The sequence below is a fragment of the Bradyrhizobium sp. SSBR45G genome (assembly GCF_030159255.1).
Taxonomy (GTDB): domain Bacteria; phylum Pseudomonadota; class Alphaproteobacteria; order Rhizobiales; family Xanthobacteraceae; genus Bradyrhizobium.
The window spans coordinates 110789-166795 of record NZ_BSCT01000009.1 but is presented as its reverse complement, the minus strand read 5'-3'; the positions used below and the strand labels follow the sequence as shown (position 1 = coordinate 166795).

Sequence of the window (56007 nt, the reverse complement as noted above, 5' to 3'; positions counted from 1 at the left end):
GGTCGTGCGGTTCGTGCAGGCGCTGCGTGACCAGGACTTCTACAAGTCGCCGGGCGTCGCCGAGACGCTGGACTGGGCGACCGCACTGACCGAGCTCGACGCGCGCTCGCTCAATGCCGAGGTCGTCGGCGACACGCTGGGCGCGCTGTTGAAGTATCAGGACGACATCGCCCGGATGCAGGGCGATGCGTTGCAGAAGGTGATCAAGGACGCGACCAGCGAGACTTGAGCCGAGGTCGCGCAACAACAAAGGTCGTCATTCCGGGGCGCCCGGAGGGCGAGCCCGGAATCCATACTCGCGATCGTGGTTATGGATTCCGGGCCCATGCTTCGCATGTCCCGGAATGACGAGGGGATAGAGCCGTGCCCACCAGCATCAATCACCTCGCGCCGCCGACCGGCGGCATCGCCGACAACATCGCGGGCTTCGCGCGGGCCTTGCGCGCCGCCGGGCTGCCCGTCGGCCCCGGCGCCGTCATCGATGCCATGTCCGCGCTCGAGGTCATCGACATCGGCAAACGTTCCGACGTGTTCACCACGCTCGAATCGATCTTCGTCAAGCGCCACGAGCATGCGCTGATCTTCGCCCAGGCCTTCGACCTGTTCTTCCGTCCCGCCGAGGAATGGAAGTCGATGCTCGATTCGGTGCCGCTGCCGGACCACGCCAAGAAGAAGCCGCCGCCGGCCTCGCGCCGGGTGCAGGAGGCGATGTCGCAGCCGCAGACGCATGAGGAGCCGAAAGCCCAGGAACAGGAGCTGCGGCTGGCGGTGTCCGACCGCGAGGTGCTGCAGAAAAAGGACTTTGCGCAGATGAGCGCGGCCGAGATCGCCGAGGTCGCGCGCGCCATCGCCAAGATGCGGCTGCCGCAGGCCGAGCTGAAGACCCGCCGCCACACCGCCGATCCGCGGGGACATCGCATCGACATGCGCAAGACGCTGCGGCAGGCGCTGCGCACCGAGGGCGAGATCATCAATTTCCATCGCTTAGGGAGAATCGAGAAGCCGGCGCCGATTGTGGCGCTGCTCGACATCTCCGGCTCGATGAGCGAGTACACCCGCCTGTTCCTGCATTTCCTGCATGCCATCACCGACGCGCGCAAGCGCGTCTCAGTGTTCCTGTTCGGCACCCGGCTGACGAACGTCACGCGGGCGCTGCGGCAGCGCGACCCCGACGAGGCGCTGGCGAGCTGCTCGGCCAATGTCGAGGACTGGGCCGGCGGCACGAGAATCGCGACCTCGCTGCAGACCTTCAACAAGCAATGGGCGCGCCGCGTGCTCGGGCAGGGCGCGATCGTTCTCCTGATCTCCGACGGGCTGGAGCGCGAGGCCGACAGCAAGCTCGCCTTCGAGATGGACCGGCTGCACCGCTCCTGCCGCCGGCTGATCTGGCTCAACCCGCTGCTGCGCTATTCGGGGTTCGAGGCCAAGGCGCAGGGCATCAAAACCATGCTGCCCCACGTTGACGAATTCCGCCCCGTACATAACTTGACCTCGATCGAGACGCTGATCTCGGCGCTGTCATCGCCGCTCCCGCCGCACATCAGCCGCGTGATCCGGCCCGCCGCCTGAGGCACGTCCTTCCGAAGGAGACAGCCATGCTCAACCGTGACGAAGACATCCTCAAGGCCGCGGAGGACTGGCATAAATCCGGCCACGGCGTCGCGCTCGCTACGGTGGTCGAGACGTGGGGCTCGGCGCCACGCCCGGTCGGCTCCAACCTCGTCATCAATGATGACGGCACCTTCCTGGGCTCGGTGTCCGGCGGCTGCGTGGAGGGCGCGGTCGTGACAGAGGCGCTCGACGTGATCTCCAGCGGCCAGCCCAAGATGCTGGAGTTCGGCGTCGCCGACGAGACCGCCTGGAATGTCGGGCTGTCCTGTGGCGGCACCATCCGCGTGTTCGTCGAGAAGGTGGGCTGAGAGATGCAGCTTGCAACGCTTGCCCAGCTCAATGTCGAGCGCGCCGCGCGCCGCGCGGCCATCCTCGTCACCGACGTCGCTTCCGGAGAGCAACGCCTGGTCAAGGCCGCCGACATCGCTGCCGATCCCTTGCGCAACGAATTGTCCACGCAGCTGCGGATGGGCAAGAGCGGCATGGTCGAGGCTGGCGGCAAACGGCTGTTCCTGAATGTCTACGCGCCGACGGCGCGGCTCGTGATCGTCGGCGCCGTCCATATCAGCCAGGCCTTGGCGCCGATCGCCAAGTCGCTCGGCTATGACGTGACCGTCATCGACCCGCGCACGGCCTTCGCCAGTCCCGAGCGTTTCCCCGACGTGCCGCTGATTGCCGAATGGCCCGACGTGGCGCTGTCGCCGCTCAACGTCGATCGCTACACCGCGTTCGTCGCGCTGACGCACGATCCCAAGATCGATGATCCGGCCCTGCTGCACGCCTTTGCGCGCGACTGCTTCTACATCGGCGCGCTGGGCTCGCGGAAGACGCACGCCAAGCGCGGCGACCGTCTGCGCGCGCAAGGTGCCAGCGATGCCGACATCGCCCGCATCCATGCGCCGATCGGGCTCGCCATCGGCGCGGTGTCGCCGTCGGAGATCGCAGTCTCGATCATGGCCGAGATCACCGCCACCTTGCGTTTGCCAGCCAAGGAAAAAGAGCAGGCGGCATGAAGTTCGGTCCTGCCAGTCCGGCTGAGGCGATCGGCGGGGTGACGGTTCACACCCTGCGCAAGGGATCATTGGTGCTCAAGAAGGGCACCTTGATCGGTCCCGCCGAAGTCGAGGCGCTGGTCAGGGAAGGCGTCAGGGAGATCGTCGTCGTCCGGCTCGAGCCGGGCGACGTCTCGGAGGACGAGGCGGCGGCTGACGTCGCCAAGGTCGTGGCGGGCGAGGGCATTCACGTCGACCGTGCCTTCACCGGCCGCGCCAATCTGTTCGCGGCGCATGCCGGCGTGCTGGTCGTCGACCGCGCCGCAGTCGACCGCATCAACGAGGTCGACGAGGCCATCACCGTCGCGACCTTGCCGGCCTACAAGGCGGTGGTCGAAGGCGAGATGGTCGGCACCGTCAAGCTGATCCCGTTCGGCGTCGAAGGCCGCCTGCGCGATGCCGCCGTGGCGGCGGCAGGCAAGGACGCGCTCCGCATCGCGCCCTATGTCGTCAAGCGCGTCGGCGTGGTCTCGACGCTGCTTCCCGGGCTGGCGCCGAAGGTCATCGACAAGACGCTGCGCGTGACCGCCGAGCGGCTGGCGCCGGCCGGCGCTGCCATCATCGCCGAACGCCGGGTGCCGCATGAGCAGGCCGCGCTGGCTGAAGCGATCAAGCAGCTGCTGGCGCTCGGCGCCGAGCTCGTCATCGTGTTCGGCGCTTCCGCGATCGCCGACCGCCGCGACGTGATCCCGGCTGCCATCACCGGCATCGGCGGCGCCATCGCGCATTTCGGCATGCCGGTCGATCCCGGCAATCTGCTGCTGATCGGCAGCGCCGGCGGCGTGCCGGTGCTGGGCGCGCCAGGCTGTGCGCGCTCGCCGGCCGAGAACGGCTTCGACTGGGTGCTGATGCGGCTCTTGGCCGGCATCAAGGTCACGCGCGCCGAGCTCACCGCGATGGGCGTCGGCGGCTTGCTGATGGAAATCGTGACGCGGCCGCAGCCGCGCGCCAAGCCGGAGGAAGCCGTGAGCGAACACAAGGTGGCCGCGGTGGTGCTCGCCGCGGGACGCTCGACCCGCATGGGCGGGCCGAACAAGCTCTTGGCCGAGCTCGACGGCAGGAAGCTGGTGCGGATCGTGACCGAGCAGGCGCTGGCCTCGAAGGCCAGCGAGGTGATCGTCGTGACCGGCCACCAGGCCGAGCTGGTCGAGCAGGCGCTGTCCGATCTCGACGTCCGCTTCGTCCGCAACCCCGATTTTGCCGGCGGGCTCGCCAGCTCGGTGAAATCCGGCATTGCCGCGGTGCCGGAGGGCATTGATGGCGCCGTGGTCTGCCTCGGCGACATGCCGATGGTGTCCTCCGATCTGCTCGATCGCCTGATCGGCGCCTTCGCGCCGGATCGCGGCAATTTGATCGTCGTGCCGGTCTCTGAAGGGCGCCGCGGCAATCCGGTGCTGTGGTCGCGCCGCTTCTTCGCCGAGCTGATGACGCTCGACGGCGACGTCGGCGCGCGCCACCTGATCGCCAGGCACAGCGAGGCCGTCGCCGAAGTGCCCGTCGACGGCGACAGCGCCTTCCTCGACATCGACACCCCCCAAGCCCTGGAAGCCGCGCGGCGTGGGTAAGTCGGCCCCCGTATGCGGGTCACGCTCTTTCCGCGTCATTCCGGGGCGCGCGCAGCGCGAGCCCGGAATCCATAACCACAGGACGCCATGTGAGGCACGCTGGTGGTTCGGAGCGCGTCTTGCACCATCCACCGGTGGCTATGGATTCCGGGCCCATTCGCGCTGCCTCAAAATGGCTTCGCCATTTTGCGCGCGCATGCCCCGGAATGACGGCGGAGAGGACGTGCCTCGCCGTCCTCAACCTCTCATTCACCAAGTTTCAACGTCCCCCGGCTAGATTTGCCGTATTGGGCCTCGGGGGAGGAAAAAGTGATCGTTTCGACCGCCGCGCGACGGTTCGCGCTGTTTGCATTCGGACTGACCGTGCTCGTGGGAGCCGCGCGCGTCGCGAGCACCGGCGCTATCAGCCCGGCTCATGCCGCTGGCGCCTTCGCCATCGGCCAGTGCGCCGCTTATGGCCAGGCCTTCGACTATCCGGCGGAGCACCTCGCCAAGGCCGCGGCCCTCAAGCAGTGCAAGGGCGAGTGCACCGCCGTGACGATGAAGAAGGCCTGCGCCGCATTCGCCGTCGACCTCACCAATCCCTGCGGCCCGCATGGCTATGCCGTGCGGCCGAAGATCTCGACCTCGCTCAACGAGGCGACCCGCGAATGCTACAAATATGGCGGCAAGGAATGCGTGATCCGCGCCTGGGTGTGCGACGCCAAGGGCTGATGACGAGCAGACCAGAGGCTGTCGGTCCCGTCCCAGCCTCCACCCCATCTCGTCTGGATGCTTCACGCCCGGAATGCTCAGCTATTCTGGGCGTTCGCTTGTCTGGAACATGGACGTGACATGCAATTCGACACCAAGATCGCGCTGATCATTCGCAACGATCTCGAAGCCTGGCAGAAGCTGAACGTATCCGCCTTCCTTGCCAGTGGCATTGCCGCAGCGTTTCCCGAGTGTATCGGTGTGCCTTATGAGGATGGCTCGGCGACGAGCTATCACGCGCTGATCGGCCAGCCGATCCTGATCTATGGCGCACCGGATCGCGCGGCCATGGCACGCGCCCTCGACCGCGCACTGTCGCGCGGCGTGAAGCCGGCGCTCTACACCGAGGACATGTTCAAGACGACGCATGATGAAGCCAACCGCGCCGCGGTGAAGGCTGTTGCGCGCGCTGACCTCAATCTTGTGGGCTTGGCGTGTCGTGCCGAGCGCAAGGTGATCGACAAGATCGTCGATGGCCTGAAGTTTCACGCGTAACGACACAAGACATCGGCGTTGACATGAAACTGTTACATGTTGCTCAAACCTGCAGCAGCAGTGTTTGACACCGATCAAGACCGAGATACCCGGCCTTCGTTAGTTTGCGCCTCAACATGAGGAGCAGACAGATGCAGACCATGAAAGCCGCAATCGTCAAAGCCTTCGGCAAGCCGCTCGTCATCGAGGACGTTCCGGTTCCGGTGCCGGGTCCTGGCGAATTGCTGGTCAAGCTGAAGGCTTGCGGCGTGTGTCATACCGACCTTCACGCCGCCTCTGGTGACTGGCCAGTGAAGCCTGTGCCGCCGTTCATTCCCGGTCATGAGGCGGCCGGCATCGTTGCCGCGCTGGGAGCTGGTGTCACCGACTTCAAGGTCGGCGATGCCGTCGGCGTGGCCTGGCTGCACGACGCCTGCCTGCGCTGTGAATATTGCGAGACGGGCTGGGAGACCTTGTGCGAGCATCAGCACAACACCGGCTACAGCGTGAATGGCGGCTTCGCCGAATATGTCATCGCATCCGCAGCCTTCGCCGCGCGCCTGCCGGCCAACGTGAACTTCGCGAAGATCGCGCCGATCCTGTGCGCCGGTGTCACGACCTACAAGGGCCTGAAGGAGACCGATGCGCGTCCCGGGGAATGGGTCGTGATCTCAGGCGTCGGTGGTCTCGGCCATGTCGCGATCCAGTATGCGAAGGCGATGGGACTGAAGGCCATCGGGCTGGATATCGCCGAGGACAAGCTGAAGCTGGCGCTCGAGGCAGGCGCCGAGCACGCCGTCAACGCGCTCGACAAGGATGCCGTTGAACGCGTCATAGCGATCACCGGGGGAGGGGCTCATGGCGTGCTGGTCACGGCGGTGTCGACGCCGGCCTTTGCCCAGGCGCTCAAGATGGTCCGCCGCAAGGGCACCGTCAGCCTGGTCGGCCTGCCGCCGGGCGAATTCCCGACGCCGATCTTCGATGTCGTACTGAAGCGTATCACCGTGCGCGGCTCGATCGTCGGTACAAGGCGCGACCTCGACGAGGCCATCGCCTTTGCCGCCGAAGGCAAGGTCAAGGCCGAGGTGACCACGGCGCCGCTGTCGGAGATCAACACGATTTTCGACCGCATGAAGGCCGGCAAGATCGACGGCCGCGTGGTGCTCGATTTCACCTGAGCAGAGAACGCGACGGCGCGCGGCTACGCAGCTCGCGTGGCCCGGATGAGCGACCGCGTGCGCGCAGAACGCGCGCAGGCTTTTCGCTCATCCAGGGTCGCGGTCCGCGATGCTGCGCGCGGGCTGCGATTGGAGACCCCGCTCTTTCCGCGCAGTCATTCCGGGGCGCGCGTAAGCGCGAGCCCGGACTCCATAGCCACGAACCGGAGTGTGGCGCCGGATGGCTGTGGCGCGTGTCTTCGCCACACGACATGTCGTGACTATGGAGTCCGGGCTCGTCGCTTCGCGCCGCCCCGGAATGACGGCCGAGAGGTCTGCGGACAAGGCGGCCGCCCGCTGGCGATGCGCGTCCAAGCAAGCGCTTGGAGAGGCTTGACAATGACTGACCGGTCAGTCATATTTTTCGCATGTCCCAGACCTCACCATCGAACAAGCGCAAGCCGCGGACGGCGGGCCCCGCGGCCGCCTCGCGCCGGGCCGATCGCGCGGCCGAGCGCCGCGCGGCGATCGTGCAGGCGGCGATGGAGGAGTTCATCGCGCGCGGCTTTGCCGCGACGCGGCTCGACGATATCGCCAAGCGCGCCGGCGTCGCCAAGGGCACGATCTATCTGCACTTCAAGGACAAGGAATCGATGTTCGAGGAATTGATCCGGACTGCGATCGTTCCCTTCGTCGGCCGTCTCGCCGCACCCCTTCCGCCGAGCGGCTCGGTGCGTGACATGGTCGAGGCGCTGGCGCGGATGTTCCTGCAGGAGGTCGCCGGCACACGGCGCGGCGATCTCGTGCGTCTGATCATTTCCGAGGGACCGCGTTTCCCGGCGATCGCCGATTTCTACTATCGCGAGGTCGTCTCCCGCGGCCTTGCCGGGATGCGCGCGCTGATTCAGCTCGCGATTACTCGCGGCGAGATCCGCGAGCCCAAGCTCGCCGAACATCCGCAATTGCTGATCGCGCCGATGATGGTCGCGGTGATCTGGAAGAGCCTGTTCGAGCGCCATGCGCCGCTCGACGCGGAAGCGATGCTGCAGACGCATCTGGATCTGATCTTTGGCGCGAGGAGGCCGACATGAGCCTGCTGCATTGCCTTGCCGTGCTGGTCACGGCCTTCACCTTCAACGGCTGCAAGGAGACGCGCGATCCCGGCTATCAAGGCTGGGTCGAGGCCGACATGATCTTCGTCAGCCCGGACGAGGCCGGACGCATCACCAAGCTCGATGTTCGCGAAGGCGATGTGGTCAAGGTCGGCGATCCGCTCTACTCGGTCGACGACGATCTGCAGCAGGCGGATCTCAACCAGACCAAAGCGACGCTCGCCAATGCGCAGCAGACCTATGATCGCGCCGCCGCGTTGAGCAAGACGGGAGCAGGGACGCAGGCCACGCTCGATTCGTCGGTGTCCGCGCTCCGCGTCGCGGAGGCGCATGTCGTGACGTCGCAGACGCGGCTGGCGCGGCGCAAGGGCGTGGCGCCGGTCGCCGGCACCATCCAGCAGATCTACTTCCGCGAAGGCGAGATGGTGGCGGCGCAGCGGCCGGTGCTGTCAATCATGCCGCCCGGCAACGTGAAGCTGCGCTTCTATGTGTCGGAGCCGGATCTGCCGAAATTCGCCGTCGGCGACGAGGTCCGCGTCACCTGCGACAATTGCGCGGCAGACCTGACGGCTCGGGTTTATTTCCTGGCGACATCAGCGGAGTACACGCCGCCGGTCATCTATAGCCTCGATGAGCGCAACAAGCTGGTCTATCTGATCCAGGCGCGGCCCTCGCGTCCTGACGCGTTGCGCGTCGGCCAGCCTGTCAGCATCTATCCGAATCCGAAGACTCCGGTGGCGGACAAGCAATGACCGCGGCGGGACCAGCCGAGATCGCGATCGACGTCAAGGGCCTGAGCAAGTCCTTCGGCGGCCGCGAGGTCGTGCATGATCTGTCGATGCAGGTGCGGCGCGGCTCGATCTACGGCTTCCTCGGGCCCAACGGCTCGGGCAAGACCACGACGATCCGCATGCTGTGCGGCCTGCTGACGCCGGATGGCGGCGAGGGCACCTGTCTCGGCTTCGACATCCGCCGCGATGCCGATAAGATCAAGCGCCGCGTCGGCTACATGACGCAGCGCTTCAGCCTGTATCAGGATCTGTCGGTGCGCGAGAATCTCGAATTCGTCGCGCGGCTCTACGGCATGGCCGATCCGCGCCAGGCCGCGCGCGACATGGTGCAGCGGCTGGGACTTGCCGGGCGCGAGCGGCAGCTGGCCGGCGAATTGTCCGGCGGCTGGAAGCAGCGGCTGGCGCTCGGCGCCTGCACGTTGCCGAACCCGCAATTGCTGCTGCTCGACGAGCCCACCGCCGGCGTCGATCCCAAGGCGCGCCGCGACTTCTGGAACGAGATCCACGCGCTCGCGGCCGAGGGGCTCACGGTGCTGGTCTCGACCCACTACATGGACGAGGCCGAACGCTGTCACGAGATCGCCTACATCGCCTATGGCCATTTGCTGGCGCATGGCACGGTCTCCGAGGTGATCGCGCAATCCAAGCTCACCACCTACACGGTCAGCGGCGAGGATCTGCGCGCGCTCACGGCTTCGCTGGCCGGCAAGCCGGGCGTCGACATGGTGGCGCCGTTCGGCACCAGCCTGCACGTCTCCGGCCGCGACCGCGACGCGCTGGACGCCGCGATCGCGCCCTGGCGCGACCAGGAAGGACTGCGTTGGCAGCCCACCGCACCGTCGCTCGAGGATGTCTTCATCGATCTGATGAACCGCTCCAAGGACAATTTCCAATAAGGACAATTTCCCATGAGCGACGCGGTCCTCCACAACACGTCTCCCGAGCCGCGTTTCGGCTTCTGGCGCCGCACCTATGCGATGCTGGTCAAGGAGTTCATCCAGCTCAAGCGTGACCGGGTGTCGTTCGCGATGATCGTGATGATCCCGGTGATGCAGCTGATGCTGTTCGGCTACGCCATCAACACCACGCCGCATCATCTGCCGGCGGCGGTGCTGCTGCAGGAGGACAGCGATCTCGGCCGCTCGATCCTCAAGGCGATGGAGAACACCGCCTATTTCCGCTTCACCCGCGAGGTCAGTAGCGTCGCGGAGTTCGACGATCTGCTGCTGTCCGGCAAGGTGCTGTTCGGCGTCGAGATCCCGCGCGGCTTCGAGCGCGCGGTGCGGCGCGGCGACCGCCCGGCGCTGCTGGTGGCCGCCGACGCCACCGATCCGGTCGCGGCGTCCTCGGCACTGTCCTCGCTCGGCATGATCGTGCAGACCGCGCTCGCGCATGATCTCTACGCCGGAGATCCCGTCACGACGCCGTTTGAGATCAGGGCGCACGCCCGCTACAATCCTGCGGCGTCGTCGCGGCTCAACATCGTGCCGGGCCTGGTCGGCACCATCCTGACCATGACGATGCTGATCTTCACCGCGCTCTCGGTGACGCGCGAGATCGAGCGCGGCACGATGGAGAGCCTGCTGTCGATGCCGATCAAGCCGGTCGAGGTCATGCTCGGCAAGATCATTCCCTACGTGCTGGTCGGCTTCCTGCAGGCCACGATCATCATCGGCATTGGCGTCCTGCTGTTCGGCGTGCCGGTCATGGGCAGCCTGCTGCTGCTGGCGCTGCTGTCGACCCTGTTCATCGCGACCAACCTGTCGATCGGCTACACGTTCTCCACCCTGGCGCAGAACCAGCTGCAGGCGATGCAGCTGTCGATGATGTTCTTCCTGCCGAGCATCCTCTTGTCGGGCTTCATGTTCCCGTTTCTCGGCATGCCGCAATGGGCGCAGGTGCTCGGCGAGTGCCTGCCGCTGACACACTATCTGCGCATCGTCCGCGCCATCATGCTCAAGGGCTCGACCCTGCCGAACCTGCAGCACGACACCATCGTCCTGTTCGGTCTCATGCTGTTCGCGATGACGGTCGCCGTGTTTCGCTTCCGCCGCACCCTCGATTGAGGCAGAATAGCGGCTGGGATCAGGAACGGCTGAGACAGGATGCAGATCGCGGGGGCAGACCAGGCGGGCCAGGCGCCAGCGGAGTTCAACCAGGCGCTGATGCGCCAGACGTTGCACACCGAGCTGCTGCGCGTGAAGGCGCTGATCGCCACCGCGGCGCTGTTTCTCTCCATTTCGGTGCTGATCGAGATTTTCGAGCCGCGAATCTCGGAATGGATCTGGCCGAGCCGGGTCGGGGTGCTCTATGTCTACACGATCATCGTCGCCTTCATCAGTTTCGAGACCCTCATCCTCTTCAGGATCAAGGCGGACATTCGCCTCGGGCGGGACGTGCCCATCTTCTGGCGCTATGTCAGCGCCCTGGTCGAGACGTCGCTGCCCACGGTCGTTCTGGTGCTGCAGATCGAAGGCCTCGGCCACGACCGGGCGCTCGGGTTCGGCGCGCCGCTGGTCTATTTCATCTTCATCATTCTCTCGACGCTGCGCCTCGATTTCTGGCTGTCGAGCTTCACCGGCTTCGTTGCCGCGGCCGAGTTGTTGACGGTGGCGCTGCTGGACCGGCCGTCATTGGATATGAGCCAGAATCCCGAGATCTACTATCATGGCGAGCGGAGCTTCATCATCCTGATGTGCGGCATGCTTGCCGGCGCTGTCAGCGTGCAGCTGCGGCGCCAGTTCGCGGCGAGCATCGAGGCCGCCTCGGCGCGTGACCGTGTCACGGACCTGTTCGGCCAGCATGTCTCGCCACAGGTCGTCGAGCGGCTGATGAAGGAGGGCACCGCGGAGCCGCGAGACATCCGCGAGGTCGCCGTGATGTTCGTCGATTTCCGCGGCTTCACCGCGGCGGCGCGGTCGAAGGCGCCGCAGGAGGTCGTCGATCGTCTCGATGGCGCTTTTGCCGTGCTGGTCGAGATCCTCGAGCGCCATGGCGGCATCGTCAACAAGTTCCTCGGTGACGGCTTCCTGGCGCTGTTCGGCGCGCCGTTCGAATCGCGCGATGCGGCCCTGCATGCGGTCGCCGCGGCGCGCGAGATGGTGGCCGCCATGGAGCGCGTGAATGACGCATCGACCTGGCCGCTGCGCATCGGGATCGGCCTTCATCTCGGCGAGGTCGTCGCCGGCAGCATCGGCTCGCCGCGGCGCAAGGAGTACACCGTCATCGGCGACACCGTGAACTTCGCCTCGCGGCTGGAGGCGCTCAACAAGGAGTTCGATTCGCAGCTCCTGATCTCGAGCGAGGTGCGGCAGGCGGCAGGGGACGGGGCGCGCGACGCCGTCTTCCACGGCGAGGTGTCGGTGCGCGGCTACGACCGGCCGTTTGAGGTGTGGCAATTGCAATAAAAACCAGCTGTTCATGCTGGCGCCTGTTGCTCCCGGTCGGCGATTTACAACGCCCTGGGTCCGCGTTTAACTGCGCCTCAACGAACAGGAACTTCAGGGGGAATGCATGATCCGAACCGGGGCGTTTGTGGCTGGACTGGGCCTCGCCTGCGCGGCCGCCATGGGCACTGCAAGAGCCGAGGATACCGGCTGCAGCAAGGTCACGGCCGAGGCGCTGAAGGTCTCCGGTCTGACGCTGACGGGCTCGAAGATGCAGGACGCTGCCGACGGATTGCCGCGGCATTGCATCCTCTCCGGCAAGGTCAATGAGCGCACCGGCGTCGACGGCCGTGCCTATGCGATCCAGTTCGAGATCCGACTGCCTGAGACGTGGAACGGTCGCTTCCTGCACCAGGTCAATGGTGGCAATGACGGCGTCGTAGTCCCGGCGCTCGGAGACAAGGCCGATGGTCTCGTCAGTGGCGGCGTGACGCCGCTCGCCCGCGGCTTCGCGGTGCTGTCGTCCGACAGCGGTCACTCCGGCAGCGATCCCGCCAACAAGCCGCGTGGGCTCGCGTCCGGTTCGGCCTTCGGGCTCGATCCGCAGGCGCGGCGTGACTACGGGTATGCCGCCGACATCACCCTGGCGCCGATCGCCAAGGCGATCATCGCGGAGCACTACGGCAAGAAGCCGGATTACTCCTACATCGCCGGCTGCTCCAATGGCGGACGTCACACCATGGTGGCGGCCGAGCGCATGCCCGAGCAGTATGACGGCTTCCTGGTCGGCAATCCCGGCTTCAACCTGCCGCGCGCCGCCGTGCAGCATGCCTGGGACGTGCAGGCGCTGACCAAGGCCGATGCCGACATCCGCAAGTCGATCACCCGCGAGGATGCCAAGCTGATCTCGTCCAAGATCATCGAGATCTGCGACGGGCTCGACGGCGCCAAGGACGGGCTGACGGCGAATTTGAAGGCCTGCCAGAAGGCGTTCAGCTTCGACAGCCTGCGCTGCGCGGCCGGGGCGACGGAGGCCTGCCTGCCGGCCGCCAAGGTCGATGCGCTGAAGAAGAGCTTTGCCGGCCCGCAGAACTCGAAGGGCGAACAGCTCTATTCGGATTGGCCGGTCGATGGCGGCGTCGGCACCGGCAACTGGCGCGCCTGGAAGGTCGAGAGCCCGGTGGCGCCCTGGAACAACCTTCCGATCATCGCCACCATGGGCGGCGCCTCGCTCAACTACATCTTCTCGACGCCTCCATTGGAGATCGAAGGCTCGCCGGACAAGCTGGTCGAAAGATTGCAGACCTACGATTTCGACAAGGACGCGCCGAAGATCTTCGCCAAGGAGGGGCCGTTCACGGAATCCGCGATGGAGTTCATGGCGCCGCCCGCGGTCGACAATCCGACGCTGCCGGGCTTCCAGGGCGGCGCGCGCAAGATGCTGATCTATCATGGCCAGGCCGACCCGGTGTTCTCGGTCAACGACACCATCCGCTGGTATGAGAAGCTGAATGCGAATGTGCAGGGCAAGGCGGATGGTTTTGCGCGGCTGTTCGCACTGCCCGGCGAGACCCATTGCGGCGGCGGTGTCACCTTGGAGAAGTTCGACGCGCTGGGCGCGCTGATGGACTGGGTCGAGAAAGGCAAGACGCCCGAGGCGATCACGGCGACGGTCAATGCGGCAAACAAGGAGCTGCCATCGACCTGGAGCCCGCAGCGGACGCGCCCGCTGTGCCCGTGGCCGAAATTCGCCAAGTATGTGAGCGGCGATATCGAGCAGGCCTCGTCGTTTACTTGCGCCGCGGAGTAGCGTCTTCGACCTGCGGCGCGACCAGGTTCTCGACCCGGACCTGGTCGCGGTCCTCGATGATCTCGGCGATCCATTGCCGGTGGCAATGGGCGTGGTCGCGCTCGTAGCACAAGAGGCAGACTGGGCCGGCGCTCGTCACCAGGGACGCCAGTTCGTCCATCTGCTCCTTGGCTTGCGGCGTCTTCAAATGCGCGTCGTAGACCTTGTGCAGCGTGTCGTAGTGGCCGCTGCGCGCGGCCTCGCGGCCTTCCTTCGGCGTGCCCAGCCCGCGCAGATGCACATAGCCAATGCCGCGCTCGTCGAGCCCGGCCGCGAGCTGGCTCTTGGAAAAACCCGGCCGGCGCGACGCGGCCACCGCGCGCACATCGACCAGCAGCTTGACGCCGGCGGCCTGCAACTCGTCGAGCACCGCCTTGGCCGGTGTCTGCTCATAGCCGATCGTGAACAGCGTCTTTGCTTTCGCCATCATCGTCCACCTCAGCTCACCCGCTCGATCAATTCCATCGCGCCCGCAGGCGCCCGCACCTTGCCTTCGTGGATGACATAGGCGAACACGTCGCGCGGGGTCTTCTTTGCGGGCTTGTCGTCGACCCGCGGCAGATCATCCGGCTCGCCGCCTTCGGCCCATAGCTGCAGGCGCTTGGCCCACGCGTCGAGCTGCTTCGGCGGATAGCAGGTCTTGAGATCATCATTGCCCTTCTGCAGCCGCGCATATACGAAGTCGCCGGCGACATCGGCGATCGCCGGATATTTGCCATGCTCGGCGAACACCACCGGCGTTGCGAATTCGCGCAGCAGCGCGACGAAGCCGGGCACGCAGAAACTGTCGTGGCGGACCTCGACGACGTGGCGCAGCTTGCGGCCGTCGAGCTCGCGCGGCAGCAGCTCCAGGAATTTGCCGAAATCGGCCTCGTCGAACTTCTTGGTCGGCGCAAACTGCCACAGCACCGGGCCCAGGCGGTCGCCTAGCTCGAGCACGCCGGTGTCGTAGAAGCGCTTCACGGAATCGCCGGCCTCGGCGAGCACGCGGCGATTGGTCGCGAAGCGCGGACCCTTCAGCGAGAAGATGAAGCCGTCGGGCACGTCGCGTGCCCATTTGCGAAAGCTCTCCGGCTTCTGCGAGCCGTAATAGGTCCCGTTGATCTCGATCGAGGTCAGCTGCGAGGCGGCATATTCGAGTTCCTTCGATTGCGGCAGCTTGTCCGGATAGAACACGCCGCGCCAGGGCGCGAAGGTCCAGCCGCCGATGCCGATGAAGATGTGGCCTGGGGATTGCGAGGCGCGTGCAGGAGCTTTGCTCACGGACGGTTCCGATGCTGATGGTCGAAGGGGTGTTGAGGTACGACGATAATCAACCCCGCGGCCTCTGGCCAGTTCGGCGCTGTTGCGCGGCCGCTCTTCCAGCGATCCCGCGCCTCGTGTATCCAGGGAACCGGCTGGGAAGGGGAGATATGGCAATGAGAGCGGAATCGGTCGGCGGCCTGCTGGGCGCGATCGTCGCGGCCGCCGTGCTGGCGGCGGCCTTCTACTATGTTCCCGTCGGGCCGATGGCCCGGCAAACGCCGGCGCGCGTCGAGGTGCCGCCGACGCAGGTCCAGACGGTCCCGGTGGCCCCGGCCGTGCGCGGACCCGTCGTGCGTGAGGTTCCGAACTAGGCGGAATCCGGGGGCGCCCTTGCATTCCGGCCAGGGCACCCCATCTAAGCAGGGACGGTGACGTCGAGCTTAGGGGCTCCGGCACCGAGACGACCACGGCAGAGCGGTTGCGCCGGATGTACGCGCGCCCTTTGTTTGTGGTCGTTGGCATTTTTGGGCCTGCTCGTTTCGAGCGGTGCACGCCGGCACCACAGCCCGCCCTTTTTGCACCCGCCCGCCGCCGTTGCGCTTGGCAGTGTGGGATGCGGCGGATATACGCATCCGCACCATGACCGACGCCATCCGAACGGCCCCTCCCGTGCCGCTGCAAACCGCTGATATTCCGATCGTTTCGGTGGTCGTCCCGACCTTCAACGAGCGCGACAATGTCACCACGCTGTACCGGCGGCTGGAGGCGGCGTTCAAGGACGTGCCGTGGGAGGTCGTGTTCGTCGACGACAACTCGCCGGACGGCACCTGGCAGGTGGTGCGCGAATTGTCGCGTGGCGACAACCGCGTTCGCGGCATCCGCCGCATCGGCCGCCGCGGCCTGTCCGGCGCCTGCATCGAGGGCATCCTCGCCGCCAGCGCGCCGTTTGCCGCCGTGATCGATGCGGATTTGCAGCATGACGAGACCCAGCTGCCGAAGATGCTGGCGCTGCTGCAGAGCGGCGCGGCCGAGCTCGTGGTCGGCAGCCGCTATATCGACGGCGGCAGCGCCGCGAGCTTCGACAGCAAGCGGGCAGGGGCGAGCGCCTTCGCCACCGAGATCGCGCGCCGCGCGCTCAAGGTCGAGGTCAACGATCCCATGAGCGGCTTCTTCATGATCCGCCGCGATCGCTTCGAGCAGATCGCGCCAAAACTGTCGACGCAGGGCTTCAAGATCCTGCTCGACATCATCGCCAGCGCCGAAGGCGGCCTGAAGACCGTCGAGGTGCCCTATACGTTCGGCTCGCGCCTGCATGGCGAGAGCAAGCTCGATTCGATGGTCGCGCTCGACTTCCTCGGCCTTGTGCTGGCGAAGATGACCAACGACGTCGTGTCGCTGCGCTTCCTGCTGTTCGCGATGGTCGGCGGCACCGGCCTGGTCGTGCATCTGACGACGCTCTTTCTCGGTCTCAACCTGTTCGACATGCCGTTCGCCGAAGCGCAGGCGCTCGGCGCCTTCGTCGCGATGACCTCGAACTTCATCCTCAACAACTTTCTCACCTATCGCGACCAGCGGCTGAAGGGCTTCGCCATCCTGCGCGGCCTGCTGCTGTTCTACCTGGTCTGCTCCGTCGGCCTGCTCGCCAATGTCGGTGTCGCCTTCTCGGTCTACGACCAGGAGCCGATCTGGTGGCTGGCGGGCGCCGCCGGCGCGCTGATGGGCGTGGTGTGGAATTACGCGATCTCCGGATTGTTCGTCTGGCGCAAGCGATGACCTCTGCGGCAGGTGCCGACGACGCCAAGTTGGTCCGCAATGTCTGGCTGACCATCACAGGTCTCGTCGTGCTCAGGCTGATCGCCGCCGCGGTCACGCCGATCACCTTCGACGAAGCCTATTACTGGATGTGGTCGAAGCATCTGGCCGGCGGCTATTACGATCATCCGCCGATGGTTGCGGTCGTGATCCGCCTGGGCACCCTGATCGCCGGCGACAGCGAGCTCGGCGTGCGGCTGGTCTCGATCCTGCTCGGACTGCCGATGAGCTATGCGGTGTATCGCACCGCTGAGATCCTGTTCGGCAGCGTGCGCGTGGCGGCCACCGCGGCGCTGCTGCTCAACGTCACCCTGATGGCCGCGGTCGGCACGCTGATCGTGACGCCCGATGCGCCGCTGCTGGTGGCCTCCAGCTTCGTGCTGTTCTTCTGCGCCAAGGTCCTGGAGACGGGCAGGGGTGTGTGGTGGCTCGCCGTCGGGGCCGCCGTGGGCGCGGCGCTGCTGTCGAAATACACGTCGCTGTTCTTCGGCGCGGCGATCCTGATCTGGCTGCTCGCTGTGCCGAAGCTGCGGCCTTGGCTGGCCTCGCCCTGGCCCTATCTCGGCGGCGTCGTGGCGTTCGCGGTGTTCTCGCCGGTGATCCTGTGGAATGCCGAGCACCAATGGGTGTCGCTCATCAAGCAGCTCGGCCGCGCCAGGGTCGAGGAGGTCCGCCCGGTCTACATCGCCGAGATCGTCCCGACGCAGTTCGTCTTCGCCACGCCGCTGGTCTTCATCCTCGGCGTGATGGGCCTCTACGGCCTGGCCCGGCGCAAGGCGGGGGATGCCGCGTCGCGCGTGCTGATCGAGGCCATGGTCTGGGTCATCGTCGCTTATTTCGTCTGGCATTCGCTGCATGCCCGGGTCGAGGCCAACTGGTTCGCGCCGATCTATCCGGCCTTCGTCGTGGCCGCCGCAGCTGCCGCGCATCTTGTCGCCTGGCGGCCGCGCGAGCAGCGCACGGTGGCGTTCTGCCTGCGCTGGGCGCTGCCGGCCGGCATCGTGATGTTCGTCGCGCTGATCGTGCAGGCCAACACCGGCCTCCTGTCCGGCTATAGGCGCGACGCCACGGTGCGCAGCGTCGGCGTCGGCTGGCGGCCGCTGGCGGCCGAGATCGAGGCGGCGCGGGTCCGGGCCGGCGCGTCGTGCGTGCTGGCGATGGACTATGGCACCACCGCCTGGCTGTCGTTCTATTTGCCGCCCGGAACCTGCGTGCTGCAGCCGATCCAGCGCATCCGCTGGGTCAATTTTCCGGAGCCGGATCCGGCCAGGCTCGCGGGCACGCACCTTCTCGTCGACGAGGCGCAAATCGCGACGCGGTTCTACGTCACCAGCACGTTCGGCCGCGTCGAGAAGGTCGGCGAGGCCGAGCGCAAGCGAGGGCCTCTGACGATCGAGACCTACGCGTTCTACGCGGTCAGCGAGCCGAAGCGGGAGGTCCTCGACCGCACCCCGCCGCCGGAGCTGCAGCGCTGATCCGAGCCTCAGGCCTGCTGCGGGATGATGTCCGCCAGCGCCTTGTCCCGCCCGTGGATCGCGACCATGTTGATGCCGGCGTCGATGGTCTTGTAGCCGCGGCGCTCGAGCCATTGCCGCAGCTGGTCCGCGTCGGTCTTGATCTTCTCGATCAGCATGATCGGCGTACAGCGCTCGATCGTCGCCGCAGCGCCTTCGAGCGCCTCGATCTCCATGCCCTCGACGTCGAGCTTGATCAGGTCGCAGCGCGGCAGGTTGAAATCGTCCAGCGGCAGCTTGCGCACCTCGACGGTGTTGTCCGCATAGTCGATGGCCTGGCCAATGAACTCGGTGTTCGGACGCTGGCGCAGCTCGAGGCTGCCGAAGCTCGACGGGGTCAGGTAGTCCGGGCTCGGAATGTTGAGCACGCCGCGCTCTGACGATACCGCGGCATGGATGGCAATCGCATTGAAGCAGTTGTTGATCGCGATGTTGCCGGCGAGTGCGTAATAGATCCGCTCCTGCGCCTCGATCGAGAGCACCGATCCCCAGCCGGTCATCGCCTTGGCCCATTCGATCGTATGGACGCCGATATTGGCGCCGCAATCGATCGCGACGGCGCCGTCGCCATGATGCTTCCGGCGCATGCCGAGCAGGCGAACGGCGAGCTGCACCTCGCTCGGATCGAACGCGCCGGTTTGGAGGATCTGGTAGCCGACACCATAGCCGCGGCTGGCGTCGACCATGCGATAGTCGAGCCGGTTGACGATCATCGTGCCGTGATTGGTCGAGGCCAGCACGAAGGCAAGCTTCCGGTCGGGAATCTGCATCTGAGTTCTCTCGTGTCGTCGCGGCAGTGAAAACGCGGGACGATGTGCCGGCAGGGTGCTGCGAAGAATCGGTCCCTACCATACTGCCGCCCGCGGCGCAGTGCCGCCAAATCCGGTTCGCTACGGATGCAGCCCGCCGGCGGCCGTCGCCGTTCTGGTGCCAGCCACGGCCGCGATTCCGCGCGGCGCGCGGGCGACGGCAAGCCCGGCTCGCGCCAAGTCCGGGTCCGGCCCGGTCCATCCGTGAGCCGTGCAGTCGAGCGGCATGCGGTTGTACGTGACCAATACTTTTACCGGCGTCGAGAACATCGGTGCAGCCGCGGAAGAGCAGGGGTCTTTGACCATCGAAAACTGGGCGCTTTACATCGTCAGTGTAGCGAAACGTCAGTTCATCGATCGCGCCCAGCTGCCGCAGCTCAATCGTTAACGCGGACTGCGATGTTTTACGGATTGGCGCTGCTGTCCGATGCTGAGTCACCGGAAATGTCCGGGGCGGCTTTATTGGCCGGGGAACCAATTTTGCCCTGTTTCCGCCCTCTTTGCCGGCAAAACAGACCTCCATGGTTAATCCGCCCTTAATCTGCCAAAACTTAATCAGCATTTAACTAAAAGTCGCCTTAATGAAGCTTGGTGGTTCTGCGAGATGCAAAACGGGTGTCCGTGGCGCATGGCGCGAGAGTTTTCGAGTATTCGTTCGGGCGTGAGTGAATGAGTAAAAGTCGAACTGCGTTGGCTGCACGAAACCGCAGGAAGTCTTCCCTGATCGCGCTCTCTCACAAATTGATCGGTGGCGCCGCGCTGGCATGCCTGATCGGCGGCTGTGGCGTGATGGTCTATACCAAGATCATCGCGGCCGACGCCTATCCGACCCTGGGCAGCATCGAGCAGGACGAGCCCGTCGTGCGCCCGGCGCCGCGGATGGCCTCGCGCAGCGCCGCGGATGCGGTCGGTGATGCCTTCTCCGCGTTTCCGGAGTCGGCGCCGGCCACCACGGTCGCCGCCATCACCCCGCAGATGTTCAACGATCGCTTCGGCGCCGCTGTCCCGCAGGGCGTCACCTCCAACGCTGCGGCCGGTGCGCCGCCGCTGCCCAGGTTCGCCGAAGCTGCGCCACGCCAGATCGAGGCCAAGCCGGCTGAGCCCGCGAAGGTCGCCGAAGCGCCCAGGGAAGCGCTTAAGGAAATGCCCAAGAAGGACGCCCGGCCGCCGATGCAGCTGGCGCTGGCCAACACCAGCCCCAAGCAGGCGCCGCCGCCCGCGACACCGGCCCAGGCCGCCGAGGCCAACGCGCCGAAGAACGGCTTCTCGCTGCGCGCGATGACCGAGCGCGCCAAGGCCGCAGTGCTCTCGCTGTCCGGCGAGCGGCATTCGATCCAGGAGAAGCTGTGGGGCAAGCCGGAGAACCAGGATGGCGGGCTGCTCGCCTACGCCTCGGCTGACGCCAACATCACCGCCAGCATCACCAAGGATCCGACCCGCGGCGGCCGGCCGCCTTACGACCTGAGCACCGCCGTCTACGACATCTCGGCCAAGGCCGTGTACCTGCCTGACGGCACCAAGCTCGAGGCGCATTCCGGTCTCGGCGACAATCTCGACGATCCGCGCTCGGAGAAGGTCAAGATGCGTGGCGTCACCCCGCCGCACATCTACGAGCTCAAGCCGCGCGAGGCGCTGTTCCACGGCGTGCCGGCGCTGCGGCTCAATCCGATCGGCGGCGAGGATGCCATCCATGGCCGCAACGGCCTGCTGGCGCATACCTTCATGCTCGGGCCGAACGGCGACTCCAACGGCTGCGTCTCGTTCCGCGACTACTCCGCCTTCCTCGATGCCTACAAGAACAAGGGCATCCGCAAGCTCGCCGTGCTCGCCCGCATCGACTGATGCGGGCAGGGGGCACGTTCTCGCTGAGGTGCCGCAGGGTGGGCAAAGGCGCGGCACAGCTCGCGCCTCACGACCACTCTTCGTTGACGCCGTGCCCACCATCTTTCGATCGAGCTTGCTGCTTGACGGTGGGCACGCTGCCGCCTTCGGCGGTCGCTTTGCCCATCCTACGAGTCTTGTACCCTGCAGACGCGACATCGCAGTCCCGCGGCGGATGACGCCCGGGTCTTGCTGACGACATCGCCCTCGAAAATCAGAAGAGGGCGCGGGGAATGCCGGGTGACGACCTCACCCATGGCCCGCCTGCAAACAAGAAAGCAGGCGGCAGTCACCACAGGTTCAGCCGCATCATCCGGCATTCCCCGCGCGATGTTTGACGGCTTATACGTGGTCTCCCTGGTGCGCCGGCTGTCTGGCCACCATCGGTCGGAGCACGTCGGGCCCCTGACCTTGACACCAGCTTCGGGGTGTCAGGACATCACGACTTCGCCGTGCGCATCGTCTGGTTCGTCGGCATGGCCCAAGGCCACGCTGCAAACGACACGCCCACCGCATCCCGCCCTCCACGTTCGTGACGATCGCGAAGCGCCCCTCTCATGAGAGCAGGACTGGCATAGAATGCACGATTTCTGATTTTTGGAAACAGAAAACTTTGCTGTCTTGGAGGCGGGCGCAGCGATCTCATTGACCGGGCACGACAAAATAAGTCATTTCGCACACGCGCTTTGGGTCTCGATAGAGGCCGCTGCCGGCGCTGGAGCTGTCAGAAGCGCGCAACTGATTTGCCCGACGACCAGTCCGGTTGTTGCAAATCTGTCGCGTTGCACGGGGCTGTGACGTCATCGCTTCGCGCTGTGGCCTTGACGGCTTCGGAAAATTCTGCGCATAGCTCTGCCCCATCGAAATTGACCGCCGATGTCAGGCGCTCTCTTGAGGACCACGACCGTGTTGAGCCTACGCTCACATCTTGCGAATGCCCCCGCCAACGACCGACCGTTTAGCTGGTCGCGCGATGGGTTCGGCATGGGCGCCGCCTGTCAGGGTCCGAAGTATCTCGCGCAGTCCCCAACGAACTCGGGACGCCAAATTCGAGCAAGAGCGTAGCCGGCGGCGGGATCTTACCCTCCGCACACAGAGCGGAGGGCCTGATGACCCGCACCAAGATTCCAGATCTCGAGACATGTGAACACGCGCGAGTACTCTGCTCGCCGGTGGCGCTTGCCTTCGTGCGCATTGTCATGGCTTGCCGCGGCGTGAGCGAGGCCAGGGCCCGCCAGATCTATCTCGACTACATCGATCGCGTTCAGCCGGATCTCCGGCCGGGCTCGATCGACTGACGACGATGATGCCTCCTGTGCGAGGCGTGCATAAACGGCCCATGTCCCCATCTGGTGAAGGGAGCGGATTGTCGATCCGTGAAGGCGAGTTCGATTCTCGTCATGGGCGCCAACACGACCGGGTGGATCATTGCCTCGGAGAAGGGAGGTCGACGATGTCAGCAACATATCCGGCGCTCGTTCTCAACGCCGACTTCCAGCCGCTGAGCTATTTCCCGCTGTCGGTGGTCAGCTGGGAGGATGCGATCAGGGCTGTCGTCAGCGAGTCTCACGTCGTGGTCGCTGAATACGACCGCGTCGTGCGCAGCCCGAGCGTGACGATGCGGCTGCCCTCGGTGATCGCGCTGCGCGACTATGTCAGGCCGGCGATGCGCGTGCCGTTCACGCGCTTCAACGTCTTCCTGCGCGATCGCTTCGAATGCCAGTATTGCGGTGGCCGCCATCTCCACGGCGAACTGACCTTCGATCACGTCGTTCCGCGTGCGGACGGCGGCGAGACGTCGTGGACCAACATCGTCGCCGCCTGCAGTCCCTGCAACGCGCGCAAGGACCGGCGCTACCTCAAGCCGCGGCGGCCGCCGTTCGAGCCGACGCGGCACGAGCTGATGGCCGCCCAGCGCCTGTTTCCGCCGCGATTCCTGCATGAGACGTGGCAGGATTATCTGTACTGGGACGTGGAGCTGGAGCGGTGACAACACGCGAACCGGCGTCGGCATCGACGCCGGTTCGCAATGCGGGAGGCTGATAGATGAGACACGAACTCATCATGCCGAATTGTACCAATCTCTCCGTCATTCCGGGGCGCGCGCAGCGCGAGCCCGGAATCCATAACCACAAGCGGGAGTTTGTCGAAGACAATCGCCACTGGCGTCTCTCGCCACATGACCAGTCGTGGCTATGGATTCTGGGCTCGCGCTACGCGCGCCCCGGAATGACGATGAGGATATGGCGTTGCCTGGTGAAAACACAAATTAATTAGTTAGTAGCGAACTAACACTTGCATGGCTCTGCCAACTGCTCTATCTGCAGCGTCCTTCGCCTCGGACATGGGTTCGGGCTCGCTGAGATCCCGACTGGTGCGCGCCGGTTTCCGGTGGCGTATTCCGCTGAAGCGAAGATGCGCGTCGAAGCTCATGGTGAGCATCGGGTGAGGGCCCGAGGGCATCGGTTCGAATCCGATCGACACACACAAGGATAGCTCAGTAGGTAGAGCAGATGAACAGCAATCATCGGGTCGCGGGTTCGACTCCCGCTCCAGCGCTCCGGAATAGCTTGAAAGCTAGGCGCCTCTTCTGACGAGGACCGGACGCGCGCTTCAGTCGCGGTTCGGCCGTTTTGCCTGAGATAATTCAAGGGCATCTCGACCTGATCAAGACACTGCAGAGCCGGCTCTGTGCCGCGGTGGATACCGTGCCGCGTGCGGCCGGGGAGGCTTGCGCATCATCACGTTCGCTTGGGCGGGCGTGAGGTGCGTCTGCGCCCGGCAGCATGCGACGCTCAAGCCGCGGTCCGCTCGGTTCATGCAGGAGGCGCCGTCCGGTCCTCACGTCCTTTGAATTTCCAACTGCTGCCGGCGATCGATCGGCAGCCAACAGAGCAGGGCCCGGCACGCGGCCGGACCTTGTGTGACAGGAGAGTATCATGAGCTGGCATGTCGTGATGAAGACGCAGACGGTGGCGGATGGCGAGCGGGCGCTGGTCTGGCGTGATGGCCAGCTGGTGCGCGTGCTCGGTCCCGGCCGTCATGCGCTGCTCGATCCGTTGCACCGGCTGACGGTGCAGGTGTTCGACGTGGTCAAGGCCGAATATCCGATCGAGCGCTACGCGGTGCTGAAGGCCGCGCGGCCCGATCTCGCCGCCGAGCTGTTCGAAGCGGTCGAGACCGGTGCGAACGAGATCGCGATCGTGAGCCTCGACGGCCGGCCGACGCATTTGCTGACGCCGTGGCAGAGCCGAGTCTACTGGAAGGTGGCGACCTCGGTCGCGGTGGAGCGTATCGACATCACCACGGACGTGCGCGTCAGTGCACGGCACCTGGCGATGATCGAGCGCAACCGGCCGAGCGTTGTGACCGAGGCCGTGGTCGAGAACCACGAGGCCGGTCTGCTTCACGTCGACGGCAAGCTGACGGAGCGGCTCGCGCCGGGCCGGCATGCGTTCTGGGTGGTCGGCCGCAAGATCGAGGTCAAGCGGCTGGACCTCAGGCCCACCGCGCTCGAGATCACCGCGCAGGAGATGCTGACCAAGGATCGCATCGCGCTGCGCGTGACCTTGACGGCGTTCCGCCGCATCGTCGACGCGGAGGCGGCGGTGGCGACCACACCGGACGTGGATGCGTGGCTGTATCGCCTGGTGCAGTTTGCGATCCGAGAGGCGGTCGCGTCGCGCACACTCGACGAGGTGCTGGCGGCCAAGGCCTCGCTCGATGCCGCGCTGCGCGACTACGTGCGCGCGCGGCTGGGCGGCTCGGGTGTGGAGGTGACGGAGCTCGGCGTGAAGGACGTGATCCTGCCCGGCGAGATCCGCGATCTCGTCAACAAGGTGGTGGAGGCGGAGCGGCTGGCCAAGGCCAATCTGATCCGCCGGCAGGAGGAGACGGCGGCGACGCGCTCGCTCCTGAACACCGCCAGGCTGATGGAGGACAACCCGCTGCTGCTGCGGCTCAAGGAGCTGGAGTCGCTGGAGCGCCTGGTCGAGAAGGTCGGCCGCATCGACCTGCATGCTGGTGAAGGCGCAGGCCTCGATGCGCTGCTGACAAGGCTGGTGCGGCTGAAGGCGCCGGATGCGGCGTAATGGGGCTGCGCGACGTGGCTGTGTGAATAGTCGCGTATGAACAGGAAGGGCCGCCTATGGGCGGCCTTTCGTTTTTGGGATGTTTGTAGGATGGAGTTGAAAACCTAATTGGGTTTCGTGAGTATGGATTCCGGGCTCTCGCTTCGCGAGCCCCGGAATGACCAGGGGAGAGATCACGTGCTCTCTCCACACGTCATTCCGGGGCGCCCGAAGGGCGAGCCCGGAATCCATAACCACGGCTCTCCGATGGCGTACTACGTCTATCTGCTTGCGAGCAAGAAACACGGCACGCTGTATCTGGGCGTGACGAATGATCTCGTGCAGCGCGTCCACGTCCACCGGACCAAGGCGGTGCCGGGCTTCACGTCGCGCTACGGCATCGGCCGGCTGGTCTGGTTCGAGATCTATGATGATCCGATCACGGCCATTGCCCGCGAGAAGGAGCTGAAGAAGTGGCGGCGCGACTGGAAGATCAGGCTGATCGAGGAGCAGAACCCGAGCTGGGATGATCTGTACCCGGGGATTTGTGGCTAGGGGCGCGCCTTACACCGCTTGTCGTGGTTATGGATTCCGGGCTCAGCCCTTCGGGCTGCCCCGGAATGACGTGTAGAGATAACCCGTGATCTCTCCTCCCGTCATTCCGGGGCGCGCGTAGCGCGAGCCCGGAATCCATAGCCACGGCAATTCGTGATGTGCTCCGTCGGTGCCATATCGCCACGATTTCACGTCATCTCCGCGGCTCTCACTTTACAAATCTGAAAACTCCCTGTAATTGCACGCCCCAACTCATTCGGCGGAATTCCGCCACCGAGAGACCCATGCCGATATCGAACGCACGCCAGATCAAGGACATCGCGCTGCCGCAACTGCGGCATCGTGATTGCGTCCTGTGCGTGCCGGCGGTCGCCGCGGTCAGCGCGCTGCTGCGTCACAATCAACTACCAGCGTAGCGAGGCAGCGGATCGATCCTCTGCCTTGAAGGCCAGAGAGACGATCCGCCAGGCTCAGGTCCCCTTGGGGACACTCCATCAGATCCATCTCTCTGTTTGCAGCAACCGACTCGCGCGGCGTCACGTCATGCGGGTCTTCCACGCGAGCGCCGTGTTGGCGCTGGTGTGTACCGGCATTCGAACACGAGAAGAGGAGGATCACATGCGGGCCGATCCCTATCAGGAACGCGCGAGGCAGCTGGCGGTCGAGGCCGGGCTCGATCCGGATGCGCGGGTGGAGCGGCCCGGACAGCGGTCGATGCCTCTGTGGTGCACCTTCCGCGACGCCGCCCGCAAGGAGCAGCTCGCGCGCGAGGCGGCAGCGCTTGGCGACACCGTCGCGGGCCGGCCGCAGGCGGCGCAGTATCAGAACAGCCCGCTGAAGGTGTTCGGGACGCATGAGGATGCGACCATCGCCCAGATGCGCAACTGCATGGCCGTCGGCAACGCCGTGGCCGGCGTGATCTGTGCGGACGGCCATCTCGGCTATGCGCAACCGGTCGGCGGCGTGATCGCCTATGAGAAGCAGATCAGCATCTCCGGCGTCGGCTTCGACATCGGCTGCGGCAACATGGCGGTGCGGCTCGATACGCAGTTCGCTGCGATAGAGGACAAGGTCGGCACGATCATCAAGGATGTCGCCAAGGTGATCTCGTTCGGCGTCGGCCGGAAGAACGCCGAGCGCGTCGAGCATGAGCTGTTCGACGATGCCGATGCTTGGCGCATGTCCGACATGGACGCGTACCGGCAGAAGGCGGTCGGGCAGCTCGGCACGGTCGGCTCGGGCAACCACTATGTCGATTTGATGCGCGACGAGGCCGGCTTCGTCTGGATCGGCGTGCATTTCGGCAGCCGTGGTCTCGGCCACACCTCGGCGACGCGCTACCTCAAGGCGGCCGGCGGCAAGGACGGCATGAACGTGCCGCCCGCCGTCGTCGACGAGGACTCGGAGATCGGGCAGCGCTACATCGCCGCGATGCAGCTCGCCGGGCGCTACGCCTATGCGGGACGCGAGTGGGTGGTGGAGCGCGTGCGCCAGATCATCGGCGGCGCGGTCACCGACAGCGTGCACAACCACCACAACTACGCCTGGCGTGAGACCCACGACGGACGTGACCTGTGGGTGGTGCGCAAGGGCGCTACGCCGGCCTTTCCGGGCCAGCGCGGCTTCGTCGGCGGCTCGATGGGCGACGACGCCGTCATCATCGAGGGCGTGGAGTCGGAGGAGGCGAAGGCCTCGCTGTACTCCACGGTGCATGGCGCCGGGCGGCTGTTCGGCCGACGCGAGGCCAAGCGCCGCTTCACGCGCGAGGAGATGGACGCCTGGCTGCAGAGCCGTGGCGTCACCCTGGTCGGCGCCGATCTCGACGAGAGCCCGATGGCCTATCGCCGCCTGCCGGAGGTGCTGGCCGAGCACGCCGGCTCGGTGAAGGTGGTGCACAGCTTGCGGCCGTTCGCCGTGGCGATGGCCGGCGAGGGCGAGTTCGATCCGTTCAAGGATTGAGCAAGTCGCCCGCATGAGCGCAAGCGACATGCGGGTTCACCGATGCAGCGCGTGAGACCCCGGATGTCGCCTCCGCCTGCGCCCTGACGGGCGCAAGCGGAGGCTCATCCGGGCTACGCGACGACGCGAAAGTCTGAAAGCGTGATGGAGCAAGACATGAGCGAGATCAGGTGGAGAGCGAAGAACGTCGGCACGATTGCGGGCTTTCTCTCGGCGAACGAATGCGACGACTATGTCCAGCTCGGCGAGGCGATCGGATTCGCCGAAGCGCCGATCTCGACTAGGGAGGGCATGGTGATGATGAAGGACGTTCGCAACAACGATCGCGTCATGGTCGACGATCCCGCGCGTGCTCTGGCGCTCTATGACAGGCTCTCCGTTCATCTGGCGCCGCGCTTCCAGAAGAAATGGACCCCGTGTGCGCTGAACGAGCGACTTCGGCTTTATCGCTACGATGTCGGGCAGAAGTTCGACTGGCATCTCGATGGGTATTTCGAGCGGCAGTCGGATGAGCGAAGTCACTTCACGTTCATGGTCTATCTCAATGACGACTTCGAAGGCGGAGCAACGTCGTTCAGGGATGAGTATGGAGCAGCAGTCGTAGGTGACTCGTTTCGGATCACCCCGGAGAGGGGCATGGCGCTGCTGTTCCATCATCCGATCATGCATCGCGGCGATCGCGTGACGAAGGGGCGCAAATACGTGCTGCGGACCGACGTGATGTATCGGCGCGTGATGTCGCTCGCATGAGCGCAAGCTTTCTCCGCACGTCATTCCGGGGCAGCCGCGTAAGCGGCTGAGCCCGGAATCCATAACCACGAGCGGTGATGGGGCGAAGACAAGCGCCACGGGCATCTCGCGCCTCGCATCTGCCTGGGGCTATGGATTCCGGGCTCGCGCTGCGCGCGCCCCGGAATGACGGGAGGAGAGAGCGTGCGTCCGTCCGATGCGGCTCGGTCTGCGCGAATGAACGCAATCGCCGCCCGCAGCAACAAACGAATCTGACTGAACACGAGACCCGCCATGATCGACGGAAACATCCTGATCGCCTGGGGCTTCAAGCCCGGCCGCTGGTTCAAGGACGGGCTGGCGACGGCCAATGCGATGCGTGCGGGCGGCGCCGATGACGATGCGATCTTCGCGGCGCTGCAGGCCCTGCAGCCGGCCGAGGCGCTGATGCGCACCAATGGCGTGCCGTTCGCGATGCTGATCGAGGCTGATAACGACATGGAGCGCGCCAATGTCGCGGCGGTCGCGCAGCACATGGATGCCCTGATGCGCGTGCCGACGATCGTCGCCGGCGCGGTCATGCCCGACGCCTGCCCGTCGGGGACGGCGCTCGGCACCATCCCGGTCGGCGGCGTGGTGGCCTGCGAGGATGCGATCCATCCGGGCTTCCACTCCTCGGACATCTGCTGCTCGGTCGCGGTGACCGTGTTCGCGCGCAAGGACGACCCCAAGCGCATTCTCGATGCCGTCCACGCCGTGACCCATTTCGGTCCGGGCGGACGCGACCGGCTGCATCAGCCGCCGGATGAGGTGATGCAGGGGTTCGAGACCAACCCCTTTCTGAAAGGGCTGCAGCGCTTCGCCGTCGGCCACTTCGCCACGCAGGGCGACGGCAATCACTTCGCCTATGTGGGGCACCTGAAGTCGACCGGACAGCCGGCGCTGGTGACGCATCACGGCTCGCGCGGTCTTGGGGCGCAGCTCTACAAGCGCGGCATGAGCGTGGCGAAGCGGCATGCGGCGATCCATGCGCCGAAGGTCCCGGAGCACAGCGCCTGGATCAGGGCGTCGAGCGAGGACGGCCGCGCCTATTGGGACGCGCTGCAGGTGGCGCGTCTCTGGACCAGGGCCAACCATCACGCCATCCACGATCTCGCGGCGGCCAGGCTCGGCAACAAGGTGGTCGACCGGTTCTGGAACGAGCACAATTTCGTCTTCCGCAAAGCCGACGGGCTGTACTACCACGGCAAGGGCGCGACGCCGAACTGGTCCGGCTTCTCGGCCGATGATGACGGCCGCACCATCGTGCCGCTCAACATGGCCGAGCCGGTGCTGATCCTGAAGCACAGGGACAACAAGGACGCGCTCGGCTTCGCGCCGCATGGCGCCGGCCGCAATCTCGGCCGCAAGGCGTTTTTGCGCGCGCATCGTCCCGAGCTGCCCGCCGGCATCGACGCGCGATTCTATTGCGGCAAGCCCGACCTGTCGGAGCTGCCTCAGGCCTACAAGAACGCCGCGTCAGTGCGGGCGCAGATCGCACGCTTCGGGCTCGGCGAGGTCATTGACGAGGTGATCCCGTACGGCTCGATCATGGCCGGCGACTGGGAGGAGAGTGCGCCGTGGCGGAAGAAGCGGTGAGGCAAGTCGCCTGACACGTGCGCCTGGTTGACAGACGTCGCGCGGCTGCCGCACCTTGTCATGGCAATACGGCTCGCTCTTCGACGCCGCTCGCTTGGGCTACGCATGACCACGGCTCTGGATTCCAACGCCTTCCACGTTCTCGGCGCTACGCCGCACGATCCCGTCGCCCGTCTGTTCGGACTGGCCGATGACAAGGCGCTGATCGGCGATGCCGAGGTGAGCCGCAAGGCCTATGCGCAACTGACCAATCCACGTGCCCGCCTGGCCGCCGAGCTTGGCTGGCTGCCGGGTCTGACGCCGGAGCAGGCGTCATTGGGCCTGGGCTGGATCGATCGCCTCGGCGAGCCCGGCGCGAGCGCGCGGCTGCCGGCGCTCGCTCGGGCCAATCTGATCGCGGCCGACATCGAGCGAAGACCTGGTCCGATGGACGCCGCGGGCGTCGTCGACGCAATCCTGCGTCTTGCCTCCGCCAGCGAACCGATCGATCTGGCGAGGCTGCTCGACGATCTCAACGCGGATCGCGTGATTGCCGGGATGCCCGTGGTGCAGGATGTCGACAGCGTTGCCAGCGAGCTGGAGACGCAGCGTCGCCATCACATGCGCGTCGTCCGCGACCTGATGGATCAGCTGCCGACCGCCGCGCTTATCAAGGCGTTCTACGAGCTCATCGTCCAGAGCACGCTCGGCCTGCGGCAGCCCGCGCCGCGGCTGGTCCGCGACCTCGGCGATGCCTATGAGGTCGAGGCACAGGCCTTCGTCGCCGGCGAGGCCGCCAATATCGACCGGCTGATCGCGCGCGTGCAGGCCGAGGCGGCGCGGCAGGATAGCCGGATGCTGCAGACGATCGACATGTTGGGCCAGGTCGCCGCCAACTGGACGCGGGTGATGGGGCCGATGCAGCTGTTGCAGCGTGCCAACGGCATTGATCATGCGGCGAGCCGCGCCGTCGCGTTGCGGATGCGCGGGCTCGCCTTGTGGCTGGTCAACGAGCGGCGCATGGCGGAGGCGATGCAGCGCATCTATGCCATCCTGCGCCGCGAGTTCGGGCTGCTCATCGAGCTGTCGGCGCGCCTCGAGGAGGATCTCGCGCCAGCTCAGACGCAGCCCGCGGCGGGCTAGATCGGGCCGCGAGCGGTCAGCGCCAGGCCGCCAGCCGGTCCATCGCCTGCATCTTCAGGGCAGGGCGGAGCACATCGACGCGCCGTTGCGCGATCGCCAGCTCCGAGGGCTGATAGTTGTAGTCGAGGCAGCGCAGATTGTAGTCCGCCACCAGATCATTGTAGCCGTTGAGCTGTGCCGGAGACGACTCGTCGACGAGCGGCTCCATGACGTTGAGGCGGGCGCTCTCGGCCAGGCAGTACAGGATCTCCGACCGGTTCAGCCAGCGTCCCTTGCCGGCCAGCGGCTTGACCTCAGTGACCGCGGATTCGAACGTCGGCGGTGCCGGCGCAAACACGGGCTTCTGCGACGGCTGCCCCGGCCCACCGATATCAGGCACGATTGTGTTTGGCACGTAGGTCACTTTGGTCGGAACGTAGGCCGGATTGTGGGGAAGCGCCGTGACGATCCTCATGACGAGCAGCAAGCCGCCGATGATCAGGGCCGTCACCGTGCGGCCGTCGATCCCTGACGAGGCCGCGGGCGCGACGACCTGCTGCGGCAGCGTCGAGACCTGCGTGGCAAGGCCGGCAAATCCCATCGGCTCGTTGCTCGGAGATGTGCTCATGGCGCGTCGTCTCAGATGAATCCGATGCGGGATTTCGTCAAAGCGGGATCGCGTGCGGCGGCCGCGGCCAGCGCCTCCGTCAGGCACGCCCGATCGATTGCGGCGAGCTTCGCCTTGGCCGCCAGCCTGGCGCTCTCGCGCATCACGAAGGCCGCATCCGACAATGGCCGCCCGGCGAGGCGCTGCGCGAGCCAGCCGAGATCGACATCTGCCGCCGTCGGCAGGCCAGCGAACATGGCGGCGAGCATCGCCTGGATTTCGTCAGCCGCCGCGTAGTCGACCCGGAGGATGTGATCGAAGCGGCCGCGCCGCAGGAAGGCGGGATCGATCATGTCGAGCCGGTTGGTCATTGCGATCACCAGCACGCCCGCCGCGCTCGCCTCGGGAATCCGCCGCAGGAATTCGGCGACCTCCTCGACGCGATGCTGGCTCGATGCTCCGGCCTCGCGCGTCGCCAGAAAAGCCTCCATCTCGTCGACGATGATGACCGAGGGAGCGGCGGCCATCGCGTCGCGGAACAGCCGCGCCACCTTGCGGCTGGTCTCGTGGATGTAGGGGCTCGCAATCGAGGTCGCGTCGATGGTGAAGCTCGGCCAGCCGAGAAACTTGACCAGCTGCTCGACCGCAAAGGTCTTGCCGCAGCCGGGCGGTCCCTCCAGCACGATCGCGGCGGGATGGCCGATGCCGAGCGCTTGGTAGCGCGCGCGGTTCTGCACGATCTCGACGACGTGGTCGTTGAACAGCGCCTCGATCGCCGGACGGCCCGGCAGGCTGAAGCGTCCTTCGGGGACAGCGCGCGCCCCCGCTGCGCTGGTTGCCAGCGGGTCGTCCAACCCGGCCGCCTTGACGACGTCCTCGAGCTGGGCGGCTGGCAGCGGGCAGGCCTGCAACCCGGTGACCGGAACGGCCGACACCAGCAGCCCGCCGGTGAGCCACGAGCCCAGCACCACGGCATCGGGCACCGCGTCGTCGGCCCATGATGTCGGCAGCAGCCGCGACAGCCGCTCGACATAGATGGCATCATGCAGCGCCGCCTTGCGGTCGCAGGCCCGCGTCGCTTTCAACGCCGCGGCGAAGGCCAGTGCCTGGCGCTGCTGGCGCGGGGCCTGGCATCTGTCCACCGGGGCCAGCACCTGGCTCGCGCTGCTGGCAATCGCGGCAAACTCCTGCTCGCCGAACCGCAGCCATGCCAGCGACGAGCGCGCGACGAGTCCGGCATCCACCCATCGGTTGGCGAGGTCCAGGCGCGCAACGAGCGCTCGTCCGCCCTCCCGGGTGTGAAAGCCCTGCCAGTCGTCGCCGCTCCAGAGCAGGCCGGAGAGATGGGCGTTGGGCGTGATTTCGAAGCCGATCGGAAGCCAGCTGCCGGACATCTCAGCCCCGCGCGATGTTCGAGACGGAAAGCAGGTCTTCCGCGTCGGTCAGCCAGATCCGGTCACGTTCGAGCTCAACGAGGAGGCCGCGCAGCCGCTCGATGTCGCCACCCGCCAGCCATTGGCGGCCTTGCCTTGTCAGTTCGGCATGCCGGTCGAGATCTGAGAAAAGGTGGGGGTGACCCTCGTCATAGTTGAACCGCTGGATGATGAACCAGTCCTGCCGGTACAGGATATGCGAGATCTTCTGGTTGAGCTGGCGGACAAAGGCTTCGAACTCGGGCCGCGGATCGTCGATCGCGCGTTCGGCGCTCTTGGCCATCATGTCGAAGGCGGTCTCCTCCGAGGGCTTCGCCCAGCGTCGGATCTCCCGGTCGAACTCATTCAGCAGGCCGGCGAGCTCGGCCTTTCGAACAATCTGACGCTTGGCCTTGCGGGTCGCGGCAATCAGCTCCTTGGCCTTGTCGACATCATCCATCGCCTGCTTGGTCGTTTCCGGGTTGGCCTCGTCCGGCGCCAGCGCCATGGCGCGATCGAGCCGCTGACGGGCGACCGCCAGCATCGGGTTGGACGGAAGATGCCGTTCGAGATCGAGCAGCCGGCGGCTCGTCAGCGACGCGTCGTCGCGCGCGCGCCGGGCGGCGGCGGTGTAGTCGATGGTGCCTTCCCGGCGGGAATAGAAGTTCTTGTCCTGCCGGACCGAGGCGCCGATGCTGGGCACCGACACATCGAGCACGATGTTGCCGGAGTCGAGAATTTCATATTCGCAGAACAGGTCCGCTCCGGCGGCGATCATGCCGTCGGAAAAATCCTGGCCGGTGATCTTGAACACACCGACGCAACGATTGTCCGAGACCGGGCTCTCGATATCGCCCTCGCGGATCACGAAGTTGAGCGCGGCCGAGGAGCCTGCGCGCAGCGGCTCCATCGCCTTGAAGCGCTTGTGGCCTGTGACGGGCAGGGCGTCGCCCTTGCGCACGAGATAGTCCAGCACCAGCGCGCCGCCGACCCGGTCGCGGACCTCGATGCCGATGGAATGTGAAGCCGGAATCGCGTCGACGGTTGCTGCCGTCCGCGCGATCGCGATCCTGTCCTCCGCGAGCGGCATCGGCCCGCCGTCCGGATCGAAAACGAACACCTTGAACAGGTTCTCGCCGGCCTTGGGCAGCGGCACCTCAGTGATGGTGCCGTCGCGCAGCTCCGAACGTCCCGACGACCAGCCGGTATCGAGGCTGTCGATCTGGAAGGCGCAGCCAGGCAGCGGCGCGGCGCCGAGACGCAGCGCGATCTTGGCCCGGTCATCCGGCGTCCGCGCCACGTGATTGAAGCTGATGTTCATCGGCCCGCCTGACGTCACGGTGCCGCGGCTGCTCTTGCGGGCGCGGTTGTGCAGGCTCCAGTCGATCGATTCGGCGAACACCGCGGCGCCTTCGGCCACGGCGGTCATCGGGCGCACCTCGGTGGAGGCGGCGATGCCGAGCTCGGCCGCGACGCGGTCGCGCAGCGGCTTGTACTGGCTGGGGCCGCCGATGAAGACGATGCGCTCGATGAGACTTCCCGTGAGGCCCGCCATCGTGATCGCCTCGCGGGCCGCGTTGACGGCTTCAAGGATCTTGTCGTCCATCAGCCCGTCCAGGGCAGCACGGGTGACGGGACAATCCAGATAGATCTCGCGGTCGGCGCGATCGCGCACGCCGAGGTCGAGCTCGGAGGCCGCAATGATCGCCTGATCGCTGCGCGACAATTCGATCTTGGCGCGCTCGGCCGCAAACTCGGCCATCCGCCGCAGCCGCAGGAAGGCCGGTTGCGCGGCGAAGTCGGCGGGCATGTCGAAATGATCCGTCAGCCAAGGCCAGACCACGCGCTCGACCAGCAAGCGGTCGAAGTCGCGGCCGCCGCACATCGCGATTCCGCCCTGGCTCAGCAGGCTGACGCGGCCGCTGACGCTCTGGGCAATGGCGATGTCGAGGGTGCCGCCGCCGATGTCGAACACCAGGAAGATGCCGTCCGAGCGCTGCCGGTGCATCACGCTCATGACGGCGGCGACGGGCTCCTGCATCAAGGCTACCTTGCCGATGCCGGCCGCCTGAGCAGCCTCCATCGTGGCGTCCTTCTGCATCTGGTTGAACGCCGCCGGGACAGTGATTACGGTGCCGGTGTCGGGATCGTTGCGGATCTCCTCCGGCAGATAGCCGAACAGGACCTTGAGGATCTCGGCCGAGCAGGCTTCGGGCGTCATCACCATGTCGACCGCGCTCAGCGTGATGGGCGTCGCGCTGCCCATCATGCGCTTGAACTCCTTGGCGACGTTGTCCGGCGCGCGCGCCGCATAGTCATAGGCGCGCTGTCCGACGAAGCGGTTGCCGCGGCGATCGACGAAGATCACCGACGGCGTCACGTCGGTCTGCTCGGGGCTCTTGTGAAGCACGATGTGCGCGCCGTCATAGCTGCAGATCGCGCTGTTGGTGGTGCCGAGATCGATACCGACGTAGTGAGTCATGGTTCGGCCTTCCGCAGCAGCACCGTGCCGGAGCGCACCAGGCCGGACGCGTCCATGACGATCGGCTCGATCATCTGGTCGACGACCAGCTCGTCGTCTGGGCCGAATTCCGCCAGGTTGAGCGCATGGGCCGCCGTCCCCGTGAGATAGGGCTGGCCTTCGAGCGATACGAAGCGCAGCCCGGCCTCGGCGAGGCACGCGTCCAGGCGGCGCAGATAGTAGCGATGCTGGCTGACGAACCTCGCCGTGTCCTCCGCCTCGAGCTTGGCGAGAGCAAGCTGAAACAGCCGCTGGAAACGCCAGCTGTCCAGCGCAAGTGCCAGCAAGGGCCCGCCCGGTTGGTGGGATGAGTCTTCCATGGCAGCGTCTTTCGTTTCCCGGACCCGATGCGGTTGGACCCCCGCGGCGCGTGCTCAGGCCGAAAGAGGCGACAGTCCTGGCGCGCGATCGAGAGCATCGCTTGCCTTGGACGCAGGCTCGCGGCGATATTGATATGACGGAAATTGAAGATGCAAGAGGCAACAGGCACCCGTCACAACCGAAGGCGCTGCTCGTGGTCCCGGCTGCAACACTGCGCAGATCATGTGGCTGTCGTGGCCCTGGAGTTGCTATATGGAAGGTGGGCGATGATCGTGATTGCGGGCGGAGAGCGAACCCGGCGTCTGCTTTCAATGGGAATTAAGGTGTGTTTCTCATGAATACAACCGATGCGCTCTGCGGTTGCCACTGCACGGCGCGATCGTCGATCATCCGTGCCGGACATTGCGATGGGAAAGGTCATGACAAGTATTGAGGCGGGGGCAGTCAAACCGCAGGGTGAGCCATGGTGGGCGATCACGGCCATCTTCGCCGCAGGGTTCGTGTTGCTCTGCCTGCTGCTGGGCTCGCCGCTGCTGATCCGCACCTTTCTGTACCAGCCGTTCAACATCCCCGCCGGTTCGATGCAGCCGACCCTGCTGGTCGGCGACTACATCTTCGTCTCGAAATACACCTATGGCTGGGGCCGCTACACCTGGCCGTTCTCACCGCCGGCGTCGGGGCGGATCTGGGGGCGCGATCCCGAGCGCGGTGACGTGGTCGTATTTCGCCTCAAGGACGGCAAGACCGACTACATCAAGCGCGTCGTCGGACTCGGTGGCGATCGCATCCAGATGAAGCAGGGTGTGCTGTTCATCAACGACACGCCGATGCCGCGTGAACGGCTGGAGGATATGGTCGGCCGCGACGTCTGTGGCGGCGGGCCGACCGAACGGGTCAAGCGCTGGCGCGAGACCTTGCCGAACGGGGTGAGCTACGAGACGCTGGATTGCTTCGACAACGGCTTCTTCGACAACACCGGTGTCTACGTCGTCCCGGCGGGCCATCTGTTCATGCTCGGCGACAACCGTGACAATTCCACCGACAGCCGCGTGACGACCATGGGCTTCATTCCGGTCGAGGACGTGATCGGACGCGCCGCGATGATTTTCATGTCCATCGCGGAGGCGAAGGGCGGGCAGCCCGGCAAACTCCGCACCGAGCGGATTGGGACTGTCGTGCGCTAGCTAGACCAGTGCCGCGCCGTCGCGGGCGATGATCGCGAAGCGATCGGACAGCTCGGCGAGCGCGACCTCGTGGACCAGCGCCGCCGGCAAGGTGCCGCCCTTGCCGTCGGGCAGGTCGCGCGTCGCGCAGCTCGCGGCGTCGATGGTGACGCGCCAGCCGAGATCGAGCGCCGCGCGCGCGGTCGACGAGACGCACATGTGGGTCATCAATCCTGCGAGCACGACGTTGTTGCGGCCCGCCGCAACGAGCCGCGCCTGCAGGTCGGTGCCGGCGAAGGAATTCGGCAGTGTCTTTTCGACGACGGCTTCGCTTGCGAGCGGCGCCACCGCGTCGGCGATCGCGCCGCGCGGCGCTTCGCGGTCGAACAGGCTGCCCGCCTTGCCGCGATGGGCGACGTGAATGATGACGCTGCCGGCAGCACGGGCGCGCGCGAGCAGGCGGGCGGCCTGTGCGATCGCGGCGTCGGCGCCCGGCAGCGCCAGCGGGCCGTCGCGATATTCGTTCTGGATGTCGATCAGGACGAGGCTGGACTCGGCGAGGGCGGGCAGGCTGAGATCGGCACCAGCCATTTGCAGCAGCGTCGGAGGAACGGTCATGGCGAAATCCTGCGTTGTGAGTTGACCCGCTTACCGTAGCCGGGATCGTGCCTGCATGAATGCAGGGATTTTGCAGCCGGCGGCTGCAGGATTGCAGGCGTGCGCTGTGCCATGCTACGGGCGGAGGATGAGCCCTGGTGATCTGAACTGGGACGACCTGCGCATCGTCGCCGCGGTGCGCGACGCCGGCAGCTATGCCGGCGCCGGCGCGCGGCTGCGCATCGACGAGACCACGGTCGGCCGGCGGCTGGCGCGCATCGAGATAGCGCTCGGCGTCCGGCTGTTCGAGGCGATCGACGGGGTGCGGCGGCCGACGGCGGCGTGCGAGACGGTGCTCGCGCATGTCGAGGCGATGGCGCATCACGCGGCCGGCATCGCGCAGGTCGGTGCCGCCCAGACCGGCGTGAGCGGCCGGTTTCGTATCGCCGCGACTGCGGCCGTTGCCGAGAGCATCCTGGCGCCGCGCACGGCCTCGCTGCTGACAGCGCATTCCGGTCTGCGTCTGCACGTGCTCACCGCCAGCCACAATGTGAGCTTCTCGCGCTGGCAGGCCGACTTCGCCATCCGACTGCGCAAGCCCGACAAGGGCGATTTCACCATCGCACGGCTCGGCAGCCTCAGGCTCTATCTGATCGAGCCGGCGAGCGCGGCGCCGAGCTTCGTCTGCGCCTATCCCGACGCGCTCGATGCCATTCCCGAGCAGCAGATCCTCAAGCAGCGCAAGCTCATCGACGCGGCGCGCTGCATCACCGACAATGTGCGGGTGATGTCGGAGGTGCTGCGCAGCGGCCAGGCCGCGGCCGTGCTTCCCGAACATGCCTGCCACGATCTCCTGGGCGACCGCACGCTGCGGGTGACGCAGCTGCCGCGCCGCCGCGACGTCTGGCTGCTGGTGCAGACCCATCTGAAGCGCGATCCCGCCGCTCGGGTGGTCATCGACTGGCTGCGCGATTGCTTTGCGGACTATCAGGCCCGCGACTGAGCCGGGCGCGGGAGACCCCGGATGTCGCGATCGCCTGCACCCTTGCTGGCGCACGCTGTCGCTCATCCGGGCTACGAGACCGAGGCGTGCGCGGCAGTCAGGCCACCTCCCGCGGCACGATCTTCTTGTAGTTCTGTGTCTGCTCCGCCTTCGACAGGTCGTACGCCGTCTGCAGGTTCATCCAGAAGCGCGGGTCGGTACCGAAATAGCGACCGAGCCGGATTGCGGTGTCGGCAGTGACATCGCGGGTGCCGCGCATGATCTCGGTGAGGCGGTTGGGAGGGACGTCCAATATCTTCGCGAGCGCGCGCGCAGACAGTCCGAGAGGAATGAGGAATTCCTCACGAAGCACTTCGCCAGGATGAGTGCGCAGGCGGGGCATCATCGTCTCCATCAGTGATAATCCACGATCTCGACCCGTTCCGGACCGTCCGGCGTCCATTCGAAGCAGATCCTCCATTGCTGGTTGATCCGAATCGAATATTGGCCGCGCCTGTCGCCTTTGAGGGTCTCCAGCCGATTTCCTGGTGGCGACCGCAGATCGTCGAGGCGGACCGCGGCATCGATCATGTCGAGCTTCCGCAATGCGATGGCTTCGAAGCTCCGCCACTTTGCGGGACATATGTGGTCGCGGAACAGCCGCTCCGTGGCCCTGTCGGCGAAGCTGCGGATCATGCACCATCATCTGATACGCGACGCGTAACAGTCAAGAGGCCTGCGGGCAAAGAAAAAGGGCGCAGCTTGCGCTGCGCCCTTCGTATTTGCGAGAGGAAAGGACCTTAGAAGTCCATGCCGCCCATGCCGCCGCCCGGAGGCATCGCGGGGCCGCCGGCGTTCTTCTTCGGCAGCTCGGCGACCATGGCTTCGGTCGTGATCAGCAGCGCGGCCACGGAGGCGGCGTTCTGGATCGCGGCGCGAACCACCTTGGTCGGGTCGATGATGCCCTTGGAGACCAAGTTCACGTACTCGCCGGTCTGGCTGTCGAAGCCATAGGCGTACTGGTCCTTCTCGAGGATCTTGCCGACGATGACCGAGCCGTCCTCGCCTGCGTTGATCGCGATCTGGCGGGCCGGAGCGGAGAGCGCCTTGCGGACGATCTCGATGCCGGTCTTCTGGTCGTCGTTCTTGGTGCGCAGGCCCTTGAGCTGCTCGGAAGCACGGAGCAGGGCGACGCCGCCGCCCGGCAGGATGCCTTCCTCGACAGCCGCGCGGGTCGCATGCATCGCGTCATCCACGCGATCCTTGCGCTCCTTGACCTCGACCTCGGTCGCGCCGCCGACGCGGATCACCGCGACGCCGCCCGCGAGCTTGGCCAGACGCTCCTGCAGCTTCTCACGGTCGTAGTCCGAGGTGGTCTCCTCGATCTGCGCCTTGATCTGCTGAACGCGCGCCTCGATGTCGGCCTTCTTGCCGGCGCCGTTGACGATCGTGGTGTTCTCCTTGTCGATCATCACCTTCTTGGCGCGACCGAGCATGGCGAGCGTGACGTTCTCGAGCTTGATGCCGAGGTCTTCCGAGATCGCCTGACCGCCGGTCAGGATCGCGATGTCCTGCAGCATGGCCTTGCGGCGATCGCCGAAGCCCGGAGCCTTGACGGCCGCGACCTTCAGGCCGCCACGCAGGCGGTTGACGACCAGGGTGGCCAGAGCCTCGCCCTCAACGTCCTCGGCGACGATGACCAGCGGCTTGCCGGTCTGCACCACGGCCTCGAGCAGCGGCAGCAGCTCGTTGAGCGACGACAGCTTCTTCTCGTTGATCAGGATGTAGGCGTCATCCATCTCGACGCGCATCTTGTCGGCGTTGGTGACGAAGTAGGGCGAGATGTAGCCGCGGTCGAACTGCATGCCCTCGACGACGTCGAGCTCGGTCTCCAGCGACTTGGCTTCCTCGACGGTGATGACACCCTCGTTGCCGACCTTCTTCATCGCGTCGGCGAGGAACTTGCCGATCTCGGCGTCGCCGTTGGCGGAGATGGTGCCGACCTGGGCGATCTCGTCGTTCGACGTGACCTTCTTGGAGTTCTTGACGAGATCGGCAACGACCGCCTCGACCGCGAGGTCGATGCCGCGCTTCAGATCCATCGGGTTCATGCCGGCGGCAACCGCCTTGGCGCCTTCGCGCACGATGGCCTGGGCCAGCACGGTCGCGGTGGTGGTGCCGTCGCCAGCCGCATCAGCGGACTTCGAGGCGACCTCGCGCACCATCTGCGCGCCCATGTTCTCGAACTTGTCCTCGAGCTCGATCTCCTTGGCGACGGTGACGCCGTCCTTGGTGATGCGCGGCGCGCCGAACGACTTGTCGAGGACGACGTTGCGGCCCTTCGGACCGAGCGTGACCTTCACGGCATTGGCGAGAATGTCCACGCCGCGCAGCATGCGGTCGCGGGCGTCGACGCCGAATTTTACGTCTTTTGCTGACATGTTGGGTTTCCCTGAGTTGTATGGTCGTCTCACCCTGGATGCAGGGCGCCCGCGGGCGCTCCTTCAGGGGTGAGCGTGAGCGGATTGCGGCTTTAGGCGGCCGCCTTCTTCTTCGACGCGGTCTCGGTGATCACGCCCATGATGTCGCTCTCCTTCATGATGAGCAGCTCCTGGCCGTCGATCTTGACCTCAGTGCCGGACCACTTGCCGAACAGCACGCGATCACCGACCTGGACGTCGAGCGGAACCAGCTTGCCGCTCTCGTCGCGGGCGCCGGGGCCCACGCCGACGACTTCGCCCTGCGAGGGCTTTTCCTTGGCCGAGTCGGGGATGATGATGCCGCCAGCGGTCTTCTCTTCGGCGTCGATGCGCTTGACCACGACGCGGTCGTGAAGCGGACGGAAAGCCATACAGTCCTCCTAAGATATTGAGGCGATTTCAGTTTCTGGAATTTTGGCAGTCGGCACCGGCGAGTGCCAGCGCCTTCCCTGGAAATAGGCGAGAGTGCCGGGCCGGGCAAGGGTGTGTAGCAGAAAAATTAGCAGTCAACTGCGCGGTGTGCCAAAGCGTTCCAATAGCGTTAACGGCTCCGGAACGAACCGCGAAACCCCGTATTAGCACCCGGCCTAAGTCGCTGCTAATGCAGCATATTTCAACAGCCCGTTAAACTTTTAAGCTTGAGATGGAGCAAGGTCATGCGTCACATTTTGTCTTGGTGAGCGCATCTTCGCCGGGTGGCTCGATCCCGGTTGCCACGCCGGACATGCGCTCCAGAAACGGAGGTTGGCATGGTGTCGAAGGTTGAGGTTTCCGAGGACTTTCGGAAACAGGTGTTGGGTTATGGGCTGACGACGGCGCAGATCCTGTATCGGATGCCGGATCACCGCTCGCTGCTGCAAACCTATGTCTGGCAGAACTACGACCTGTTTCCGAAATTCCCGGCGCTGCAGGACTTCCTGGCATTCTGGCAGGAGAAGATCGAGGGACCGCTGTTCTCGGTCACGGTGGCACATTCCAAGCTGATCAAGCCCGCCGAGTTGCGCGCCGTCGACGGCATGTTCGTGCTGCATTGAGGCCACGGCGGATGCCACAACCACCGTTGTCATTCCGGGGCGCGCGTAGCGCGAGCCCGGAATCATCGGGCGGCAGGACGTGCGGAGAAATGGATTCCGGGCTCGCGCTGCGCACGCTCTGGAATGACGACCATTGTTGGAGCGCCTGCTGAGACTCTCCAAGGTGTGCTACCCTCGCGATGAGGACACGCAGGGGAGAGCACCATGGCCACCAAGAGCCGCACCACCAAGCCCGCATCACGCGCCGCCACCAAGGCTGCGCCGCGGAAGACGGCGACGCGCAGTAAGCCTTCAGCGAAGACCGCGGCCAAGCCGCCCGCGAAGCCGGGCAGGTCGGTTGCGCCTACCGCACGGAAGGCGCTCGCACGCAACGCGAGCCCGTCGTCGGCGCCACGCCGGCGCAAGCAGTCGGTCGCGATCAGCCACCACCGCGAGGAGGATTTCAAGGCCGACGGGCTGCGCGCCTATGCGCATTACCGCGACCTCGGCATTGCCGCCGCCACCCATGGTCTGGCACGCGCGCATGTCATCCGCATGCTGCCGCCGTGCAATCCGCAGGAGGTGTCGAAGCTGCACACCCACGCCGTCGACTTCCAGATGGTTTACGTGCTGAAGGGCTGGGTGAAGAGCTACCTGGAAGGTGTTGGCGAGACACTGATGAAAGAGGGCAGCTGCTGGACCCAGCCGCCGAAGATCCGGCACATGATCCTCGACTATTCCGACGACGTCGAGCTGCTCGAGGTCATCCTGCCGGCAGACTTCAAAACGGTCGAACTTACGACGTAAAGCCGACAGAAATGGATGGAAACACTTTGCCTGCGATGGACGGCGGTCGCATCGCGCGTGTGTTGACGTCCCGTTCTGCGATCGGGCGGCATGGGCTCACGGCGGATGCGTGTGCCTGCCGCATTCGCCTGCGGGCTTGCCCAAGGCGTATCCATTCCGTTGCCGCCCCTTGCTGCCCAGTTTCGCCCCGCTAAGCTCGTCGACCCGGCATCGCGCGTCGACACCGGCGCGGGCCCGGGCCATCGCGAGGACATCGACTGGCTGCGCGCCATCGCGGTGCTCGCCGTCACAGGCTTCCATTTCGAGGCGCCGGGAATTTTCGGCGGCTTCGTCGGTGTCGACATCTTCTTCGTCATCTCCGGCTATCTGATCACCGGCATCATCACGGCTGAGATCGCAACCGGGCAGTTCTCGTTCGCGCAATTCTACGAACGGCGGCTGCGCCGGTTGCTGCCGGCGCTCTATGTCATGGTGGCGTTCGCGGCGATCCCGGCATCGCGGGACATGCTGAGCTCCGAGCGGGCCGAGTTCTTCCGTTCGGCGGCGGCCGTCGTCACCTTTACCTCCAACGTCTTCTTCTGGCTGCAGTCCGGCTATTTCGATCATGCTGCGGTGGAGAAGCCGCTGCTGCATACTTGGTCGCTCTCGGTCGAGGAGCAGTTCTATCTCGTGCTTCCCGTCGTGGTCTGGGGCGTGTTGCGGATCGCGCGCGGGCGCCGGCTGGCGCTTCCGGTCACGCTGGCGCTGCTCGCGGCGGGCTCGTTCGCGCTCAGCGTGGCGCTGATCCGCGGCAGTGCGTCCGTGACGGCGTTCTTCCTCAGTCCGCCGCGGGCCTGGGAATTTCTGCTCGGCAGCCTCGTCGCCATATCGGGCCTGCCGGCGCCGCGCCCCGGTCTCGTGCAGCGTTCGGCGCGCGCGCTGTCGGTGGTGCTGATGGCAATCCCGATTCTGTCGCTGCGCCCCGGCTCAGGCTTCCCCGGCGTCAATGCGCTCACTCCGTGCCTCGGCGCCGCGCTGTTCCTGTGGAGCGGGGTCGGTGTGCCCAACCGGGCGCGCAGCCCGCTGTCGCCGCTCAGCGTGGCGGCGTTTGTCGGCCGCATCTCCTATTCGCTCTATCTCTGGCACTGGCCGCTGTTCGCCTTTGCGCGCTTCGCCAAGCCCGGGCTTGCACTGGACGGCTGGGAGCGAGCGGGCTTGTTCGTGCTGACGGTCGCGGTCGCTACGCTGTCGTGGCGGTTCGTCGAGCAGCCGTTCCGCCATCGCCAGATCGTGGCCACGCCGCGCGCCGCCTTCGGCCTCGCTGCAATGGCGAGCCTTGTTCTGCTCGCGGGCAGCGGGGTCGGCCTGCTGCGCGCCGGCGCCACGTCGGACGCCGACCGCGCGGCGCAGCGGCTGGATGCCTACAACAACTACGACATGAAGCCGGTCTATCGTTACGGCAGCTGCTTCACCACGCCGGACGGACGCGTGCCAGAGGATTGCCTCCGGCCGGTGGCCGGAAAGATCAACGTCCTGCTATGGGGCGACAGCTTCGCTGCGCATTACTATCACGGTCTCAAGACTCATCTTGATCCGGACGCCGTCAACATCATGCAGGCGAGCCAGCCGACCTGCATGCCGACCTTCAGCGCGGAGATGCAAGGCATCGCGGCCTGTCGGGCGCTCGCCGCCCAGATGCGCGACTATCTCGCGACAGCGCGGCCTGATCTCGTGGTGATGGCGGCGGACTGGCTGGAGGATGCACGGCCGCCGCGCTTTGCCGGCATGGTCAGCGACCTCCGGCTGACGCTGGCGCAGCTCCGCGGCGCCGGCATTCCCGTGGTGCTGCTCGGCCCCGCCGTGCAGTTCCGGGCGCGGTTGCCCTCGATGCTCGCGCGCGCCACCTTGCGCGGCGTCACACCGGACCCGGCGGTCTTCGTCCGCTCCGACATCTTCGCGCTGGATGCGGCGATGCAGGCGGCGCTGCCGAGCGCCGAGGGGCTGTCCTACGTCTCAGTGCTGTCGGCGGTCTGCGACGACGGCGGTTGTCCGCTCACCGCGGGCGACGTCCCACTGTCGTTCGACCATGCGCATCTGACGGCGGAGGGCTCGGCGCATGTGATCTCCAAGGTCGCGCCGCTCATCCTCCCGCGCGTGACACGGTTGAGCTCACGTCAGGACGCCGACGATCGCACCCATCAGGCAGGTGGTGAGGGTGCCCGAGACGATTGATTTGAGGCCGAGCGCGTTGATCTCCTCGCGCCGCGTCGGCGCCATGGTGCCGAGGCCGCCGATCATGATGCCGAGGCTGGCGAAATTGGCGAAGCCGCACATCGCATAGAGCATGATCAACCGCGCGCGCGGGTCGAGCGCGGTGGCATCGAGCTTCGCCAGCTCGACATAGGCGATCAGCTCGTTCAGCACCGTCTTGGTGCCCATCAGGCTGCCCGCGGTGACGGCCTGCGACCATGGCAGGCCCATCAGCCAGCACACCGGCGCCATCACGAGGCCGAGCAGCCGCTGCAGCGAGATGGCGGCGCCGCCGATGGCGGGCAGCAGCGACAGGATCGCGTTGGCAAGATAGACCAGCGCGACCAGCACCAGCAGCAGCGCGACGATGTTCATCAAGAGCTCCAGCCCGGCGCTGGTGCCCTTGACGATCGCGTCCATCGTCGAGGAGGCCTGCATCTCCGGATCGCCGAGCGCACCGCCGGTGAGCTGCTTCGAGGTCTCCGGCACCATGATCAGGCTGATCAGGATCGCCGCCGGCGCGCCGAGCACCGAGGCGATGACGAAATGCGCGGCGGCGTCAGGAATCAGCGGCGCCAGCAGCGTCGCATACAGCACCAGCACGGTGCCGGCGATGCCGGCCATGCCGCCGGTCATCACCAGAAACAGCTCGCTGCGCGTCATCTGCGCCAGATAGGGGCGGATGAACAGCGGCGCCTCGACCATGCCGAGGAAGACGTTGGCGGCCGTGGACAGGCCGACCGCCCCGCCGACGCCGAGCGTGCGCTCCAGCAGCCAGGCCATGCCGCGCACCAAAGGCGGCAGCACGCGCCAGTAGAACAGCAGCGTGGTCAGCACGCTCATCACCAGCACGATCGGCAGCGCCTGAAAGGCGAGCACGAAATCGGCGCCGGGGGCCTTGAGGTCGAAGGGCAGGGCGCCGCCGCCGACATAGCCGAATACGAACGAGGTACCGGCGCGCGAGGCGGAGGAGATCGCGCCGACGGCATCGTTGATGGCGCCGAAGGCGCGGGCCACCGCGGGGATCTTGAGCAGCACCGCCGCTGTCAGCAGCGTCACCAGCAGCCCCAGCGCGGCCTGCTTCAGCGACACCGCGTGCCGGTTCTCACCGAGCGCCCACGCGAGCGCGAGCAGCGCGACGATCCCGAACGCCGATTGCAGCTGAAGCATCAGATCCCCCGAACCCGGTGTCATTATGAGCGCAGCGAACAGGGCCGCGCAATGCCATGCGGCCATGCGGGGGCGACGATTGAGCAACTGTGGGGGCCTGCGTCACGCGGCGCCATCCTGTCGACCACCGTCCCGATCGGCGCGCGCGATCTGCCAAGCAAGGCGCGTTCCTGCTTGTCCTGTCTGCCAGCTGTGGGATGTGGGATGATCGCGGGCGTTCGTTAGAATGCGCGATATCCGCGACAGCGGGCAGTTACCAGCCGGACAAGTTCCGCTGCGACCTCAGGATGTGCCACTTACCCCTGGAAACCATTCCGCGCTAATTGAGATCCCCGTCGGATTGCGGGGGGATCTCATGACGACGAAGACATTCGGCCGACGCGGCACGGTGGCGCCTGCTCCGAGAGCGGCGTTTCAGCCGGTCGCGAGGCCGGTCGCGCCAGTTGTCGTGCCGGACTGCGCGGAGACTCCGACCGACGAGGAGACGCTGTTCCACGGCAACAAGCTGCTCGCCGATATCCCCTGTGTCACGATCGTCCTGGTCGTCGCCCTGCTGCTGATCTTTGCGCTGGAACGGCGCCTCGCGCTCGACATCGGACCGGATGGCTCGCTCGATCTCCGCTCGCTGATCGCCTATGGCGGGTCCAGCTATGACCTCGTGGTCGGCCGGCGCGAGTGGTGGCGGATCGGGCTGGCGCCGCTGCTGCACGGCAGCGAAGGGCACCTGATCGGCAACTGCATCGCGCTGTTCATCGTCGGCATCCGGCTGGAATGGCTGGTCGGTCGCGGCTGGCTGACGCTGATCTTCTTCGTCTCTGCGCTGGCCGGCGCGGTGGGCTCGCTGCTGGGCAACCCGCATGGCGTGGTGAGCGTCGGAGCCTCCGGCGCCATCACCGGACTGATCGCCGCCTTGTTCATTGCGAGCTTCGATCCACAGGCGGAGTCTACCCAGATGATCTCGCGCCTGAAAATGTCGCTGTTCTTCGGCGTGCCCGCGCTGCTGCCGCTGGCGCTCGGCGCCTCCGGCAATACCGACTATTATGCCCATGCCGGCGGCGCGCTGGCCGGCCTTGCGCTCGCCGTGCTGCCTTGGGTCGTGTTCTGGTCCTATGACAGCCTGCCGCGCATCGCCGGCAAGACGCTGGCTGTGGCCAGCGTCTGCTCGCTGGTCTGCGCCGGCTTCGCGGCGTCGCGCTATGCGTCCTACATGGCCGATGCCGCGCACTATATCCGGGCGTCGGAGATGCCGGTCACGGCCGAGCAGATCGTGCGGCGGTCCGCCGACCTCGTCAGCCGCTACCCGCGCGATCCGCGCGGGCATTTGTTCCATGCGATCTCGCTGATCGAGCAGAGGAGATTCGCGATCGCCGAGACCGAAGCGCGCGCCGCCATGACGCTCGCCGCCTCCGATGTCGCGGGCGGGCCGGTGCGGTCCGGAGCGTCGGCCCTGATGGCGATGATCCTGCTCGTGCAGGGGCGGGAGAGCGAAGCGAAGGTCATGGCCGCCGAATCCTGCGACACCAAGGTCAGCGAGGTGCGCCGCATGCTGAAGAAGACCAAGCTGTGCGCCTGACCGCGACGGAGGGGCGCCTGCGTCCGTCCGCCGTGCGGCCATGCAGCGGGTGCGATTGACAAGCCGTGGGGCCTGCGTCACGCAAGGCGCCATCATGTCCACCCTTGTCCCGACCGGCGCGCAGGATCTCCTGAAGCAGGCCGCGTTCCTGTTCTTCCTGTCGTCCCGCAGCCTGTCACGCTTCGCGAGCCAGATCGCGGCGGTGGCAATCGGCTGGCAGATCTACGATCTCACCGGGCGCGCCTTCGATCTCGGCCTGGTCGGGCTGATCCAGTTCCTGCCGACGGCCTTGCTGGTGTTCGTGGCCGGCAGCGCCGCCGATCGATTCCCGCGCAAGCGCGTCGTGCAGCTGTGCCAGCTCGTCGAGTCGCTCACGGCGCTCTATCTGTGCTGGGGCGCTTACGCCGGTCAGCTCGGCGAAGTGCAGCTGTTCGCGGCCGTCTTCGTGCTCGGCATCACCGGCGCGTTCGAGAGCCCGGCGACCGCCGCGCTGCTGCCGCTGATCGCGCCATCAGGCACCCTGCAGCGGGCCAGTGCGCTGTCGAGTGGCGCGGCACAGCTCGCGACCATTGCCGGCCCCGCCATCGGCGGTTTCGCCTATGCCGTGGCGCCCGGTCTGCCCTACGGCATCATGATGCTGTTCTGGATCGGCGGCATGGTGCTGACCGGCCTGATGCAGGTGCCTGACGATGTGCCGGCCGAGCGGCTCGATGGCAGCAAGGACGATTTGTTCGCCGGCGTCCGCTTCATCCGCGCCAATCCGGCGATTCTCGGCACCATCTCGCTCGATCTGTTCGCGGTGCTGCTCGGCGGCGTCACCGCACTGCTGCCGATCTATGCCCGCGATGTGCTCGACACCGGACCGTTCGGGCTCGGCGTGCTGCGCGCCGCGCCTGCGGTCGGCGCGCTGGCGATGACCGCAGTGCTGGCGCGCTATACGATCAAGCGGCGCGTCGGCTTGCGGATGTTCCAGGCGGTCATCGTGTTTGGCGCCGCGACGGTCGTGTTCGCAGTCTCGCACGTGATGTGGCTCTCGGTGCTGGCGCTCGCCATTCTCGGCGCCGCCGATACGATCAGCGTCGTCATCCGCTTCTCGCTGGTTCAGCTCGCCACGCCCAACGAGATGCGCGGCCGCGTCGGCGCGGTGAACTTCCTGTTCATCAACGCCTCCAACCAGCTCGGCCAGTTCGAGAGCGGGGTCACCGCGGCCTTGTTCGGCGCCATGCCCGCCGCCATCCTCGGCGGCCTCGGCACCATCGCGGTGGCGCTGCTGTGGATGAAGATCTTTCCGGAGCTGAGGAAGGTGGAAAGGCTGGAGTAGGCGGCTCCGCTCTCTCCGTCATTCCGGGGCGCGCGAAGCGCGAGCCCGGAATCCATAGCCACACGCGGCTATTTGGCACAAGCTGGACGTGGCGCCTGTGTTCGTCACAACGTCGGGTCGTGGTTATGGATTCCGGGCTCATCGCTGCGCGCTGCCCCGGAATGACGCGTGGAGAGAGCCCGTAACAGTGGCGCGAGCTGCGATCAGCCGCGTCCCACGAACGGCATCTTGGTCGCCATCACCGTGATGAACAGGACGTTGGCGTCGAGCGGCAGCGAGGCCATGTAGGCCACGGCGTCGCCGACCGCCTTCACGTCCATGCGCGGCTCCGGCATCATGCGGCCGTCCGGCTGCAGCACGCCGCCGACCATGCGCTCGGTCATCGGCGTTTCGGCATTGCCAATGTCGACCTGGCCGACCGCGATGTCATAGGCGCGGCCGTCGAGATTCGAGGCCTTGGTGAGACCCGTGATGGCGTGCTTGGTCGAGGTGTAGGGCGAGGAGAACGGCCGCGGCGCATGCGCCGAGATCGAGCCGTTGTTGATGATGCGGCCGCCGCGCGGCGACTGATCCTTCATGATGCGGAAGGCGTGCTGCGTGCACAGGAACGGCGCGGTGAGGTTGGTCGCCACCACCGACTGCCATTGCTGCAGGGTGAGATCCTCGAACGGCACCGGCGGCGCGCCCATGCCGGCATTGTTGAACAGCAGGTCGAGCCGGCCATAGGTCGACTTGACGGTGTCGAACAGCGCCGCGATCGAGGCGGGGTCCATCATGTCGGCGGACATCGGAAGGCTCATGCCGGCGGGACCGAGCTTGGCCGTCTCCTCCAGCATCTCCTTGCGGCGGCCGGCCAGCACCACGGTGAAGCCCGCGTTCATCAGCGCCAGCGATGCGGCGCGGCCGACGCCCGTGCCTGCGCCCGTCACCAGTGCGATCTTCTTTGCCGCTTCAGCCATGTTTCCTCACCTTCAGTCTTTTGCAGTTTTCAGGGGTCTGCAGTTTCAGTGTTTTGACTCGCTTTGAGTCTTGTAGGGCGGCCGTGGAATGTTGTTGTGCGCGGCGCGCAGGGCGGCCGACCAGCGCGAGCGAAGATCGTGGAAATAGGGCTCGCCGGCCTCGATGCGGTGGTTGAGATCGGCCTCGCAGGCCTCGGCCCGCACGACCAGCACGTCGATGGGCAGGCCGACGCCGAGATTGGAGCGCATCGTCGAATCCATCGAGATCAGGCCGGTCTTGAGCGCTTCGTAGAGCTCGACGTCGTAGTGCATGGCGCGGTCGAGCACCGGCTTGCCGTATTTGTGCTCGCCGATCTGCAGGTACGGGGTGTCGGTGGTGCATTCGATGAAGTTTCCGGCGGTGTAGACCATGAACAGCCGCATCCGCGAGCCCTTGATCTGGCCGCCGAACAGGAACGAGACGTCGAACGAGATGTCCTCGGCCTTCAGCGCCGGGCCTTCGGTGGCGTGGACCATGCGGATCGCCTTGCCGATACGCTGCGCCGCCTGGAACATGGTCGGCGCGTTCATCAGCGTCTCGACCTCGCCCGTTTCAGGGTCTTCCATGCCTTCGGTGAGCGTCGACAGCACGGACTGGCTGACGGCGAGATTGCCGGCGCTGGCGACCGCCACGATGCGCTCGCCGGGATTGGAGAAGATGTGCAGCTTGCGGAAGGTCGAGACGTTGTCGAGACCGGCATTGGTCCGGGTGTCCGCAATCATGACGAGCCCGTCACGCACCAGAATTCCGCAGCAATAGGTCATCGTCGTCCCCTCAAGCCAGAGCGCGAATTAGTAGCGAAATTCGGTCGAACGTCCAACCCTGACGAGACGGCTGTGGCCCGGGCGAGCGGCCGCTCCACAAAAGGTCGTCATTCCGGGGCGGCGCGAAGCGACGAGCCCGGAATCCATAACCCCGGGCGGCTGTTTGGCGAAGATGAGCGCCATGGAGATCTCGCGCCTCAATTCGTCCTGGGGCTATGGATTCCGGGCTCGCCCTTCGGGCGCCCCGGAATGACGCCCGGTGGTGGGGCGTGCGTTCCGGAATTCAGGACTGGCGCTGTGACTGCGATTGCGACTGGCCGCCGCGGCCGACCTGCTCGACCTTCACTTTCACGGTGAGCGTCTCCTGGCCGCCGCCATAGCGGGTGCCGCGCACCGGCGCTGCGCCGAGATAATCGAGCCCCAGCGCCACCCGCACATGTGCGTCCGTCGTGCAGATGCAGTTGGCGGCGTCGAACCCGACCCAGCCGAGGTCCGGAATGAAGGCTTCGGCCCAGGCATGGCCGGCCTCTTGATGCACCGCACCATCGGAGCGCAGGAAATGTCCGGCCACGAAGCGGGCCGGAATGCCGCCGGCGCGCGCGCAGGCAATGAAGATATGGGCGTAATCCTGGCAGACGCCGCGCCGCAGACCGAACGCCTCCGTGGCCGAGGTGCCGCTGTGGGTCGGGCTCTCGTCGAAGGTCATGTGCTCGTAGATCTGCGTCATCAGCGTGTGCAGGAAGCCGAGCACGTCGCTTTCCGATTCCGCGCGCAGCTCGCGCGTGATGGCGGTCATGGCGGCGTTTGCAGCGGTGAGCGGGGTCTGCCGCAGGAAGAAGCCGGGCGGAAACCGCTCGTCGGCGCCCTTCAGCACGCCACCGGTGTCGTGGGTCTCGACCAGGCCTTCGGCCGTGATCGTGAGGTCCTGGAGGGCGCCATGGGTGATCACATGGGTGAGGTTGCCGAAGGCGTCCTCATGCATGTCCAGCCGCGAATCGGTCGACACGTCGATCTGCCATTCCGCCACATATTGGCCGTCATGGCTGCCTGGCGTCATCCGGATGATCTGGATGACGCCGGTCGCCGCCGGCTCGTAGCGGTAGGTGGTGGAATGAGAGATACGCAGGCGCATGGCGGTCGATCGGTCTTGTGAGGTGGCTTACCGCGGTAACTCGTTTCACGTCCCCCCGAAAGGGCAGGCCGTCCCTGGGCTGGACCGAGGAGCGAATCGGGGCTCCAGGCGTGGTCTTGCGGCCACAGTCCGGCGCGCCACCCCCGTCAGATCAGGTACTGCTTGGTGATGATCTCTCCCAGGCGCGAATTGTCGGAGATGAACTCCTGGATGAACTCGTGCACGCCGCGCTGGAAGATGTCGTCCATGTTGGAGTGCTCGAGCCGGTTGCGGACGCCGCGCGCATGGCGCTGGGACGGACCCTGTCGGCCATAGGCCACGCCGATCTGGTCGAGATTGCGGACGAGATTGCCGTAGCAGCTCGCCAGCGAGCGTGGCAGCGTGTCGTTGAGGATCAGCAGGTCCGCGATCAGCCAGGGCTTGAGCGTCTCGCGATAGACCCAGTGATAGGCCGTCAGCGCGGAGACCGAGCGCAGGATCGAGGTCCACTGGTAGTAGTCGAGCGGGCCGCCGACATGCTCCTCCTCGGGCAGCAGCACGTGATATTTCACGTCGAGAATGCGCGCGGTGTTATCGGCGCGCTCCAGGTGCAGGCCCAGCCGCGAGAACCAGTAGGCGTCGTTGCGCAGCATGGTGCGGTAGGCCGAGCCGTCGAAGCGCAGCGAGGTCTCCTGCACGAAGCGCAGGAAGCGCGCCAGCTCCTCACGGGTCTTGGCGCCCTTGCTCCACACCTCCTGCAGCTCGATCCAGGAGCCGTTGATGGTGTCCCACATCTCCGACGTCAGTGCTGTCCGAACCGAGCGGGCGTTGAGACGGGCGGCCTCGATGCAGTTCTTGATCGAGGACGGATTGGACTGGTTGAACGAGAGATATTCGACGACGTTCTGCTCGTTCGCCTCCGGATAGGCCTCGTAGAAGCCGGCACTGACACCGGCGGTCAGCAGCGCCGATTCCCACTCGTTGGTCTTGCCGATATAGGCCGCGGGAAGGGCGGTGACGCGCAACGTGGCGTCGATGGTGCGGGCGAGATACTCGGCACGCTCGACATAGCGGGCGAGCCAGTACAGGTTTTCGGCGGTGCGCGACAGCATGGGCACTAACAGTCGTTGTCCCGTCCCCCGTGCGGGGGAGGGGCAGGGAGGGGGGTAAGCAATGAAGGTCGTCGTTTGCGGCTACCCCCACCCCCGACCCCTCCCCGCAAGGGGGAGGGGGGCGAGAGAGCAGCACCAGCGGCGCGATGACGTGACATCTCACTCATCCAGCACCCATGTGTCCTTGGTGCCGCCGCCCTGGCTGGAATTGACCACCAAGGAGCCCTCCTTCAGCGCCACGCGGGTGAGGCCGCCCGGCACGATGGTGGTGCGGTCGCGCCCCGTCAGCACGAACGGCCTGAGGTCGACATGGCGCGGCGCCAGCCCTGACGTGACGCAGGTCGGGCAGGTCGACAGCGCCAGGGTCGGCTGGGCGATGAAGCCCTCGGGCTCGCGCTTCAGCTTGTCACGGAACGCCTCGATGGTGGCCTTGGTGGCGGCCGGGCCGATCAGCATGCCGTAGCCGCCGGAGCCGTGAACCTCCTTGACGACGAGCTCGCCGAGATGGTCGAGCACGTAGGACAGGTCCTGCGGCTCGCGGCAGCGCCAGGTCTGCACGTTCTTCAGGATCGGCTCCTCGCCCAGGTAGAACTTCACGACATCGGGCATGTAGGAATAGATCGCCTTGTCGTCGGCGATGCCGGTGCCGACCGCGTTGGCGAGCGTCACGTTGCCGGCGACATAGGCCGACATCAGGCCGGGCACGCCGAGCGCCGAATCGGGCCGGAAGGTGAGGGGATCGAGGAAGTCGTCGTCGACGCGGCGGTAGATCACGTCGACCCGCTTCAGCCCCTCCGTGGTGCGCATGAACACCTCGTCGTTCTTGACGATGAGGTCGCGGCCCTCGACCAGCTCGATGCCGAGCTTGTCGGCCAGGAACGAATGCTCGTAATAGGCCGAGTTGTAGATGCCGGGCGTCATCAAGGCGACCGTCGGCTCGGCCGAGGCGCTAAGCGGCGCCACCGAGCGCAAGCACGACAGCAGCTCGTCCGGATAGCGCTCGACCGGCGCGACGCGGTGGCGCGCGAACAGGTCCGGAAACAGCCGCATCATGATCTCGCGGTTTTCCAGCATGTAGGACACGCCCGAGGGCGTGCGCGCATTGTCCTCCAGCACGATGAAGTCGTTGGCGTCGACGCGGACGATGTCGATGCCGGCGATGTGGACATAGACGTCGTGCGGGACGTCCTGGCCGTTCATCTCCGGGCGGAACACCGGGTTCTGGAAGATCAGGTCATCCGGCACGACGTTGGCGCGCAGGATGTCGCGGCCATGATAGATGTCGCGCAAGAACATGTTCAGCGCCTTGACGCGCTGCTTCAGTCCCTTCTCCAGAAGCGTCCATTCCTTGCCGGAGAGGATGCGCGGGATCACGTCGAACGGGATCAGCCGCTCCTGTGCCTCCGCCTCGCCATAGACGGCGAAGGTGATGCCGATTCGTCGGAACAGGAGCTCCGCCTCGTGACGGCGATACTCCAGCGCCTCCGGCGGCGTTTCCTTCAGCCACCGCGACAGCTCCTGATAAGCCTGACGGACGTCGCCGCCCGGCTCGTTCATCTCGTCGAACGCAACTGCCATAGATGCCCGTATGTCCCAGCCTCGTCATACACTGCATGACTCCTGGTGATGGTAGCAAGGCCCGGGCCAGCGCGATATGCATTCCTCTGCGGCATTTCGTGGGGGTTGTGAAAATCGTGCCTGAAAAACCGGCTGCGTGATGCTCAAATCCGCGGCATGGACTGCGACGTTCCGGATGACATTGGCGCCGAAGCGGGCCAAAAGAGACGCGAGCTGCGAGGAGAAACCATGAGCGACATCGTCACCGCGGGATTGCTGGTCATCGGCGACGAGATCCTGTCCGGCCGGACCAAGGACAAGAACATCGGCTTCATCGCCGAATACCTGACCAATCTCGGCATCGACCTCAAGGAGGTCCGGGTGGTCTCGGACGATGAGCCCGACATCATCGCCGCGCTGGACGCACTGCGGCACCGCTACACCTATGTGTTTACCACCGGCGGCATCGGCCCGACCCATGACGACATCACGGCCGATTCGATCGCCAAGGCGTTCGGCGTTGGCATCGACCACCATCCCGAGGTCGTGGCGCGCTTCCGCGAGCGCTGGAGCGAGCAGGAGCTCAACGAGGCGCGGCTGCGCATGGCGCGCATCCCCGATGGCGCTGAGCTGATCCAGAGCGCCACCATCCTGGCGCCCGGGTTCAAGATCGGCAACGTCATCGTGATGGCCGGCGTGCCTTCGATCATGCAGGCGATGATGGACATCGTCGCGCCCAAGCTGAAATCCGGCGTGCGCATGCTGTCGGAGACCGTCCGCGCCAATGCCCGCGAGGGTGACATCGGCGGCCCCTTGCGCGAGATCGCCAAGGCGCATCCTGACACCATCATCGGCAGCTATCCCTTCATCGACGAGGATCAGAAGCCGAATACGCACCTCGTGGTGCGCTCGCGCGACCAGGACAAGCTCTCGGCCGCGATGACGGCTGTGAAGGAGATGCTCGCCAAGCTGCATGGCGCCGTGTGAGAGCTGCACGGAACCTATGGCTCCCGCAGGGCGCGATCTGTTGTATCTTGTGGTGCTCGGTGGGCCGTTGATCGGTCTGATGCCGACCGGGGTCTACTTTCAGTTGAAGGGATGGCAGATCTACCATCGGATCGGAAACTATTCGATCGCCGTGTCGACGTTCTTTTGGCAACTTGAGCACCCTGGTTTTAATTTTCCAGGTCCCAACGTGCTGGAGG

General features: G+C 66.0%; 56 protein-coding genes and 2 tRNA genes (2 of these 58 only partly in view). 40 read left to right on the top strand and 18 right to left on the bottom strand.

The features are described 5' to 3' along the window. From QQL87_RS14370 to QQL87_RS14305, 14 genes are all read left to right on the top strand, one after another. Positions 1-229 carry the 3' end of an AAA family ATPase gene (locus QQL87_RS14370; RefSeq protein WP_284419076.1) on the top strand. 680 nt of this gene lie to the left of the window's left edge, so the window shows 229 of its 909 coding nt (coding positions 681-909); its start codon lies off the left edge, out of view; its stop codon occupies positions 227-229. 134 nt (positions 230-363) lie between these two features. Next, positions 364-1569 carry a vWA domain-containing protein gene (locus tag QQL87_RS14365; RefSeq protein WP_284419077.1) on the top strand — a complete coding sequence of 402 codons (1206 nt, stop codon included), beginning with the start codon at positions 364-366 and terminating at the stop codon, positions 1567-1569. A 26-nt stretch (positions 1570-1595) separates the two neighbouring features. Continuing rightward, positions 1596-1919, top strand: coding sequence for an XdhC family protein (locus tag QQL87_RS14360; RefSeq protein WP_284419078.1), 324 nt, complete (start codon positions 1596-1598; stop codon positions 1917-1919). Between the two features lie 3 nt (positions 1920-1922). Next, complete coding sequence (locus QQL87_RS14355) at positions 1923-2624, top strand: XdhC family protein (RefSeq protein WP_284419079.1); 702 nt, start codon at positions 1923-1925, stop codon at positions 2622-2624. Continuing rightward, on the top strand, positions 2621-4228 hold the full coding sequence (locus QQL87_RS14350; RefSeq protein WP_284419080.1) for an NTP transferase domain-containing protein: 1608 nt from the start codon (positions 2621-2623) through the stop codon (positions 4226-4228). The genes QQL87_RS14355 and QQL87_RS14350 overlap by 4 nt, the downstream gene beginning before the upstream one ends. Before the next feature lie 309 nt (positions 4229-4537). Next, entirely contained in the window at positions 4538-4942 is a 405-nt protein-coding gene (locus tag QQL87_RS14345; RefSeq protein ID WP_284419081.1) for a DUF4189 domain-containing protein, read from the top strand. 120 nt (positions 4943-5062) lie between these two features. Continuing rightward, positions 5063-5476, top strand: coding sequence for a DUF2000 family protein (locus tag QQL87_RS14340; RefSeq protein ID WP_284419083.1), 414 nt, complete (start codon positions 5063-5065; stop codon positions 5474-5476). 131 nt (positions 5477-5607) lie between these two features. Next, positions 5608-6633: an alcohol dehydrogenase AdhP gene (gene adhP / locus QQL87_RS14335; RefSeq protein WP_284419084.1), complete on the top strand. Its 1026-nt coding sequence runs from the start codon at positions 5608-5610 to the stop codon at positions 6631-6633. A gap of 407 nt (positions 6634-7040) precedes the next feature. Beyond that, positions 7041-7703 (top strand): TetR/AcrR family transcriptional regulator, encoded by a 663-nt coding sequence (locus tag QQL87_RS14330; protein WP_284419085.1) that lies wholly within the window; start codon positions 7041-7043, stop codon positions 7701-7703. Next, positions 7700-8476, top strand: a complete 777-nt coding sequence (locus QQL87_RS14325) for an HlyD family secretion protein (RefSeq protein ID WP_284419086.1) — start codon at positions 7700-7702, stop codon at positions 8474-8476. Before QQL87_RS14330 ends, QQL87_RS14325 begins: the two co-directional genes overlap by 4 nt. Further along, positions 8473-9411 (top strand): ABC transporter ATP-binding protein, encoded by a 939-nt coding sequence (locus tag QQL87_RS14320; protein ID WP_284419087.1) that lies wholly within the window; start codon positions 8473-8475, stop codon positions 9409-9411. The genes QQL87_RS14325 and QQL87_RS14320 overlap by 4 nt, the downstream gene beginning before the upstream one ends. Before the next feature lie 12 nt (positions 9412-9423). Further along, on the top strand, positions 9424-10581 hold the full coding sequence (locus QQL87_RS14315) for an ABC transporter permease (protein WP_284419088.1): 1158 nt from the start codon (positions 9424-9426) through the stop codon (positions 10579-10581). Positions 10582-10620: 39 nt separating this feature from the next. Next, positions 10621-11922, top strand: a complete 1302-nt coding sequence (locus QQL87_RS14310; protein ID WP_284419089.1) for an adenylate/guanylate cyclase domain-containing protein — start codon at positions 10621-10623, stop codon at positions 11920-11922. Positions 11923-12028: 106 nt separating this feature from the next. Beyond that, positions 12029-13711: a tannase/feruloyl esterase family alpha/beta hydrolase gene (locus QQL87_RS14305; protein WP_284419091.1), complete on the top strand. Its 1683-nt coding sequence runs from the start codon at positions 12029-12031 to the stop codon at positions 13709-13711. On the opposite strand, the gene QQL87_RS14300 is transcribed toward QQL87_RS14305, so the two are convergent. Next, positions 13692-14177: a DUF488 domain-containing protein gene (locus QQL87_RS14300; protein ID WP_284419253.1), complete on the bottom strand. Its 486-nt coding sequence runs from the start codon at positions 14175-14177 to the stop codon at positions 13692-13694. The two genes, QQL87_RS14305 and QQL87_RS14300, sit on opposite strands and share 20 nt — an antisense overlap. Positions 14178-14188: 11 nt before the next feature. After that, positions 14189-15013, bottom strand: coding sequence for a DUF72 domain-containing protein (locus tag QQL87_RS14295; RefSeq protein ID WP_284419093.1), 825 nt, complete (start codon positions 15011-15013; stop codon positions 14189-14191). Positions 15014-15168: 155 nt separating this feature from the next. On the opposite strand from QQL87_RS14295, the gene QQL87_RS14290 reads away from it, so the two are divergent. The 3 genes from QQL87_RS14290 (at position 15169) to QQL87_RS14280 (ending at position 18282) form a co-directional block, all read left to right on the top strand. Next, entirely contained in the window at positions 15169-15366 is a 198-nt protein-coding gene (locus QQL87_RS14290; protein WP_284419094.1) for a hypothetical protein, read from the top strand. Between the two features lie 268 nt (positions 15367-15634). Further along, positions 15635-16768 (top strand): glycosyltransferase, encoded by a 1134-nt coding sequence (locus QQL87_RS14285; protein WP_284419095.1) that lies wholly within the window; start codon positions 15635-15637, stop codon positions 16766-16768. Next, entirely contained in the window at positions 16765-18282 is a 1518-nt protein-coding gene (locus QQL87_RS14280) for a glycosyltransferase family 39 protein (protein ID WP_284419096.1), read from the top strand. Before QQL87_RS14285 ends, QQL87_RS14280 begins: the two co-directional genes overlap by 4 nt. An 8-nt stretch (positions 18283-18290) precedes the next feature. On the opposite strand, the gene QQL87_RS14275 is transcribed toward QQL87_RS14280, so the two are convergent. Then, positions 18291-19091, bottom strand: a complete 801-nt coding sequence (locus QQL87_RS14275; protein WP_284419097.1) for an FkbM family methyltransferase — start codon at positions 19089-19091, stop codon at positions 18291-18293. A 265-nt stretch (positions 19092-19356) separates the two neighbouring features. Between QQL87_RS14275 and QQL87_RS14270 the strand changes: the two genes are divergently transcribed. From QQL87_RS14270 to QQL87_RS14205, 14 genes are all read left to right on the top strand, one after another. Beyond that, positions 19357-19518: a hypothetical protein gene (locus tag QQL87_RS14270; protein ID WP_284419098.1), complete on the top strand. Its 162-nt coding sequence runs from the start codon at positions 19357-19359 to the stop codon at positions 19516-19518. 281 nt (positions 19519-19799) lie between these two features. Then, positions 19800-20972 (top strand): DUF2778 domain-containing protein, encoded by a 1173-nt coding sequence (locus QQL87_RS14265; RefSeq protein WP_284419099.1) that lies wholly within the window; start codon positions 19800-19802, stop codon positions 20970-20972. 1148 nt (positions 20973-22120) lie between these two features. Then, positions 22121-22309 carry a hypothetical protein gene (locus tag QQL87_RS14260; protein ID WP_284419100.1) on the top strand — a complete coding sequence of 63 codons (189 nt, stop codon included), beginning with the start codon at positions 22121-22123 and terminating at the stop codon, positions 22307-22309. A gap of 37 nt (positions 22310-22346) precedes the next feature. Next, a tRNA-Asp gene (locus QQL87_RS14255) sits at positions 22347-22421 on the top strand. 43 nt (positions 22422-22464) lie between these two features. Next, positions 22465-23001, top strand: coding sequence for an HNH endonuclease (locus tag QQL87_RS14250; RefSeq protein ID WP_284419101.1), 537 nt, complete (start codon positions 22465-22467; stop codon positions 22999-23001). Positions 23002-23057: 56 nt separating this feature from the next. After that, positions 23058-23288: a hypothetical protein gene (locus tag QQL87_RS14245; protein ID WP_284419102.1), complete on the top strand. Its 231-nt coding sequence runs from the start codon at positions 23058-23060 to the stop codon at positions 23286-23288. Positions 23289-23501: 213 nt separating this feature from the next. Next, positions 23502-23566, top strand: a tRNA-Ala gene (locus QQL87_RS14240). 384 nt (positions 23567-23950) lie between these two features. Beyond that, a complete protein-coding gene (locus QQL87_RS14235) occupies positions 23951-25102 on the top strand; it encodes a slipin family protein (protein ID WP_284419103.1) in 1152 nt (383 codons plus the stop codon). A 246-nt stretch (positions 25103-25348) separates the two neighbouring features. Next, positions 25349-25636, top strand: a complete 288-nt coding sequence (locus QQL87_RS14230) for a GIY-YIG nuclease family protein (RefSeq protein WP_284419254.1) — start codon at positions 25349-25351, stop codon at positions 25634-25636. A gap of 284 nt (positions 25637-25920) precedes the next feature. Next, positions 25921-26052 carry a hypothetical protein gene (locus QQL87_RS14225; protein ID WP_284419104.1) on the top strand — a complete coding sequence of 44 codons (132 nt, stop codon included), beginning with the start codon at positions 25921-25923 and terminating at the stop codon, positions 26050-26052. Between the two features lie 202 nt (positions 26053-26254). Next, the gene (locus QQL87_RS14220) at positions 26255-27595 is read left to right on the top strand and encodes an RtcB family protein (protein ID WP_284419106.1); all 1341 of its coding nucleotides are present in this window, start codon (positions 26255-26257) and stop codon (positions 27593-27595) included. 156 nt (positions 27596-27751) lie between these two features. After that, on the top strand, positions 27752-28345 hold the full coding sequence (locus QQL87_RS14215) for a 2OG-Fe(II) oxygenase (protein ID WP_284419107.1): 594 nt from the start codon (positions 27752-27754) through the stop codon (positions 28343-28345). Between the two features lie 273 nt (positions 28346-28618). Next, complete coding sequence (locus QQL87_RS14210) at positions 28619-29962, top strand: RtcB family protein (RefSeq protein ID WP_284419108.1); 1344 nt, start codon at positions 28619-28621, stop codon at positions 29960-29962. Positions 29963-30067: 105 nt separating this feature from the next. Then, entirely contained in the window at positions 30068-31084 is a 1017-nt protein-coding gene (locus QQL87_RS14205; protein WP_284419110.1) for a hypothetical protein, read from the top strand. Between the two features lie 16 nt (positions 31085-31100). On the opposite strand, the gene QQL87_RS14200 is transcribed toward QQL87_RS14205, so the two are convergent. The 4 genes from QQL87_RS14200 to QQL87_RS14185 are packed head-to-tail and all read right to left on the bottom strand — an operon-like array spanning position 31101 to position 35923. Continuing rightward, entirely contained in the window at positions 31101-31691 is a 591-nt protein-coding gene (locus QQL87_RS14200) for a hypothetical protein (RefSeq protein WP_284419111.1), read from the bottom strand. A gap of 11 nt (positions 31692-31702) precedes the next feature. Next, positions 31703-33064 (bottom strand): ATP-binding protein, encoded by a 1362-nt coding sequence (locus QQL87_RS14195; RefSeq protein ID WP_284419112.1) that lies wholly within the window; start codon positions 33062-33064, stop codon positions 31703-31705. A gap of 1 nt (position 33065) precedes the next feature. Further along, positions 33066-35564, bottom strand: a complete 2499-nt coding sequence (locus QQL87_RS14190; protein ID WP_284419113.1) for an Hsp70 family protein — start codon at positions 35562-35564, stop codon at positions 33066-33068. Continuing rightward, positions 35561-35923, bottom strand: a complete 363-nt coding sequence (locus QQL87_RS14185; RefSeq protein ID WP_284419114.1) for a hypothetical protein — start codon at positions 35921-35923, stop codon at positions 35561-35563. The genes QQL87_RS14190 and QQL87_RS14185 overlap by 4 nt, the downstream gene beginning before the upstream one ends. A 420-nt stretch (positions 35924-36343) precedes the next feature. Here QQL87_RS14185 and lepB point away from each other — a divergent pair, with 420 nt between their 5' ends. After that, complete coding sequence (gene lepB, locus QQL87_RS14180; RefSeq protein WP_284419115.1) at positions 36344-37108, top strand: signal peptidase I; 765 nt, start codon at positions 36344-36346, stop codon at positions 37106-37108. Here lepB and QQL87_RS14175 read toward each other — a convergent pair whose 3' ends face one another. Continuing rightward, positions 37109-37705: a cysteine hydrolase family protein gene (locus tag QQL87_RS14175; RefSeq protein ID WP_284419116.1), complete on the bottom strand. Its 597-nt coding sequence runs from the start codon at positions 37703-37705 to the stop codon at positions 37109-37111. A 142-nt stretch (positions 37706-37847) separates the two neighbouring features. Between QQL87_RS14175 and QQL87_RS14170 the strand changes: the two genes are divergently transcribed. Continuing rightward, entirely contained in the window at positions 37848-38687 is an 840-nt protein-coding gene (locus QQL87_RS14170) for a LysR family transcriptional regulator (protein WP_284419255.1), read from the top strand. A 97-nt stretch (positions 38688-38784) separates the two neighbouring features. Here the strand turns inward: QQL87_RS14170 and QQL87_RS14165 are convergent, their stop codons facing one another. From QQL87_RS14165 to groES, 4 genes are all read right to left on the bottom strand, one after another. Next, positions 38785-39069 carry a HigA family addiction module antitoxin gene (locus QQL87_RS14165; RefSeq protein WP_284419256.1) on the bottom strand — a complete coding sequence of 95 codons (285 nt, stop codon included), beginning with the start codon at positions 39067-39069 and terminating at the stop codon, positions 38785-38787. Positions 39070-39080: 11 nt separating this feature from the next. Next, the gene (locus QQL87_RS14160; RefSeq protein WP_284419117.1) at positions 39081-39362 is read right to left on the bottom strand and encodes a type II toxin-antitoxin system RelE/ParE family toxin; all 282 of its coding nucleotides are present in this window, start codon (positions 39360-39362) and stop codon (positions 39081-39083) included. A gap of 104 nt (positions 39363-39466) precedes the next feature. Further along, a complete protein-coding gene (groL, locus tag QQL87_RS14155; RefSeq protein WP_231326070.1) occupies positions 39467-41107 on the bottom strand; it encodes a chaperonin GroEL in 1641 nt (546 codons plus the stop codon). A gap of 92 nt (positions 41108-41199) precedes the next feature. Next, positions 41200-41517 (bottom strand): co-chaperone GroES, encoded by a 318-nt coding sequence (groES, locus tag QQL87_RS14150; RefSeq protein WP_231326062.1) that lies wholly within the window; start codon positions 41515-41517, stop codon positions 41200-41202. A gap of 378 nt (positions 41518-41895) precedes the next feature. Between groES and QQL87_RS14145 the strand changes: the two genes are divergently transcribed. The 3 genes from QQL87_RS14145 to QQL87_RS14135 all read left to right on the top strand — a co-directional run bounded on the left by QQL87_RS14145 (position 41896) and on the right by QQL87_RS14135 (position 45177). Continuing rightward, positions 41896-42180, top strand: a complete 285-nt coding sequence (locus tag QQL87_RS14145; RefSeq protein WP_284419118.1) for an usg protein — start codon at positions 41896-41898, stop codon at positions 42178-42180. 204 nt (positions 42181-42384) lie between these two features. Further along, positions 42385-42966 carry a cupin domain-containing protein gene (locus QQL87_RS14140; RefSeq protein WP_284419120.1) on the top strand — a complete coding sequence of 194 codons (582 nt, stop codon included), beginning with the start codon at positions 42385-42387 and terminating at the stop codon, positions 42964-42966. 105 nt (positions 42967-43071) lie between these two features. Next, positions 43072-45177 carry an acyltransferase family protein gene (locus QQL87_RS14135; RefSeq protein ID WP_284419121.1) on the top strand — a complete coding sequence of 702 codons (2106 nt, stop codon included), beginning with the start codon at positions 43072-43074 and terminating at the stop codon, positions 45175-45177. Here the strand turns inward: QQL87_RS14135 and QQL87_RS14130 are convergent. Continuing rightward, the gene (locus QQL87_RS14130) at positions 45115-46365 is read right to left on the bottom strand and encodes a NupC/NupG family nucleoside CNT transporter (RefSeq protein WP_284419122.1); all 1251 of its coding nucleotides are present in this window, start codon (positions 46363-46365) and stop codon (positions 45115-45117) included. The two genes, QQL87_RS14135 and QQL87_RS14130, sit on opposite strands and share 63 nt — an antisense overlap. Before the next feature lie 355 nt (positions 46366-46720). Here QQL87_RS14130 and QQL87_RS14125 point away from each other — a divergent pair, with 355 nt between their 5' ends. Next, complete coding sequence (locus QQL87_RS14125) at positions 46721-47938, top strand: rhomboid family intramembrane serine protease (protein ID WP_284419123.1); 1218 nt, start codon at positions 46721-46723, stop codon at positions 47936-47938. A 94-nt stretch (positions 47939-48032) separates the two neighbouring features. Continuing rightward, entirely contained in the window at positions 48033-49259 is a 1227-nt protein-coding gene (locus QQL87_RS14120) for an MFS transporter (RefSeq protein WP_284419124.1), read from the top strand. A gap of 203 nt (positions 49260-49462) precedes the next feature. Here QQL87_RS14120 and QQL87_RS14115 read toward each other — a convergent pair whose 3' ends face one another. From QQL87_RS14115 to QQL87_RS14095, 5 genes are all read right to left on the bottom strand, one after another. Further along, complete coding sequence (locus tag QQL87_RS14115; RefSeq protein ID WP_284419126.1) at positions 49463-50218, bottom strand: SDR family oxidoreductase; 756 nt, start codon at positions 50216-50218, stop codon at positions 49463-49465. Positions 50219-50263: 45 nt separating this feature from the next. Beyond that, positions 50264-51022 carry a proteasome-type protease gene (locus QQL87_RS14110; RefSeq protein WP_284419127.1) on the bottom strand — a complete coding sequence of 253 codons (759 nt, stop codon included), beginning with the start codon at positions 51020-51022 and terminating at the stop codon, positions 50264-50266. A 283-nt stretch (positions 51023-51305) separates the two neighbouring features. Then, positions 51306-52154 (bottom strand): transglutaminase family protein, encoded by an 849-nt coding sequence (locus tag QQL87_RS14105; RefSeq protein ID WP_284419128.1) that lies wholly within the window; start codon positions 52152-52154, stop codon positions 51306-51308. A gap of 146 nt (positions 52155-52300) precedes the next feature. Further along, on the bottom strand, positions 52301-53245 hold the full coding sequence (locus QQL87_RS14100; RefSeq protein WP_284419129.1) for an alpha-E domain-containing protein: 945 nt from the start codon (positions 53243-53245) through the stop codon (positions 52301-52303). A 159-nt stretch (positions 53246-53404) separates the two neighbouring features. Then, positions 53405-54823 (bottom strand): circularly permuted type 2 ATP-grasp protein, encoded by a 1419-nt coding sequence (locus tag QQL87_RS14095; protein WP_172113851.1) that lies wholly within the window; start codon positions 54821-54823, stop codon positions 53405-53407. 228 nt (positions 54824-55051) lie between these two features. Between QQL87_RS14095 and QQL87_RS14090 the strand changes: the two genes are divergently transcribed. After that, positions 55052-55789 (top strand): competence/damage-inducible protein A, encoded by a 738-nt coding sequence (locus QQL87_RS14090; RefSeq protein ID WP_284419132.1) that lies wholly within the window; start codon positions 55052-55054, stop codon positions 55787-55789. Positions 55790-55829: 40 nt separating this feature from the next. Beyond that, positions 55830-56007: the 5' portion of a hypothetical protein gene (locus QQL87_RS14085; RefSeq protein WP_284419133.1), read on the top strand. The gene runs 146 nt beyond the window's last position; the window shows 178 of its 324 coding nt (coding positions 1-178); its start codon is at positions 55830-55832; the stop codon falls past the right edge of the window.

Bases quoted from the DNA above. Each gene is read 5' to 3' on its own strand.
- QQL87_RS14360 (WP_284419078.1), top strand. From the start codon at position 1,596: ATGCTCAACCGTGACGAAGACATCCTCAAGGCCGCGGAGGACTGGCAT.
- QQL87_RS14355 (WP_284419079.1), top strand. From the start codon at position 1,923: ATGCAGCTTGCAACGCTTGCCCAGCTCAATGTCGAGCGCGCCGCGCGC.
- QQL87_RS14350 (WP_284419080.1), top strand. From the start codon at position 2,621: ATGAAGTTCGGTCCTGCCAGTCCGGCTGAGGCGATCGGCGGGGTGACG.
- QQL87_RS14340 (WP_284419083.1), top strand. From the start codon at position 5,063: ATGCAATTCGACACCAAGATCGCGCTGATCATTCGCAACGATCTCGAA.
- adhP (WP_284419084.1), top strand. From the start codon at position 5,608: ATGCAGACCATGAAAGCCGCAATCGTCAAAGCCTTCGGCAAGCCGCTC.
- QQL87_RS14330 (WP_284419085.1), top strand. From the start codon at position 7,041: ATGTCCCAGACCTCACCATCGAACAAGCGCAAGCCGCGGACGGCGGGC.
- QQL87_RS14325 (WP_284419086.1), top strand. From the start codon at position 7,700: ATGAGCCTGCTGCATTGCCTTGCCGTGCTGGTCACGGCCTTCACCTTC.
- QQL87_RS14320 (WP_284419087.1), top strand. From the start codon at position 8,473: ATGACCGCGGCGGGACCAGCCGAGATCGCGATCGACGTCAAGGGCCTG.
- QQL87_RS14315 (WP_284419088.1), top strand. From the start codon at position 9,424: ATGAGCGACGCGGTCCTCCACAACACGTCTCCCGAGCCGCGTTTCGGC.
- QQL87_RS14310 (WP_284419089.1), top strand. From the start codon at position 10,621: ATGCAGATCGCGGGGGCAGACCAGGCGGGCCAGGCGCCAGCGGAGTTC.
- QQL87_RS14305 (WP_284419091.1), top strand. From the start codon at position 12,029: ATGATCCGAACCGGGGCGTTTGTGGCTGGACTGGGCCTCGCCTGCGCG.
- QQL87_RS14300 (WP_284419253.1), bottom strand. From the start codon at position 14,177: ATGGCGAAAGCAAAGACGCTGTTCACGATCGGCTATGAGCAGACACCG.
- QQL87_RS14290 (WP_284419094.1), top strand. From the start codon at position 15,169: ATGAGAGCGGAATCGGTCGGCGGCCTGCTGGGCGCGATCGTCGCGGCC.
- QQL87_RS14285 (WP_284419095.1), top strand. From the start codon at position 15,635: ATGACCGACGCCATCCGAACGGCCCCTCCCGTGCCGCTGCAAACCGCT.
- QQL87_RS14280 (WP_284419096.1), top strand. From the start codon at position 16,765: ATGACCTCTGCGGCAGGTGCCGACGACGCCAAGTTGGTCCGCAATGTC.
- QQL87_RS14275 (WP_284419097.1), bottom strand. From the start codon at position 19,091: ATGCAGATTCCCGACCGGAAGCTTGCCTTCGTGCTGGCCTCGACCAAT.
- QQL87_RS14270 (WP_284419098.1), top strand. From the start codon at position 19,357: ATGCGGTTGTACGTGACCAATACTTTTACCGGCGTCGAGAACATCGGT.
- QQL87_RS14265 (WP_284419099.1), top strand. From the start codon at position 19,800: ATGAGTAAAAGTCGAACTGCGTTGGCTGCACGAAACCGCAGGAAGTCT.
- QQL87_RS14260 (WP_284419100.1), top strand. From the start codon at position 22,121: ATGACCCGCACCAAGATTCCAGATCTCGAGACATGTGAACACGCGCGA.
- QQL87_RS14250 (WP_284419101.1), top strand. From the start codon at position 22,465: ATGTCAGCAACATATCCGGCGCTCGTTCTCAACGCCGACTTCCAGCCG.
- QQL87_RS14245 (WP_284419102.1), top strand. From the start codon at position 23,058: ATGAGACACGAACTCATCATGCCGAATTGTACCAATCTCTCCGTCATT.
- QQL87_RS14235 (WP_284419103.1), top strand. From the start codon at position 23,951: ATGAGCTGGCATGTCGTGATGAAGACGCAGACGGTGGCGGATGGCGAG.
- QQL87_RS14230 (WP_284419254.1), top strand. From the start codon at position 25,349: ATGGCGTACTACGTCTATCTGCTTGCGAGCAAGAAACACGGCACGCTG.
- QQL87_RS14225 (WP_284419104.1), top strand. From the start codon at position 25,921: ATGCCGATATCGAACGCACGCCAGATCAAGGACATCGCGCTGCCGCAA.
- QQL87_RS14220 (WP_284419106.1), top strand. From the start codon at position 26,255: ATGCGGGCCGATCCCTATCAGGAACGCGCGAGGCAGCTGGCGGTCGAG.
- QQL87_RS14215 (WP_284419107.1), top strand. From the start codon at position 27,752: ATGAGCGAGATCAGGTGGAGAGCGAAGAACGTCGGCACGATTGCGGGC.
- QQL87_RS14210 (WP_284419108.1), top strand. From the start codon at position 28,619: ATGATCGACGGAAACATCCTGATCGCCTGGGGCTTCAAGCCCGGCCGC.
- QQL87_RS14205 (WP_284419110.1), top strand. From the start codon at position 30,068: ATGACCACGGCTCTGGATTCCAACGCCTTCCACGTTCTCGGCGCTACG.
- QQL87_RS14200 (WP_284419111.1), bottom strand. From the start codon at position 31,691: ATGAGCACATCTCCGAGCAACGAGCCGATGGGATTTGCCGGCCTTGCC.
- QQL87_RS14195 (WP_284419112.1), bottom strand. From the start codon at position 33,064: ATGTCCGGCAGCTGGCTTCCGATCGGCTTCGAAATCACGCCCAACGCC.
- QQL87_RS14190 (WP_284419113.1), bottom strand. From the start codon at position 35,564: ATGACTCACTACGTCGGTATCGATCTCGGCACCACCAACAGCGCGATC.
- QQL87_RS14185 (WP_284419114.1), bottom strand. From the start codon at position 35,923: ATGGAAGACTCATCCCACCAACCGGGCGGGCCCTTGCTGGCACTTGCG.
- lepB (WP_284419115.1), top strand. From the start codon at position 36,344: ATGACAAGTATTGAGGCGGGGGCAGTCAAACCGCAGGGTGAGCCATGG.
- QQL87_RS14175 (WP_284419116.1), bottom strand. From the start codon at position 37,705: ATGACCGTTCCTCCGACGCTGCTGCAAATGGCTGGTGCCGATCTCAGC.
- QQL87_RS14165 (WP_284419256.1), bottom strand. From the start codon at position 39,069: ATGCCCCGCCTGCGCACTCATCCTGGCGAAGTGCTTCGTGAGGAATTC.
- QQL87_RS14160 (WP_284419117.1), bottom strand. From the start codon at position 39,362: ATGATCCGCAGCTTCGCCGACAGGGCCACGGAGCGGCTGTTCCGCGAC.
- groL (WP_231326070.1), bottom strand. From the start codon at position 41,107: ATGTCAGCAAAAGACGTAAAATTCGGCGTCGACGCCCGCGACCGCATG.
- groES (WP_231326062.1), bottom strand. From the start codon at position 41,517: ATGGCTTTCCGTCCGCTTCACGACCGCGTCGTGGTCAAGCGCATCGAC.
- QQL87_RS14145 (WP_284419118.1), top strand. From the start codon at position 41,896: ATGGTGTCGAAGGTTGAGGTTTCCGAGGACTTTCGGAAACAGGTGTTG.
- QQL87_RS14140 (WP_284419120.1), top strand. From the start codon at position 42,385: ATGGCCACCAAGAGCCGCACCACCAAGCCCGCATCACGCGCCGCCACC.
- QQL87_RS14135 (WP_284419121.1), top strand. From the start codon at position 43,072: ATGCGTGTGCCTGCCGCATTCGCCTGCGGGCTTGCCCAAGGCGTATCC.
- QQL87_RS14130 (WP_284419122.1), bottom strand. From the start codon at position 46,365: ATGCTTCAGCTGCAATCGGCGTTCGGGATCGTCGCGCTGCTCGCGCTC.
- QQL87_RS14125 (WP_284419123.1), top strand. From the start codon at position 46,721: ATGACGACGAAGACATTCGGCCGACGCGGCACGGTGGCGCCTGCTCCG.
- QQL87_RS14120 (WP_284419124.1), top strand. From the start codon at position 48,033: ATGTCCACCCTTGTCCCGACCGGCGCGCAGGATCTCCTGAAGCAGGCC.
- QQL87_RS14115 (WP_284419126.1), bottom strand. From the start codon at position 50,218: ATGGCTGAAGCGGCAAAGAAGATCGCACTGGTGACGGGCGCAGGCACG.
- QQL87_RS14110 (WP_284419127.1), bottom strand. From the start codon at position 51,022: ATGACCTATTGCTGCGGAATTCTGGTGCGTGACGGGCTCGTCATGATT.
- QQL87_RS14105 (WP_284419128.1), bottom strand. From the start codon at position 52,154: ATGCGCCTGCGTATCTCTCATTCCACCACCTACCGCTACGAGCCGGCG.
- QQL87_RS14100 (WP_284419129.1), bottom strand. From the start codon at position 53,245: ATGCTGTCGCGCACCGCCGAAAACCTGTACTGGCTCGCCCGCTATGTC.
- QQL87_RS14095 (WP_172113851.1), bottom strand. From the start codon at position 54,823: ATGGCAGTTGCGTTCGACGAGATGAACGAGCCGGGCGGCGACGTCCGT.
- QQL87_RS14090 (WP_284419132.1), top strand. From the start codon at position 55,052: ATGAGCGACATCGTCACCGCGGGATTGCTGGTCATCGGCGACGAGATC.